This window comes from Pseudoalteromonas sp. AWH4_217 (assembly GCF_056161105.1).
Genome location: NZ_JBSWYM010000005.1, coordinates 173015 through 230178, shown reverse-complemented (window position 1 = coordinate 230178; position 57164 = coordinate 173015). Strand labels below are relative to the sequence as shown.

The 57164-nt window shown below is 47.8% G+C and carries 56 protein-coding genes (2 of these 56 running past the window's edge); 22 read left to right on the top strand and 34 right to left on the bottom strand.

The window, feature by feature from the left end; translation table 11 throughout:
• From tyrA to ACXAH1_RS07830, 6 genes are all read right to left on the bottom strand, one after another.
• Positions 1-894 carry the 5' portion of a bifunctional chorismate mutase/prephenate dehydrogenase gene (tyrA, locus tag ACXAH1_RS07855; protein ID WP_475195537.1) on the bottom strand. The gene continues 240 nt to the left of window position 1, outside the view, so the window shows 894 of its 1134 coding nt (coding positions 1-894); it begins with the start codon at positions 892-894; the stop codon falls past the left edge of the window.
• A 268-nt stretch (positions 895-1162) separates the two neighbouring features.
• The gene (gene rplS / locus ACXAH1_RS07850) at positions 1163-1522 is read right to left on the bottom strand and encodes a 50S ribosomal protein L19 (RefSeq protein ID WP_475195535.1); all 360 of its coding nucleotides are present in this window, start codon (positions 1520-1522) and stop codon (positions 1163-1165) included.
• Between the two features lie 33 nt (positions 1523-1555).
• Positions 1556-2320 carry a tRNA (guanosine(37)-N1)-methyltransferase TrmD gene (trmD, locus tag ACXAH1_RS07845; RefSeq protein WP_054014093.1) on the bottom strand — a complete coding sequence of 255 codons (765 nt, stop codon included), beginning with the start codon at positions 2318-2320 and terminating at the stop codon, positions 1556-1558.
• Entirely contained in the window at positions 2320-2853 is a 534-nt protein-coding gene (rimM, locus tag ACXAH1_RS07840; RefSeq protein ID WP_046006658.1) for a ribosome maturation factor RimM, read from the bottom strand. Before rimM ends, trmD begins: the two co-directional genes overlap by 1 nt.
• Positions 2854-2870: 17 nt before the next feature.
• The gene (gene rpsP, locus ACXAH1_RS07835; protein ID WP_010382415.1) at positions 2871-3119 is read right to left on the bottom strand and encodes a 30S ribosomal protein S16; all 249 of its coding nucleotides are present in this window, start codon (positions 3117-3119) and stop codon (positions 2871-2873) included.
• Between the two features lie 276 nt (positions 3120-3395).
• On the bottom strand, positions 3396-5486 hold the full coding sequence (locus ACXAH1_RS07830) for a TonB-dependent hemoglobin/transferrin/lactoferrin family receptor (RefSeq protein ID WP_475195527.1): 2091 nt from the start codon (positions 5484-5486) through the stop codon (positions 3396-3398).
• A 240-nt stretch (positions 5487-5726) separates the two neighbouring features.
• Here ACXAH1_RS07830 and ACXAH1_RS07825 point away from each other — a divergent pair, with 240 nt between their 5' ends.
• From ACXAH1_RS07825 to ACXAH1_RS07810, 4 genes are read left to right on the top strand one after another with little or no spacing between them, the layout of a single operon-like run.
• Positions 5727-6545, top strand: a complete 819-nt coding sequence (locus ACXAH1_RS07825) for a heme/hemin ABC transporter substrate-binding protein (RefSeq protein WP_475195522.1) — start codon at positions 5727-5729, stop codon at positions 6543-6545.
• Complete coding sequence (locus ACXAH1_RS07820; RefSeq protein WP_475195518.1) at positions 6542-7588, top strand: FecCD family ABC transporter permease; 1047 nt, start codon at positions 6542-6544, stop codon at positions 7586-7588. Before ACXAH1_RS07825 ends, ACXAH1_RS07820 begins: the two co-directional genes overlap by 4 nt.
• Positions 7581-8378, top strand: a complete 798-nt coding sequence (locus tag ACXAH1_RS07815) for a heme ABC transporter ATP-binding protein (RefSeq protein ID WP_475195515.1) — start codon at positions 7581-7583, stop codon at positions 8376-8378. Before ACXAH1_RS07820 ends, ACXAH1_RS07815 begins: the two co-directional genes overlap by 8 nt.
• Complete coding sequence (locus ACXAH1_RS07810) at positions 8371-9111, top strand: HugZ family pyridoxamine 5'-phosphate oxidase (RefSeq protein ID WP_475195513.1); 741 nt, start codon at positions 8371-8373, stop codon at positions 9109-9111. The genes ACXAH1_RS07815 and ACXAH1_RS07810 overlap by 8 nt, the downstream gene beginning before the upstream one ends.
• A gap of 64 nt (positions 9112-9175) precedes the next feature.
• On the opposite strand, the gene ffh is transcribed toward ACXAH1_RS07810, so the two are convergent.
• Positions 9176-10555: a signal recognition particle protein gene (gene ffh, locus ACXAH1_RS07805; RefSeq protein ID WP_253043977.1), complete on the bottom strand. Its 1380-nt coding sequence runs from the start codon at positions 10553-10555 to the stop codon at positions 9176-9178.
• 162 nt (positions 10556-10717) lie between these two features.
• Between ffh and ACXAH1_RS07800 the strand changes: the two genes are divergently transcribed.
• The 4 genes from ACXAH1_RS07800 (at position 10718) to ACXAH1_RS07785 (ending at position 13574) form a co-directional block, all read left to right on the top strand.
• Positions 10718-11524 carry a cytochrome C assembly family protein gene (locus ACXAH1_RS07800; RefSeq protein ID WP_253043974.1) on the top strand — a complete coding sequence of 269 codons (807 nt, stop codon included), beginning with the start codon at positions 10718-10720 and terminating at the stop codon, positions 11522-11524.
• 93 nt (positions 11525-11617) lie between these two features.
• Positions 11618-12901, top strand: coding sequence for an HlyC/CorC family transporter (locus ACXAH1_RS07795; protein ID WP_138544442.1), 1284 nt, complete (start codon positions 11618-11620; stop codon positions 12899-12901).
• A 156-nt stretch (positions 12902-13057) separates the two neighbouring features.
• Entirely contained in the window at positions 13058-13306 is a 249-nt protein-coding gene (locus ACXAH1_RS07790) for a hypothetical protein (RefSeq protein WP_253043971.1), read from the top strand.
• A 19-nt stretch (positions 13307-13325) separates the two neighbouring features.
• Positions 13326-13574, top strand: coding sequence for a hypothetical protein (locus ACXAH1_RS07785; RefSeq protein WP_138549724.1), 249 nt, complete (start codon positions 13326-13328; stop codon positions 13572-13574).
• 121 nt (positions 13575-13695) lie between these two features.
• Here the strand turns inward: ACXAH1_RS07785 and ACXAH1_RS07780 are convergent, their stop codons facing one another.
• From ACXAH1_RS07780 to rluD, 6 genes are all read right to left on the bottom strand, one after another.
• A complete protein-coding gene (locus ACXAH1_RS07780) occupies positions 13696-14304 on the bottom strand; it encodes a transglycosylase SLT domain-containing protein (protein ID WP_253043969.1) in 609 nt (202 codons plus the stop codon).
• A 117-nt stretch (positions 14305-14421) separates the two neighbouring features.
• Complete coding sequence (gshA, locus tag ACXAH1_RS07775; RefSeq protein ID WP_475195503.1) at positions 14422-15999, bottom strand: glutamate--cysteine ligase; 1578 nt, start codon at positions 15997-15999, stop codon at positions 14422-14424.
• Between the two features lie 71 nt (positions 16000-16070).
• Positions 16071-17006, bottom strand: a complete 936-nt coding sequence (locus ACXAH1_RS07770) for an NADP-dependent oxidoreductase (RefSeq protein ID WP_475195497.1) — start codon at positions 17004-17006, stop codon at positions 16071-16073.
• Positions 17007-17122: 116 nt separating this feature from the next.
• Positions 17123-19696, bottom strand: a complete 2574-nt coding sequence (gene clpB, locus ACXAH1_RS07765) for an ATP-dependent chaperone ClpB (protein WP_475195492.1) — start codon at positions 19694-19696, stop codon at positions 17123-17125.
• 90 nt (positions 19697-19786) lie between these two features.
• Complete coding sequence (gene pgeF / locus ACXAH1_RS07760) at positions 19787-20512, bottom strand: peptidoglycan editing factor PgeF (RefSeq protein WP_475195487.1); 726 nt, start codon at positions 20510-20512, stop codon at positions 19787-19789.
• Between the two features lies 1 nt (position 20513).
• Positions 20514-21491 carry a 23S rRNA pseudouridine(1911/1915/1917) synthase RluD gene (rluD, locus tag ACXAH1_RS07755; protein ID WP_253043958.1) on the bottom strand — a complete coding sequence of 326 codons (978 nt, stop codon included), beginning with the start codon at positions 21489-21491 and terminating at the stop codon, positions 20514-20516.
• Between the two features lie 121 nt (positions 21492-21612).
• Between rluD and ACXAH1_RS07750 the strand changes: the two genes are divergently transcribed.
• On the top strand, positions 21613-22374 hold the full coding sequence (locus tag ACXAH1_RS07750; RefSeq protein ID WP_138549718.1) for an outer membrane protein assembly factor BamD: 762 nt from the start codon (positions 21613-21615) through the stop codon (positions 22372-22374).
• A 125-nt stretch (positions 22375-22499) separates the two neighbouring features.
• Here ACXAH1_RS07750 and glnB read toward each other — a convergent pair whose 3' ends face one another.
• Positions 22500-22838 (bottom strand): nitrogen regulatory protein P-II, encoded by a 339-nt coding sequence (gene glnB / locus ACXAH1_RS07745; RefSeq protein ID WP_010382451.1) that lies wholly within the window; start codon positions 22836-22838, stop codon positions 22500-22502.
• 135 nt (positions 22839-22973) lie between these two features.
• Between glnB and ACXAH1_RS07740 the strand changes: the two genes are divergently transcribed.
• Both ACXAH1_RS07740 and ACXAH1_RS07735 read left to right on the top strand, forming a co-directional pair.
• The gene (locus tag ACXAH1_RS07740) at positions 22974-23516 is read left to right on the top strand and encodes a GspH/FimT family pseudopilin (protein WP_138549717.1); all 543 of its coding nucleotides are present in this window, start codon (positions 22974-22976) and stop codon (positions 23514-23516) included.
• A 170-nt stretch (positions 23517-23686) separates the two neighbouring features.
• Complete coding sequence (locus ACXAH1_RS07735) at positions 23687-24202, top strand: GspH/FimT family pseudopilin (RefSeq protein WP_475195481.1); 516 nt, start codon at positions 23687-23689, stop codon at positions 24200-24202.
• A 236-nt stretch (positions 24203-24438) separates the two neighbouring features.
• On the opposite strand, the gene ACXAH1_RS07730 is transcribed toward ACXAH1_RS07735, so the two are convergent.
• The 13 genes from ACXAH1_RS07730 to murJ all read right to left on the bottom strand — a co-directional run bounded on the left by ACXAH1_RS07730 (position 24439) and on the right by murJ (position 39133).
• Entirely contained in the window at positions 24439-24861 is a 423-nt protein-coding gene (locus ACXAH1_RS07730) for a type IV pilin protein (protein ID WP_475195821.1), read from the bottom strand.
• The gene (locus ACXAH1_RS07725; RefSeq protein ID WP_475195813.1) at positions 24848-27967 is read right to left on the bottom strand and encodes a pilus assembly protein; all 3120 of its coding nucleotides are present in this window, start codon (positions 27965-27967) and stop codon (positions 24848-24850) included. Before ACXAH1_RS07725 ends, ACXAH1_RS07730 begins: the two co-directional genes overlap by 14 nt.
• Complete coding sequence (locus ACXAH1_RS07720) at positions 27967-28461, bottom strand: pilus assembly protein PilX (protein ID WP_138549715.1); 495 nt, start codon at positions 28459-28461, stop codon at positions 27967-27969. Before ACXAH1_RS07720 ends, ACXAH1_RS07725 begins: the two co-directional genes overlap by 1 nt.
• Positions 28455-29432 (bottom strand): PilW family protein, encoded by a 978-nt coding sequence (locus ACXAH1_RS07715; protein ID WP_475195480.1) that lies wholly within the window; start codon positions 29430-29432, stop codon positions 28455-28457. The genes ACXAH1_RS07720 and ACXAH1_RS07715 overlap by 7 nt, the downstream gene beginning before the upstream one ends.
• A gap of 1 nt (position 29433) precedes the next feature.
• Positions 29434-30000: a type IV pilus modification protein PilV gene (gene pilV, locus ACXAH1_RS07710; RefSeq protein ID WP_475195479.1), complete on the bottom strand. Its 567-nt coding sequence runs from the start codon at positions 29998-30000 to the stop codon at positions 29434-29436.
• Between the two features lie 95 nt (positions 30001-30095).
• Complete coding sequence (locus ACXAH1_RS07705; protein ID WP_475195477.1) at positions 30096-30770, bottom strand: LytR/AlgR family response regulator transcription factor; 675 nt, start codon at positions 30768-30770, stop codon at positions 30096-30098.
• Positions 30748-31791, bottom strand: a complete 1044-nt coding sequence (locus ACXAH1_RS07700) for a sensor histidine kinase (protein WP_475195476.1) — start codon at positions 31789-31791, stop codon at positions 30748-30750. The genes ACXAH1_RS07705 and ACXAH1_RS07700 overlap by 23 nt, the downstream gene beginning before the upstream one ends.
• Positions 31792-31803: 12 nt before the next feature.
• Positions 31804-32733 carry a 4-hydroxy-3-methylbut-2-enyl diphosphate reductase gene (gene ispH, locus ACXAH1_RS07695; protein ID WP_054014118.1) on the bottom strand — a complete coding sequence of 310 codons (930 nt, stop codon included), beginning with the start codon at positions 32731-32733 and terminating at the stop codon, positions 31804-31806.
• On the bottom strand, positions 32733-33173 hold the full coding sequence (fkpB, locus tag ACXAH1_RS07690; protein ID WP_475195474.1) for an FKBP-type peptidyl-prolyl cis-trans isomerase: 441 nt from the start codon (positions 33171-33173) through the stop codon (positions 32733-32735). Before fkpB ends, ispH begins: the two co-directional genes overlap by 1 nt.
• Entirely contained in the window at positions 33170-33676 is a 507-nt protein-coding gene (gene lspA / locus ACXAH1_RS07685; protein ID WP_138549709.1) for a signal peptidase II, read from the bottom strand. Before lspA ends, fkpB begins: the two co-directional genes overlap by 4 nt.
• Positions 33677-33689: 13 nt before the next feature.
• Entirely contained in the window at positions 33690-36518 is a 2829-nt protein-coding gene (ileS, locus tag ACXAH1_RS07680) for an isoleucine--tRNA ligase (RefSeq protein ID WP_475195470.1), read from the bottom strand.
• Between the two features lie 31 nt (positions 36519-36549).
• Entirely contained in the window at positions 36550-37470 is a 921-nt protein-coding gene (gene ribF, locus ACXAH1_RS07675) for a bifunctional riboflavin kinase/FAD synthetase (protein ID WP_475195467.1), read from the bottom strand.
• Positions 37471-37546: 76 nt separating this feature from the next.
• The gene (gene murJ / locus ACXAH1_RS07670; protein ID WP_475195465.1) at positions 37547-39133 is read right to left on the bottom strand and encodes a murein biosynthesis integral membrane protein MurJ; all 1587 of its coding nucleotides are present in this window, start codon (positions 39131-39133) and stop codon (positions 37547-37549) included.
• Positions 39134-39587: 454 nt separating this feature from the next.
• On the opposite strand from murJ, the gene rpsT reads away from it, so the two are divergent.
• Positions 39588-39848 carry a 30S ribosomal protein S20 gene (rpsT, locus tag ACXAH1_RS07665; protein WP_054014123.1) on the top strand — a complete coding sequence of 87 codons (261 nt, stop codon included), beginning with the start codon at positions 39588-39590 and terminating at the stop codon, positions 39846-39848.
• A 166-nt stretch (positions 39849-40014) separates the two neighbouring features.
• Here rpsT and ACXAH1_RS07660 read toward each other — a convergent pair whose 3' ends face one another.
• Complete coding sequence (locus tag ACXAH1_RS07660; protein WP_046006685.1) at positions 40015-40398, bottom strand: response regulator; 384 nt, start codon at positions 40396-40398, stop codon at positions 40015-40017.
• Positions 40399-40487: 89 nt separating this feature from the next.
• On the opposite strand from ACXAH1_RS07660, the gene ACXAH1_RS07655 reads away from it, so the two are divergent.
• The 3 genes from ACXAH1_RS07655 to smrA all read left to right on the top strand — a co-directional run bounded on the left by ACXAH1_RS07655 (position 40488) and on the right by smrA (position 42008).
• On the top strand, positions 40488-40952 hold the full coding sequence (locus ACXAH1_RS07655; protein WP_475195461.1) for a hypothetical protein: 465 nt from the start codon (positions 40488-40490) through the stop codon (positions 40950-40952).
• 102 nt (positions 40953-41054) lie between these two features.
• A complete protein-coding gene (locus ACXAH1_RS07650; RefSeq protein WP_475195457.1) occupies positions 41055-41294 on the top strand; it encodes a hypothetical protein in 240 nt (79 codons plus the stop codon).
• Positions 41295-41426: 132 nt separating this feature from the next.
• Positions 41427-42008, top strand: coding sequence for a DNA endonuclease SmrA (gene smrA, locus ACXAH1_RS07645; RefSeq protein ID WP_475195455.1), 582 nt, complete (start codon positions 41427-41429; stop codon positions 42006-42008).
• A gap of 22 nt (positions 42009-42030) precedes the next feature.
• Here the strand turns inward: smrA and ACXAH1_RS07640 are convergent, their stop codons facing one another.
• Together ACXAH1_RS07640 and ACXAH1_RS07635 are read right to left on the bottom strand one after the other, a co-directional pair.
• Positions 42031-42186 (bottom strand): hypothetical protein, encoded by a 156-nt coding sequence (locus ACXAH1_RS07640; RefSeq protein WP_475195450.1) that lies wholly within the window; start codon positions 42184-42186, stop codon positions 42031-42033.
• 212 nt (positions 42187-42398) lie between these two features.
• Positions 42399-43319 carry a 2-hydroxyacid dehydrogenase gene (locus ACXAH1_RS07635; protein ID WP_475195447.1) on the bottom strand — a complete coding sequence of 307 codons (921 nt, stop codon included), beginning with the start codon at positions 43317-43319 and terminating at the stop codon, positions 42399-42401.
• A gap of 164 nt (positions 43320-43483) precedes the next feature.
• Between ACXAH1_RS07635 and olsF the strand changes: the two genes are divergently transcribed.
• The 6 genes from olsF (at position 43484) to ACXAH1_RS07605 (ending at position 50767) form a co-directional block, all read left to right on the top strand.
• Positions 43484-45205, top strand: a complete 1722-nt coding sequence (olsF, locus tag ACXAH1_RS07630) for a bifunctional ornithine lipid synthase OlsF (RefSeq protein WP_475195444.1) — start codon at positions 43484-43486, stop codon at positions 45203-45205.
• 62 nt (positions 45206-45267) lie between these two features.
• Entirely contained in the window at positions 45268-45753 is a 486-nt protein-coding gene (locus tag ACXAH1_RS07625; RefSeq protein WP_253043915.1) for a TlpA family protein disulfide reductase, read from the top strand.
• A 133-nt stretch (positions 45754-45886) separates the two neighbouring features.
• Positions 45887-47956, top strand: coding sequence for a TonB-dependent receptor plug domain-containing protein (locus ACXAH1_RS07620; RefSeq protein ID WP_475195442.1), 2070 nt, complete (start codon positions 45887-45889; stop codon positions 47954-47956).
• A 97-nt stretch (positions 47957-48053) separates the two neighbouring features.
• The gene (locus tag ACXAH1_RS07615; RefSeq protein WP_010382504.1) at positions 48054-48332 is read left to right on the top strand and encodes a peptidylprolyl isomerase; all 279 of its coding nucleotides are present in this window, start codon (positions 48054-48056) and stop codon (positions 48330-48332) included.
• A gap of 102 nt (positions 48333-48434) precedes the next feature.
• Positions 48435-48698 (top strand): GrxA family glutaredoxin, encoded by a 264-nt coding sequence (locus ACXAH1_RS07610; protein ID WP_054014130.1) that lies wholly within the window; start codon positions 48435-48437, stop codon positions 48696-48698.
• Positions 48699-48922: 224 nt separating this feature from the next.
• On the top strand, positions 48923-50767 hold the full coding sequence (locus ACXAH1_RS07605) for a DEAD/DEAH box helicase (protein ID WP_475195437.1): 1845 nt from the start codon (positions 48923-48925) through the stop codon (positions 50765-50767).
• 97 nt (positions 50768-50864) lie between these two features.
• Here the strand turns inward: ACXAH1_RS07605 and ACXAH1_RS07600 are convergent, their stop codons facing one another.
• On the bottom strand, positions 50865-51692 hold the full coding sequence (locus tag ACXAH1_RS07600) for a M90 family metallopeptidase (protein WP_475195432.1): 828 nt from the start codon (positions 51690-51692) through the stop codon (positions 50865-50867).
• Positions 51693-51808: 116 nt separating this feature from the next.
• Here ACXAH1_RS07600 and ACXAH1_RS07595 point away from each other — a divergent pair, with 116 nt between their 5' ends.
• A complete protein-coding gene (locus ACXAH1_RS07595; protein ID WP_475195429.1) occupies positions 51809-54139 on the top strand; it encodes a helicase-related protein in 2331 nt (776 codons plus the stop codon).
• A 264-nt stretch (positions 54140-54403) separates the two neighbouring features.
• Here ACXAH1_RS07595 and ACXAH1_RS07590 read toward each other — a convergent pair whose 3' ends face one another.
• The 3 genes from ACXAH1_RS07590 to ACXAH1_RS07580 all read right to left on the bottom strand — a co-directional run.
• A complete protein-coding gene (locus ACXAH1_RS07590; RefSeq protein WP_475195427.1) occupies positions 54404-54655 on the bottom strand; it encodes a hypothetical protein in 252 nt (83 codons plus the stop codon).
• A 164-nt stretch (positions 54656-54819) separates the two neighbouring features.
• Positions 54820-55065, bottom strand: coding sequence for a hypothetical protein (locus tag ACXAH1_RS07585; protein ID WP_475195425.1), 246 nt, complete (start codon positions 55063-55065; stop codon positions 54820-54822).
• A gap of 1149 nt (positions 55066-56214) precedes the next feature.
• A protein-coding gene (locus ACXAH1_RS07580; RefSeq protein ID WP_475195422.1) for a TonB-dependent receptor domain-containing protein crosses the window boundary here: on the bottom strand, positions 56215-57164 show its 3' portion. The gene runs 1657 nt beyond the window's last position; 950 of the gene's 2607 nt are visible here — the last part of the coding sequence; the start codon falls outside the window, past its right edge; it ends in the stop codon at positions 56215-56217.

Genomic DNA, 57164 nt, shown 5'->3' with positions numbered 1-57164 from the left:
CGCAAACAGCCGCCCAACCATCATCAGTTCAAGCTGATAAATCGGTGAAGAACACCCTTTTAACTCTTCCAGCGTGTGGCACTGACGAGCCAGAAACTGACCATAGACAAACGTCGTGAGGTGGCGCATAACCTGAATGATTTGCATAGCCTGATCGTGCTTCTTAGCAGCCATATTAGCCAAATGGCACCCCCAGATCTTGAGTTGCTCAAGCAATCCCTGATACGCCTCACTGTTGCGCCCGTCACACACCACCACAGTCTGCTTCACCCAATGTGAAATATCTGGTCCAAACATGGGGTGTAACCCCACCACTGGTCCCGGATGCTTTTTCATCATCGCTTGCAGGGGCGCTTGTTTAACAGAGGTGATATCTGCCAGCACGCAATCGTCGGGAAGTGGCGGTAATTCACTGATCACTTGCTCCAGCGCATTAATAGGCACACTCAACAGCACCAGTTTGGCATCCGAGAGTATCGCACCCTGATCTGCTTGCTGTGCTTTATCCAAAATACGTACTTCATACCCTGAGCGCTCCAGCTGGCGGGTAAACAATTGGCCCATGGCGCCTGCACCACCCACTATCACCACGGGTGATAACTGAGGGGCTGCGCAAGCCAGCTCACTTTGCTGATTCTCATAGGCTTCGCGCATCATTCGGCGTAATATATCTTCAACGAGGTCCGGGTTGACGCCCTTTTTATCTGCTTGCGCTCGCCTTGCCTCAATCAGGTCCGCCTCTCTTTGCGGCACATGCAGCGGTGCCCCGGTGACTTGTTTGATTTTTCCAACCTGCTCAGTGAGCTCTCGACGTTGTGCCAGCAGGTCAACCAACGCACTGTCGCAGGCGTCAATTTTTTCCCTGAGCAAAGTTAGTTCAGATGTTTGACTCATTCCCATACTGTAAACTATTATTTACTTTAGTAAACCAAAAGGTACACCAGTCTAATGCCAACTCGCTCAGATTAGCAAGCTCTTTTACCGCGATTAAATCTCATCATAGTCCACACTAAAGCAGGTTGATCATTGAATTAAAGCGGATCAATATTAAAAGTCGTAGACGTATAGGTAGGCAATTGACGAAGTCAGATGATTGTGGCCCAAAACCAAAACGGGCCACTCAAAGAGTGGCCCGTTTTTAAGCATTGGTAAATGCGACGTATTAGTTAAGTTTTTCTTTAATACGTGCAGACTTACCAGAACGCTCACGCAGATAGTAAAGTTTCGCGCGGCGAACTGCACCACGACGCTTCACTACAATGCTGCTTACAAGAGGGCTGTGCGTTTGGAATACACGCTCTACACCTTCACCGTTCGAGATTTTACGAACTGTGAATGCAGAGTGAAGACCACGATTACGCTTAGCGATTACAACACCTTCAAAGGCCTGTAGACGCTCTTTCTCGCCTTCTTTAACGCGAACCTGAACAACTACTGTGTCACCAGCGCCGAAAGCAGGTACGTCTTGCTTAAGCTGCTCAGCTTCAAGCTCTTTAATAATATTTTGGTTTACTTTTGCCATTTTATTTCTCACATTCCTAGGAGTAACTGTCTTCTAGCCACAAGCTTCATGTTCTTGCTGAAATTCAGCAAGCAAACGCGCTTGCTCCTCAGTCAGAGCTAGGTTACGCAACAAGTCTGGACGGCGTAACCAAGTTCTTCCCAGTGACTGCTTTAAGCGCCACTCGGCTATCGCTTGGTGGTTTCCACTGAGTAATACAGCAGGCACCTGTTTTCCATCCAACGTTTCTGGCCGAGTATAGTGTGGACAATCTAATAAGCCGTCTGAGAACGAATCTTGTTCTGCAGACTGGTTGTGGCCTAACACACCTGGCACCAATCGCGCGACTGCGTCGATTAACGTCATGGCGGGCAGTTCACCCCCACTTAAAATAAAATCCCCGATGGACCATTCTTCGTCGACATACGACTCGATGATCCGCTCGTCTATACCTTCGTAGCGACCAGCGACTAAAATCAACTTTTCGGATTGAGCCAGTTCGGCCGCACCTTGTTGATCTAACTTCCGCCCTTGTGGAGACATATAAATTACTTTAGCACCTTCTCCTGCTGCCTGTTTGGCATCAAGAATGGCTTGTTTGAGAGGCTCGACCATCATCAGCATGCCCGGACCACCACCATAAGGTCGGTCGTCAACGGTTCTGTGCTTATCCAGTGCATAGTCTCTCGGATTCCAGCAGTGAAAGTCGATCAGCCCGTTTTTTACGGCCCGACCGGTGACACCTTGCTGAGTTACCGCGTCAAACATTTCAGGAAAGAGTGAGATCACCCCAACCCATAGTTTTTGCTGTTCACTCATTAAAACGCCGGATCCCAGTCTACAGTAATTTCTCGTTCTTCATGCTTAACTTCAATCACAACAGAATCTGTCAGGAATGGAATTAAGCGCTCAGACTGACCAAATGCATCTTTTTTGTTTGCTTTCACAACCAAAACGTCATTTGATCCAGTCTCCATCAAGTCATCAACATGACCCAGGTTATACCCTTTTGTCGTAACGACTGTCATACCGATGAGATCTCGCCAATAAAACTCCCCTTCTGGTAATTCAGGGAGCTGCTCTACATCTACTGAGATTTCTGCATTGGTCAGTGCCATTGCTTCGTCTCTGTCGTTGATGTTCGCAAACTTGGCGATAAAGCCCTTGCTGTGACGACGCCAGTCACTCACTTCAAGGGTTTGCCATTTACCTTGTTGACCTATCAACCATGGGCTGAAATCGAAGATCCCTTGGGGATCATCAGTAAATGAATGCACCTTAAGCCAACCTTTGATGCCATAAGGAGCACCAAGTTTACCAACAACGATTGTCGAGGTTTTTTCTTGACTCATGGTTACACTTACGCCTATTAAGCCGCTTTACGAGCGTCTTTAACCAGTTTAGCTACGCGATCTGAAAGACCTGCGCCCTGACCTACCCAGTGATCAACACGGGCAAGGTCTAGACGAAGCTTTTCTTCTTGACCAGCAGCGATTGGGTTAAAGAAACCTACTTTCTCGATGAAACGACCGTCACGCGAGAAACGGCTATCCGCAACCACGATTTGATAGAATGGACGCTTTTTAGCGCCGCCACGTTGCAAACGAATAGTTACCATACCGTCCTCTACATAGATTGACTGTTTTCATTAATAAGATTTGCTTCCCACTTTGGGAAGCTGGGGAATTGTACGTCTTTTTTCACGCATTGCAAGTGTGAAATCCATTTTATTACCAAATGATGAAGATGCTCGGTAATTGACAGGAGATGACGCCTAAATTGTGTGACTGCGATGACCAGCCTGGGTCATATCGCAACTGAGGGCATAAGTATAAAAGAAGGGTCGCAAAACAGACACCCTTCTTTATATACAGTGGTACTTTAACTGTGCTGACTAGAAGGTGATTTTAGCTTTGGCCGCAAGATAACGTCCCGGCATTGTATACTGAGACAAGCTGGTGTCGGCAGCACTGCCAGCAACCCGCTCGTAACTGACGTATTCCTTATCCAGCAAATTAAAGACTCCCACATTGAGTTGCCAGCTGTGCCACTGATAATCTGCAAACACATCGACAGTGGCCCAGCCAGTGGTTTTAATTGCAGCATCAGAGGGAACTTTGTCCATATGACTGGCTGCACGCAACGCCGTTGTCAGCGACCACTGCTCAGACTCATAGCGCGCTTTAACAAAGCCATTAAGCGGGCTCAACGATTCTATGTAGTCATCGGTCTGTGAATTTTTACCATGCAGGTAGGTCAGGCCACTGTCGATGGCAAGCTGGTCGTTCAGCCACAGGGTCATATTGGCTTCAACCCCTTTTATTTTTACTTCTTCAATATTCTGGTACTGAAACACCTGTTTGCTGACATTGGGAATAAAGGTCGGCTCAGTGCGTACCAGCTGGTTGGCAATAAAGTCATCAAAAGTCGAATGGAATACGGCAAGGGAGAACTGACTACTATCGAAATTGCCTTTTAAGCCCAGCTCTATGCTGTCACTGTATTCCGGATCCAGGTCTGAATTTGGGATGATCTGGTAAAAAGGCTCAACACCGTGGCTTTGATAAGCCTGATCGTGGGGCGGGATCTTAAACCCACGGGCATACTGACCCACCAGGCTGAGATTCTGGGACAAGCTGTATACCACACCCAGTTTAGGCGACAAAGCCGTTGCATCAATTTTTTCAAAGACCCCGTCGGTGTACAACGCACTGTGCTTAGGGTCCATCTGATAACTGTCCAGTCGCAAGCCCACATTTACGCTCAAGGTATCGGGCAGCAGCGTCACGTTATCCTGGACAAATAGTCCAATCAGCCTTGTATCCGCGCCGGGGAACGCTTTTTGTGGCTCATGATCTTTGACCAATGTGCCTTGCAGGTTGCGCCGTGACTTATAACGCGGGCGTTGCGTGTCATATTGGTCGAAATCAGCCCCATACACGAGTTGGTGCGCGACATCGCCAACGGTTAACTGTTTGTCCAGTACCAATCGGGTACCGACAATCTGCTGCTCAAAGCGATAGTCATTGATATCAACGTAAGGGCCTGAGCGGTCAGCACCAGCACGAGTTTGATCGCTGCGCTGCTCGTAATCGCTGAAGTATACCTGGGCCTCCAGGTTATCGTATAACCTGGTTGCCGCGCTGCTCTTATATAGTACAGACACTGACAGGCTGTCGTTCTCTTCCTTTGTTTCATGGCTCTGAGCTGCCAGTACCTGCTCGGTTTCCTGCGTGTAATAATCCAAAGTGGTTAACAGGCTGGACTGCGCCCCCAGGGTCAACTCACCTTTGAGTACCGCAGCCGTAGAGGTGTAGTCCGCTTCCGGTAAGGTTTCATCATAATTCTGTGTCTGGCTGCCATCTCGGCGTGTTAACTGGGCCGATGCAGCATGCTCGCCAAGGCGCTTTGCAAACACGCCGCTGAGGCTTTGCTCATCACTGGCACCGTGATAACCGGCGCTGAGATGCGCATAGCTGGCGGCATCCGCCAGATAATCAGACGGCGATTTAGTGGCTATCACGACGATACCGCCGAGTGCATCAGAGCCATAAAGTGAAGATGCAGCTCCCTTCGCGACTTCGATTTGCCTGACACCTTCTAAATCCAGATAACCACGGCCGATTAACAAGCCCTGACCTCCTTCGTAGGCATCATTGAGTCGACGACCATCTTTAATATACACAACCCGGTTGCCGCCAATGCCGCGCACAGTGATCGCCTGAGCGTTACCCGCACTGCCCTGAGTGCTAATACCGGTTTGATAACGAAATGCCGAGGCCAAGTCGATACTGATTTCCTGCTCCAGAGCCTGTTCGGTCACCACACTGACGCTGCCTGCGACATCCGACAGCTTCTGCTCGACCCGTGAACCGCTGACCACAATCACGTCTGCCGACTTTTCAAATTCATCGGCCTTAACATCGGTCGTACCAAAAAGTGCCGCCACTACACCAAGCGCAATACTGCTGTGCTTTAAAGTCATTAGAAACCTCATTCAGGGAATTAAACAGAACTATTTTGCTGAGCACTATAATGTCCCTAAAACCTATTTGCAAATGATAATGGTTTGCATTTTTATATTTATGTAGATTTATGGTTTTTCATTACGTAGAATCACCTTCAGACCGGGGACGTGCTATCAGGCTGTCTGTTTTGACGAATTAATAAACTGTAAGCAAATACGCGGGCCCACTTAATACAATTGAATTTAACGGGATAAAAAATGCAAAAACTTGTGTTTCTGATTGTGCTAGCAGTGCTCAGCAACCCAATATTCGCAGCTCCGCGGGTCGTCATCGCCGGCGGCTCCTTAACGGATATCGTCTTCGCTTTGGGTGGCGGTAAAGACGTTGTAGCGGTTGATACCTCCAGTACCTCGCCGCTGCAAGCAACTCAATTACCCAAAGTTGGCTACTATCGGGATCTGGCAGCTGAAGGGGTGCTCTCACAACATCCGGAGCTGATCCTGGCATTACAAGGCAGTGGCAGGCCCGAAGTCCTAACCCAGCTGCGCAGCACGGGCGTTAAACTAAACCTGTACGATAAGCCAACCAATATTAACGAACTATTTAACCTGATAGGTCTGCTGGGCCGGGATCTGAACCGCCAAAGCCAGGCACAAAGTCTTATTGCCCGCCTGAAACAAACCTTGCCCGCCAAAGCGCCACCGTCGTCGCTCAGTGCCCTGTTTATTCTCTCTGCGGGCGATCGCGGTGTTACCGTGGCGGGCCCTGAAACAGTGCCAGACCTCCTGTTTGGCTACACAGGGATCCGTAATCTGGCAACGGCACCCGGCTACAAACCCTTCAATCGCGAGGCCATGCTGGTCAGTGCACCCGATTTTCTGGTAGCGCCCAGCCATGTTGTGTATAGCCTGGGCGGCCCTGAGCAGTTTTGTCAGCAAAGTGCCCTGGCATTACTGCCGGCCGCGCAGCAATGCCGACTGCTGGTCATGGACTCTCTGCTGTCAATGGGCATGACCACTCGATTGCCCGAGGCCATTGCTCAGCTTGCAGCCTATCGGGAACAATCCGCGCTATGACTCCGACGCACTCGATTTTAACATCACGTCATTACACAATCTGGTTATGGTTAAGCAGTACTGTATTGCTTGCGCTGGCCTGGTTATCTCTCAGTAGCGGTCCGGTAGGCTGGGACTGGCGTATGCCTCTGGTAGCCCTGCTCCCAGATCAGCTGACACAAGATATTACCGAGCTGCATATAACCGTGGTCACTCAGATCCGTCTGCCAAGGCTGTTACTGGCCCTGTTGGTTGGGTGTGTGCTTGCCTGCAGTGGCGCTGCCAGTCAGGCTCTGTGCCGCAACCCATTGGCCGATCCCAGCCTGATGGGGGTCACCGGTGGTGCGGCCGTCGCAGCCATTGCGGTGATAGCACTTTCCCCAAAAGTAGCCTTCATTAACGAAGCTATGGTCGCCCCGGCGGCTTTTTTAGGCGCGCTGGCCATTACTTCCCTGCTGTATCGTATTGCCAGCCACAACGGTCAGGTCCAGATCACGGTATTGCTGCTTGCTGGTGTGGCCATCAATGCCGTGGCCATGGCCCTGATAGGGTTATTTAGCTTTTTTGCCGACGATACCTCGCTGCGCCTGATGACCTACTGGCAGATGGGCGCGCTCGCCGGCGCCAGCTGGTCCGCTATGCAATATGGCGCACCGCTCATTCTCATTTGTATAGTGATGCTGTTTATTCGTCGTAAACAGATCAATGCTCTGATGCTCGGGGAACGTGATGCCAGGCATCTGGGTGTCAATGTCAGCCGACTCAAAAATGAGGTGATTTTTCTGATAGCACTGGGCGTCGGCGGGGCGGTTGCTATGTCGGGCATGATTGGCTTTGTCGGCCTGCTGGTCCCCCATTTGGCACGATTGCTGGTTGGTCCCGATTTAAGGCGCATGTTGCCTTTGAGTATGCTGCTTGGCTGTGTGGTATTGCTCACTGCCGACTGGCTGGCACGTCTGGTTGTTGCCCCTTCAGAGCTGCCCATTGGTGTGATCACCGCACTGTTCGGTAGTCCGTTTTTTGTCTATTTGCTGATCCAACAAAAACGAGGTGCACATGCTTGAATGCCGCAACCTGAGCGTCGCCCGCTCAGGTAAATCCGTGCTGAAGGAACTGTCATTTGAACTTCACACTGGCCAGTTTATTGTCCTGTTGGGTGAAAATGGTGCAGGGAAATCCACATTATTAAGCGCAATTTGTGATGATATTCCTTATAGTGGCCAGATCCTGTGGCACGGACATACCTTACGTACGCTCGATCCGTTGACTCTGGCTACTCAACGGGCTGTGCTATTACAGCACAACCGTGTTAATTTTGCTTTCTGTACCGCCGAGTTAATCGCTATGGGTCGCTACCCTTATCAGGAAAGCACCGCTGAGCAGGCGGCAGCGGTTGATAACCTCATCACGCAACTGGCACTTGAAAAACTCGCACAACGGGAAATTACCCAGTTGTCGGGTGGTGAATTTCAGCGCGCCCAATTTGCCCGTTGTCTTGCCCAGCTTAACGCTCATGACCCCAAGACCCGAAACAAGCTTATGTTACTGGATGAGCCTACCTCGGCACTGGATCTGCACCACCAGCATCGGGTACTCAGTGCCGCGCAGCGCTTTGCCCGTCAGGGCAATACGGTTATTGCCGTGTTACATGATTTAAATCTCGCGTCGCTTTATGCTGACCGGATCCTCTTGCTGGATAATGGCCAGATCCGCAGCGATGGCCCGCCGCAAGATGTTCTCAGACACGAAGTATTGCAACCCATTTACCAAACAGGCATGCAGATTAATCTGCATCCCGGATATAATATACCTATGATATTCTCAGAACCGCTAACAGGAGCTCCCAATGCGTGAACAAGCTGTTTTTGAAGCGCGCCAGCTGCTCAGACATTCGACTGTCTGTGTGATATCCACTCTCTCTAAAAACCTGGCCGGCTACCCGTTTGGCTCAGTCACGCCATTTATGAGTGACGATCAGGGTCGGCTGATTTTTTACATTGCAGGCATTGCACAGCATTCACGCAACCTGACAGCCGACAGCAGAGTGTGCGCGACCATATTTGATGCGGCGCAAAGCGGCGATCAGAACGAGCATGCCCGCGTCACCATAGTCGGTGACGCTGCGCCAGTTCCAGATGAAGAAACCGCTGATTTACTGCTGCGTTACGAGCGTCATTTTCCAGAGGCCATCAGCTATCGTCAGGCTCATGATTTCAAACTCTGGCGAATGGAAATAAAACGCGTGCGGTATATTGCCGGATTTGGGCAGATATTCTGGCTGGAGGCAGACGAATGGGCACAGCCTGCTGCAAATTGGGATCTGGCCAGTGAAGCGTACATGGTGGCGCATATGAATGACGACCATCAGGATGCCAATCAGTTGATCCTCAAGCTGGTGCATAATGTTGATGCCGCAGAGGTGACTATGACCACGTTACTCAATGAAGGCTGCTATTTCAGAGCCAATGACAAATCATACTACGTGCCTTTTGATAAGCGCTGTGAAGACGCAACCGCAGTGCGCAAAGAACTGGTGCGCCTTACCAAAGCGGCCCGCGCACAATTCGGTGAGGCTGTAGAAAGCTAACCATTAAAAAAGGACAGAGTGATTTGCATCAGTCTGTCCTTTTTTAGTCTGGCTTGGCCCTGCATTAAAACTTCGGACCGCCACCACCGAACATGCCCGGCGGCATCATGCCTTTCATGTTCTTCATCATTTTCATCATGCCGCCTTTACCCTTCATCTTTTTCATCATTTTCTGCATCTGGGTAAACTGCTTGAGAAGTTTATTGATATCCTGTACCTGAGTACCTGAACCGGCCGCAATCCGCTTCTTACGTGAGCCTTTAATGACTTCCGGGCGCGCGCGCTCGTGCGGTGTCATGGAGTTAATGATGGCTTCCATCTGGTTAAACGTCTTGTCGTTTACCTGACCTTTCACTGCATCCGGCAGGTTTGACATACCAGGCAGTTTGTCCAGCATTGACATCATGCCGCCCATGTTTTTCATCTGGCGCAGCTGCTCAGCAAAGTCTTCGAGCGTGAAGCCATCGCCTTTAAAGACTTTCTCAGCCACTTTAGCCGCTTTGTCTTTATCAACCTTAGACTCAACTTCTTCGATCAATGACAGTACGTCACCCATACCAAGAATACGTGACGCGACACGATCCGGGTGGAATGGTTCCAGCGCATCCGTACGCTCGCCCACACCAATGAACTTAATGGGTTTACCAGTAATATGGCGAATAGATAACGCCGCACCGCCGCGTGCATCACCGTCAGTCTTGGTCAGGATCACACCAGTTAGCGGCAAGGCTTCGTCGAATGCCTTCGCCGTATTTGCAGCATCCTGACCCGTCATGGAATCAACAACGAACAGAGTTTCAATCGGAGAGATGGCTGCGTGCAGATCCTTGATCTCGCCCATCATCTCGCTGTCGACGTGTAAACGACCGGCAGTATCCACCAGTACTACATCAATGAACTTTTTCCTGGCATGTGAAATCGCATTCGTTGCGATGTCTACCGGCTTTTGCGAAATATCACTGGGGAAGAACTCAACATCTACTTCTGTGGCCAACGTTTCCAGCTGCTTGATAGCCGCCGGACGGTAGACGTCGGCACTGACCACCAGCACAGATTTTTTCTTACGCTCTTTTAAGAACTTAGCAAGCTTACCCACACTGGTGGTTTTACCCGCACCTTGCAGACCTGCCATCATAACAACCGCAGGTGGCTGCGCAGCCAGGTTGAGCTCCTCGTTGGCTTCACCCATGGCTTTTTCAAGTTCTTCACGCACGATCTTGATGAAAACCTGACCCGGGCTCAGGCTCTTAGTCACTTCAACACCAACCGCACGCTCTTTAACCTGCTTCACAAAGTCTCTGACCACAGGCAAAGCCACATCCGCTTCGAGCAGCGCCATACGCACTTCGCGGAGCGTTTCTTTAATATTGTCTTCGGTTAGTCGGCCGCGGCCGCTGATGTTTTTAAGCGTTTTTCCTAAGCGTTCTTGGAGGTTCTCAAACATTTATCGCTTCCAGTATGTCGTAATTGCCCAGCATTATACTGATATGCGCGTCACTAATACAGTATTCAAGTCAGTTAAGAAACTTTTTCCCTGCCCCTATGCAAGAACCCGAGCTTAAAATACAATAGCCTACAAAAGGAGCATGTAAGTAGAAAGCCATTCATGTTGATCATCAGTTTATCTTTGTTTGCCAGTCTGTTTTATGTACTTGCCACCGGGCATGTACTATCGCGCCTATTCCATAAGGAAGGCCCAAGTCAAAAGCTGACCATTATTTTCAGCACCGTGGCGATACTTAGCCATATGCTGGTACTGGTAAACTCCGTGTTTACGCAGGATGGCCAAGACCTCAGCACCATTAATGTGGCGCTGCTCACCTGTTGGGTCATTGTGGTGTCGGTGACTACGGTTTCTTTAAAGTTTCCGGCCACTTTGTTATTGCCGGTTGTCTACGGCTTCGCCTCGATTCTTCTGGTCGCCAGCCTGTTTGTCCCGCATCATATTGTGATGAAATCGCTGGACGTGGATATTGGCTTGGTGGTACATATTTCCTTGTCTTTACTGGCTTACTGCGTACTTATTATTGCCACGCTTTACGCGGTACAGTTTTATTTTATTGATCGCAGATTAAAAGAAAAAGATTTGGCCATCATGCACAGTCACCTTCCGCCATTGATGCAGGTTGAATCTCAGCTCTACCAACTACTGACTGTAGGTACGGGCCTGTTAACTCTGGCGCTGTTGTCTGGTTTTGTGTTCCTCGAAGGCATGTTTGCCAAAGAGTTTTTACATAAGACAGTACTGTCGCTGATTGCCTGGTGTATTTTCACTGCTGTGACCATTGGCCACCACCAGTTTGGCTGGCGGGGTAAGTCTGTGGTATTCGCAGTATTAGGCGCATCAGGCATAGTGACTTTAGCTTATTTCGGCAGTCGATTTGTTCAAGAAGTGATCTTAGGTAAGTTTTAATCTAAGTTTTAACTTAAGTTCATGCTTTTTGACTTGACTCTGAATTCTGGCTAACGCTTAATACTCCTTCGTAAGCAAAAAAGGGATCCTCTGTTGGACGACATATCAACCAGCGCCTTGTTTATTATTCTTGGCGTGCTTGTTCTGCTCTCGGGCTATTTTTCCAGTTCGGAAACCGGGATCATGTCTATCAATCGCTACCGATTGCGCCACTTGGTAAAAGAAAAACACAAGTCGGCACAGCGCGTAGACGAACTTTTAAAACGCCCGGACCGTTTAATTGGTCTGATCTTAATCGGAAATAACCTGGTTAACATTGCCGCTTCAGCGGTTGCTACCGTGTTGGGTATGCGCTTACTGGGTGATGCAGGTATTGTGGTTGCCACCTTTGCTCTGACCTTGGTCATCTTGATCTTTGCAGAAGTCACACCGAAAACATTGGCGGCACTGTACCCCGAAAAAATCGCGTTTCCCAGCTCTGTGATTCTGAAACTCCTGTTAAAAATACTCTTCCCTGTGGTTGTGACTGTGAACTGGATCACCAACGGCATGTTGAAACTGATTGGCGTATCACCGGAGCAGATAGAAGAACACAGCTTGAGTAAAGAAGAGCTCAAAACTGTCCTCAATGAATCTGGCGCTATGTTGCCAACCAACCACCAAGATATGATGACCTCCATTTTGGATTTAGATCATGTGACGGTTGAAGACATTATGATCCCACGCAGTGAGATCAATGCGATTGATATCAACGACGACTGGAAAGTGATCTCTAAACAGCTCACCAATGCTCAGCACACCCGAGTGCTGCTATATCGCGACCAGATAGATGACGCCGTGGGCTTTATCCATTCACGCGATGCTTTGCGTCTGCTGACCAAAGAGCAGTTTGACAAGCCTTCTCTGCTGCGAGCGGTGCGAGAAATTTACTATATTCCGGAAAGCACCTCACTGAACACGCAACTTTTAAAGTTCCAGCAAAACAAAGAGCGTATCGGTCTGGTGGTTGACGAATATGGAGATATCCAGGGTCTGGTGACACTGGAAGACATCCTTGAAGAAGTAGTCGGCGACTTTACCACAACCAAAACGCCAGCCCCGAGCGACGAGGTCGACGTTCAAAATGATGGCTCTGTTATGGTTGATGGTGGCGCGAACGTACGCGACCTGAACAAAGAAATGCGTTGGCACCTGCCTACGGAAGGTCCAAAAACTCTCAGCGGACTGATTGTTGAATATCTTGAGGATATTCCACAGACACAGTTGGGCCTGAAAATAGCGGGTTACCCCATGGAAGTGGTCGAAATAAAGGAAAACATGATTAAGGTGGTCAAGGTTTACCCCAATAAAAAGAAAAAACCTGCCAAATCACACTAATAAAAAGCCGCGTAACGCGGCTTTTTATTTTTAGTTACAAAAAACCCACCAACTCCCCATTAAAACTTTGCCCACATTCTGTACAAATTAATTTCATTATTGTTAACTAAGTCAGCCCAGCCTATGGGCATATTCAAAATAAACAAGGAAATACAAATGAAGTTAAAATTGAACAAAAAAAGCGTGAAAGCCTTGTCTTCTGACAGCGCAGTGCTACCCGGGAAAATGACACGTCAGGTTGCCGGTGGTTTAGTGACACTAGAATGTCCAAGTGACTGGGATCGCTGGACCAGCGGCGGTTGTGTATCAACCCAATGCGAAACCTACACTTGCCCGCTACCGCACACTATTGTCGGTGATTGCCCTTTGTCTTGGGATTGCCGTTTCTCCAGAAACGGATGCTAATATCAATAAAGGAATTAATATGAAACTTAAGCTAAATAAGAAAAAAGTAAAAACACTCTCAGCCGACAACTCAGTGTTACCAGTCAAAATGACTGGTAAAATCGCAGGTGGTGTACCACCTACTTCAAATTGTCCAAGTGACTGGGATACACGTACCAGCTACACCTGTACAACACTGAACTGCGCCCAATCCTACAACTGCCTGCCCTCTATCCATAATGAGTGTGACACCTGGGATTGTCGATTTTCACGCAACACTACCTGCTAATTCGACAAGGAAGTAACAGGAATTGCAATTCTGCCCAATGCTATTGCTAAACATTGAGCACGGTGCAGCAGGTGAGTTATCTGCTGCACATTTTTAAGGAAGGAGCTTAAATAGCGTAACGTTAGGAGAATAATCGCTCAAACCAGTTCTTATCCAGGTCGGCCTCACATCGCTTAAGCTGAGCACCATAACGCGAGGCACGATGCTTCACTTTATTGGCTACTTTCATCAGCCACTGCTTCTTCTTATAGGTACCCCGTCGGTAGCCGCCCCAACCTTCGTGGTAGTTGAGGTATTGTGCATAGGCATCCCACTTGGACACACCGTTGATTTTATGGGTCTTGTAGACAAACCACCCCATGAAATCTATGGCATCTTCGAAATCATCTCTGTCTGCACCTGAGTTACCCGTTTCGCGAATGTAATCACTCCATGTTGGTGTTTTTGCCTGTGAGTAGCCATAGGCACTACTGGCACGACCAATGGGGATAACCCATAAAAAGTACTCCATTGGAGGCGCGGCGTCATGCCTGAACGAACTTTCCTGGTACATCATGCTCATTAATACGTGTTTTGGCGATCCCCACTTTTCTTGGGCATCTTTTGCATCAAAGTACCAGTCCTCCTTTTCTTGAAAAATTTTACAAATATCATTCGGTTGCTTCGGAGGTGCAGTCGCGCAGCCAGTTAATGCAGCCAACAAAGGTAATAAAATTATTTTTTTTCTCATTTTTTTATGAACTCGTTGAACTTTTCAAAATTGTGCCGGTCTTACTCTCTGAATGCAGCAGTTTAGCATTGTTTCATCCCTGATATTTATTTGCGCAGCCTACTGGCTGCGCTTTTTTTATGCCCTGGAAAAGTAGTCACGCAAAAATTCGTTAAACGTGGCACTGTCTTTTGCAACAACGTCTTGTTCATCCGCAAATGATTGCGCACTCATTGTATCCAGATCGGCTTGCTGAAATACATGATAGTCGTCTGACACATGATAGTGTTTGTACTGCTGTGCCAGTGACAAAGCCAATTTTCCGCTATCCTGAGCCTCGCGGGTTAGTTGTTCAACAATACGTCCGGATATAGTTAACTCAGGCTGACTTACCCACTCACTGAGCTTAGCTATCACAGGTATGTAGCGCTCAGCACCATGCGCCTCATCCAGCAAAGCTGCAACCCGATGCAATTGCTCAAAAATGTCCTTGCCCCATTGCTGTAAAGAACAAGCTTCTGTTTCCCGCTTCAGAGTCACATCAGGATTACGTCCTTCATTGATGACCTGTTGTAAATTTAGATCACAGATTTTTTGCTCTTCCCAGCTTAGCGCAGGCGACTCTTTCAACAGGCAGTAAGTAAGGAACACATCCAAAAACAGGATTTGTTCAAGATCAATCCCTGTCTCACTGAATGGATTAACATCCAGAGCCCGAATCTCAACATATTCAATACCACCACGGCTAAGCGCCTGAGTTGGGGTTTCTCCTGAACGACCATTGCGCTTAGGCCGGATAGGCGAATAGAATTCGTTTTCTATCTGGAGAATGTTCTTATTGAGCTGTTTCGGCGCATCGTGTTGATAGTCCGGAATATGTTGATACAGATCAGATTGACTACGAATGGCCTTTTGCAGCCCCGCGACATACTCATCCAGGCTGTTGTAGGTAACACGCAGTGATGACTGAGCACTGTTGGTGTAACCCAGATCTCCCAAACGTAATGCCGTGCCATACTCCAGGTAGAGTGTTCCCTGTCCCAGCTGTTTAAACGGTAATTCACTGCTCTTGCCTTGCAAAAAAGAACGACACAGAGCAGGAGAAGCGCCAAACAGGTAGCTGATCAGCCACAATTCACGTTTAAAGTTTCTGATGAGGCCCAAATACTGGTCAGAAATAAAGGCTTGTGAAGGTTGCGTATCCTCTGCCAGTGTCTGCAGGCTCTGCCACAAAGAATCAGGGAACGATATGTTAAAATGTACTCCCGCAATAGCCTGCATCATACTGCCATAGCGGTTTTTTAAGCCTTCCCGATATAAGGTTTTCATTTGACCAATATTTGACTGGCCAAACTGTGCCAGCGTAATGTCGTCTTCATGCTGGATAAAACACGGCATACTCATTGGCCACAAGAGTTCATCACCCATATGACTCAGGGTATATTTTTGCAAGTCCCTCAGCTGAGAGAGCGTTTCCTCGGGTGATTCGCTGACCGGGGTAATAAACTCCAGGAGAGACTCGGAGAAATCAGTTGTGATCGCACCATGTGTCAACGCATGACCAGCCCCTTGAGGGTGAGGGGTTTTTGCTATCTCTCCGGATGACTTAATTCTCAGCGCTTCTCGTTCAATCCCGCGTTTAATGCCACGCAAGGCGCTACGATGTGCCGATGTCGCAAGCGCTTCTAACTTGCCTTGTAAATTTAACTGTTTCAAAAACTAATACCTCGAGGCCCGGTGCTCAGTAATACACAATGCTACTGTCAATTGGGGCAAATTACGAATACTCAAGCGGTAATGATCACTTTGCCAAAATGCGCACCTTGTTCAACATACTCATGCGCCCGCTGAATGTCGCTTAATTTAAATTGCTGATCAACCAATACCTGCAACTGCTCTGTACATACGGCTTCATACAAACATGCCAAATGTGCCTGGTTTGCTTCAACCAATAGTCCACGTCCTGTCACACCCTGTTGGTGAGCAACTGCTAACACCTGATCTTTTGTTACCGTGGGAACAGTGACGAGTTCAGAGCCAGCAAGCAGGTTTTGCGTCATACTTTGCCCAAGCTTTCCTCCGACTAAATCAATCAAGAGGCCCTTACGAGGCTGTGACAAATACGCGTCCAACGTGATGGCCTCAAAGTCCAATGTGCTGAATACCTGATGCTCAGTGCGCCGACTGACAGGGATCACATCAAATCCGCGTAATCTGGCGATTTGCAGTAACAGGTGACCAACCCCTCCGGTTGCTGCATTGACATACACAGGCGCGTGCTCAGGATCAAAATCGGCCAGCGCCTGCCATGCAGTCAACCCTGCCAGACACAGACCGGCCAAACTGGTTTTTACATTCTGCTCGACTTTAATTAATTCATCAGCGTTGCCATAAACATGGCTGGCATAACTCCCCGGATGACTGGCAAAGCCTGCCATGCCGATCACCTTATCTCCCGGCTCAAGCCCGCTAACATGGTTACCGGTTTGTACGACTTCGCCTAATACGTCATAGCCCAGAGGCAAAAACGCATCGGGCGCTTTACCTTGTGCAACATAGCCAAGGCCGTTGCGTGTTTTAATATCGATGGGATTGACTGACGTTGAAATCACTTTGATCAGCACCTGCTGATCGCTAGGTGATGTCAGTGGCAAGTCCTGAGCACACAGTTCAGTGCTGCCACCAAATTGAAAAATGCCATACTGGCGAAAGAGCTTTTCCATGGAAGATGCGTGTTTATGTGGCGATAATGAACTCTAACATATCACAACAAAACCCCCAACCTCAGCACGCTGAATTTAAACAGATACGGGCAGCATATTGCCGCCCGATGAAGGAGTTAACGCGTGAAAACGATGTCGCCTTCAACAACATCCACCTTGATCACGTCACCAACGTCAAAATCCCCCTGCAGTAGCTGCTGTGCCAGCGGATTTTCAATATGATGCTGGACCGCACGTTTGAGTGGCCGCGCACCGTAGACAGGATCGAAACCACTGGCCGCAATCTTATCCAGCGCAGCCTCAGTGAGCTCAAAGCCAAACCCTTTGTCATGCAAACGCTGGCGCAGCTTTGACAGCTGAATGTCCGCAATTTGCTTAATGTGCTCATTGATAAGCGGATGGAAGACGACCGTTTCGTCGATACGGTTGATAAATTCAGGTCTGAATTGCGTCACCAATACATCCATGACACGTTGCTTCAGGACAGCATAATCATTGCTGCCTGCTTGCTCCTGAATAACATCTGAGCCCAGGTTCGAGGTCATAATGATCACCGCGTTTTTAAAATCAACGGTGCGACCCTGGCCATCCGTCAGACGCCCGTCGTCGAGTACCTGAAGTAAAATATTAAACACGTCAGGGTGCGCTTTTTCTACTTCATCAAGCAAAATCACGGAGTAAGGGCGACGGCGGACCGCTTCGGTCAGATAACCCCCCTCTTCATACCCCACATACCCTGGGGGTGCCCCCACCAGACGTGCTACCGAGTGTTTTTCCATAAACTCAGACATATCAATGCGCACCATGGCATCTTCCGTGTCAAACATAAAGCCTGCTAACGCTTTGGTCAGCTCAGTTTTACCTACCCCAGTTGGGCCTAAGAACAAAAACGAGCCAATCGGCCGGTTAGGATCGGCCAAGCCCGCGCGCGAGCGGCGGATGGCATTGGCCACCGCACTGACGGCCTCATCCTGACCAATGACCTTTCTGTGTAACTCTTCTTCCATCTGCAGCAGTTTGTCTCGCTCGCCCTGAAGCATTTTTGCCACCGGGATCCCTGTCCAGCGCGACAAAATCTCCGCGATTTCATCTTCACCAACCTGGTTTTTCAGCAGACTCATTTCCTGCATCTCAGCCTGAGAAGCTAAATCCAGTTTGCGCTCCAACTCCGGAATACGACCATATTGCAGCTCAGACATACGCTGCAAGTCGCTTGCCCGGCGTGCCACATCCAGATCCAGACGGGCCTGTTCCAGCTCCGCCTTGATGACCTGCGTGCCCTGCAATGAGGCCTTCTCTGCATTCCATACCTCATCGAGTTCACGATACTCAGATTCCAACTGCTGGATCAGAGTCTGCATTTCAGTGCGGCGCTTCTGGCTGGCTTCATCTTTTTCCTTGGCCAGTGCATTGTCTTCCAGTTTTAGCTGAATGATGCGACGCTCCAGCTTGTCCAGCTGTTCCGGCTTAGAGTCTATTTGCAAACGAATGGAAGAGCCGGCCTCATCGATAAGATCAATGGCCTTATCCGGCAACTGCCTGTCGCTGATATAACGATGTGACAAGTGTGCCGCAGCAACAATGGCCGGATCGGTAATATCAACAGAGTGATGCAATTCATAGCGCTCTTTTAGCCCTCGCAAAATCGCAATGGTGTCTTCGACACTTGGCTCTGCCACAAAGACTTTCTGGAAACGTCGCTCAAGCGCAGCGTCTTTTTCAATGTACTGGCGATACTCATCCAGGGTTGTTGCCCCCACACAATGCAACTCGCCGCGTGCCAGTGCTGGCTTGAGCATATTGCCCGCATCCATGGCGCCATCTGTCTTGCCAGCGCCCACCATAGTATGGATCTCATCAATAAAGAGGATCACCCGGCCTTCTTCTTTAGCCAATTCATTCAGTACAGACTTGAGGCGCTCCTCAAATTCTCCGCGGTATTTTGCACCAGCTACCAGCGCCCCAAGATCAAGCGATAGTACACGCTTATCTTTTAGGCCCTCAGGTACTTCACCATTGATGATACGCTGTGCCAGGCCCTCTACAATGGCTGTTTTACCAACGCCGGGCTCACCGATCAGCACAGGGTTATTCTTGGTTCGACGCTGCAAAACCTGTACTGTGCGTCGAATTTCATCGTCACGACCTATCACCGGATCCAACTTGCCTTGCTCGGCGCGTTCAGTCAGATCTATCGTGTACTTCTCCAGCGCCTGACGGGTATCTTCAGCGTTCGGATCATCCACTTTCTGGCCACCGCGAATGGCCTTAATGGCTTTTTCAATTTTGTCCTGAGTGATATTCAAAGAGCGGAAGATATCGCCCAGCGGGCCTTTATCTTCGCATGCCGCAAACACAAATAGCTCACTGGAGATGTATTTGTCTTTGCGTTTCTGTGCATACTTGTCACATAAATTGATTAGTGAAATGAGGTTATTTGACAGTTGTACATCACCGCCAACGCCTTCAACCTTAAACAGTTTTTCAATAGCCTGAGAGAGTTTCGTGTTCAGCTCATCGGCACTGACCCCGGCCTGAGCGAACAAAGCGCGGACGCTGGAGCCGCTTTGCTGCAACAAAGAGTACATTAAATGTACAGGCTCAATAAACTGATGATCCCGCCCTAATGCGAGTGACTGCGCATCGGACAGCGCAGCTTGAAATTTACTGGTAAACCTATCTATTCGCATACCCTAAATAACCTTATAAATAACTTAATTACCTATAAAATGGGTATCACAGCGAGTTTGATCAAGGTGTGTAAAGCAAAAGAGCGAGATTTATTTGCGCCAAATCAAACTGGCCATTCGACCGCAGCGACTATCTCTGCGATAAGAAAAATAATATTGAGGATGAGCAACCGTACAGTGTGCGTGCTCAGACACAGCAGTGACACCCAGTTCACTCAGTTGCTGTCTGGCAAGAAGGTAAATATCAGCCAGATACTGACCGTTTTTCTGGCGCACGAACGCCTGGCTGTGCACCCGGCTGAGTGCGACAAACTGATCAACGACTTCTTTGCCTACTTCAAAAGCCTGAGGACCAATAGCAGGCCCTAACCAGACATGTAATTGACTCGCAGGCGTTTTAAAATGTGCCAGGGTTTTAGCAAGAATACCTGCCACCAATGGCCTCCAGCCACAATGAACCGCCGCTATTTCCAGACCGTCTTCACTGGCAACCAGCACAGGTAAACAGTCGGCAGTCATGATTGCCAAAGCAAATTGAGAAGAACGGGTAAAAATGGCATCAGCCTGAGGAAGTGAAGCAATATCATACTCATCATCAGCATCGATGACAGTGTTACCGTGTACTTGCTCCAGCCAGACAATTGGCAGTGAGACCTCAGCCTGCAACCGTGCCCTGTTCTGTGCGACGGCCTGCGGCGCGTCGCCGACATGATAGGCCAGATTGAAACCATCAAAAGGGGGCGCAGATGCGCCTCCCTGTCTTGTGGTAGACAGGGCGCCAACGACCCCCTGTAACGGCCAATCTGGATAGATCATATTAGTAATCTATCTGTGGGTTCTGTTTGCTATCTTCACGCAGTGCCGCGGTGAGCTCCTGCATATCTTCTGGGATCGGCGCTTCCCAGGTCATGACTTCACCACTGACAGGATGTGCGATACGCAATTTTACCGCATGCAGTGCCTGACGTTTAAAGCCCCGGAGCGTATCAAGAAACTCTGGAGATGCATTGCGTGGCGGACAGGGGCGACCACCATAAAGCTGATCCCCCACCAGAGGATGCTTGAGGTAAGCCATATGCACACGGATCTGGTGGGTACGGCCAGTTTCAAGGCGTAACCGCAAGCGCGTGTGTGCCCGAAACTTTTCTGCAACCCGATAATGCGTGATAGCGGGCTTACCCATTTCATGGATTGCCATATGTGTGCGTTTAGTCGCATGACGACCAATGGGCTTTTCTATCATGCCACCGGCGGTCATGGTGCCATTACATATTGCTTCATACTCACGGGTAAAGTTTTCACGTGCCTGAAGGTTTTTCACCAGGTGTGTTTGCGCAACTATGGTCTTGGCCACCACCATCAATCCCGTGGTGTCTTTATCAAGACGGTGCACTATGCCCGCACGTGGGACATTGATGATCTCGGGGTGGTGATGTAACAATGCATTCAGCACGGTGCCGTTGGGGTTGCCGGCACCAGGATGTACAACCAGACCCATTGGCTTATTGATCACTAGGATGTCGTCATCTTCATAAACAATATCTAACGCGATGTCCTGCGCTTCGTACTCCCGTTCAGCCTCAATTTGCGTTTCCACCGCAACCACTTCACCACCCAGCAGTTTTTCCTTAGGGATCGCCAGTACATCACCGTTGACGGTGACTTTTTCGTCAAGGATCCAAGTTTTTATTCTGGAACGTGAAAAATCGGGGAACAATTGCGCCAAAATCTGGTCTAGACGTTTACCGCCCAGTTCCACTGGCACATCGGCTTGTAGAGAAATTTGCTCAGACATGTGTAACTTTACCTAAAATACCAGTGCAAGCCATGCTCGACTGGGTTAGAATCGCATAAATGCATAGTTTACTCGGTTTTGCCGACTTGGCCTAGCCTGATAACGAAGGTAGTAAAATAAAATGATAAAGACGTTGGGAAAACGCGCTTTTGCAATCGTATTGAGCGCATCTGTATTGGGATTAGCAGCCTGCTCATCCGCCCCAGAACAAGAAGAAATCGAACGCGTACCAAATAAATCTGTGCAGGCATTGTACGAAGACGCCAAACAAACACTCGACTCTGGCCTATATGCCCGTGCGATTGAACTACTGAGTGCCATCAACTCACGCTATCCATTTGGTCCTTACTCTCATCAGGTACAAATGGACTTGGTATATGCCTTTTATCAAACTGGGAACACAGAACAGGCTTTAGCGACTGTAGATCGCTTTTTACGCCTTAATCCCAACCATAAAAACCTCGACTACATGTACTACATGCGGGGCCTGATCAACATTAAGGCGGATGAGAATGGCTTCCAGGAATACTTTGGTATTGACCGTGCAGACCGCGACCCAAGCCGGACACGGGTTGCTTTTCAGGACTTATCGACTCTGGTAAAGAATTATCCTGACAGCGCCTATGTGCCGGAAGCCAAAAAGCGCCTTGCCTGGTTGCTAAACAAAATGGCACGTTATGAACTGAAGGTCGCTAACTATTACTTTGAGCGTGAAGCCTATCTTGCCGCAGCCAATCGGGGCAAGTATGTTGTAGAACACTTTTCACAAAGCAGCTATCTGGTACCAGCCCTTGAAATGATGGAAAAGAGCTACGCAATGTTGGGCCTTGAAGAGCTTAGCGACAACGCCCGTAAAGCCAAAGAGCAAAACCAACAGCGTTAGCAATAACAGTACTTCACTGAGCAAATAAAAACGCCGGGACTGTAAACAGTACCCGGCATTTTTATATCTTTTCTTGATAACTCAGTGGCCAGCTATACCAATTGCTTAATTAATCGCAATTGATATTAGATTGCTTCTTCATCCTCTTCACCCGTACGGATACGAACAACACGCTCCACCTCTGTGACAAAGATTTTACCATCGCCAATCTTGCCGGTTTGTGCTGTTTTTAAAATGACATCAATAGCCCGATCCACATCTTCTTCGGCCAGCACGATATCCAGTTTCACCTTTGGCAGAAAGTCGACCATATATTCTGCGCCACGATATAACTCGGTGTGTCCTTTTTGTCGGCCAAAGCCTTTTACTTCACATACTGTCATACCGGTAATACCGATGTCAGACAAGGCTTCACGCACGTCATCTAGCTTAAATGGTTTTATGATGGCTTCTATCTTTTTCATGATTGATTTTTATCCCTTTGGTAATGCGTCGATTTTAGACAATCCAACAAAACAAGGCAAACAAAGCGATTGAATTAATAAACGAAAAGACGCACTATAATAATCAGTAGTTATTCCTATTTTTGGTTGTGTACGATGAAAAAACTCGCTGGATTTACACTTATTGAACTCATTGTCACAATTGCTATTTTGGGCTTGTTGTCTGCCATAGTGTTGTCGTTTGGGGCAAATATTTCGAGTTCCACCCGTTCTGAAGCCTACCTGCAGGAACTCAAACGTACTGTGACATTTGCCAGAGCCCATGCTACCGCAACAGATGAAATCATTGTCATTTGTCCGGCAAGCCAAACGCTGGTTGAAACCAATAGCGATTTTATCTGCCTGACAGACTGGCAAAGCAACCGAATCACCGTATTTTTAGACCGCAACAACAACGGTTCGTATAACGCCGATGCCGATGATCTATTGCGTGTGATGGAGCGAGTACCAGAAAACGACGCCCTTACATTCCCAAGCGCCAGTTTACGCTTCGATTCAAGTGGCCGTACAGCAATGCAACAAGCCAGCAGCTTTATCTATTGTCCTTCAGCAACCAATTTCGCTAATCAACAGTTAGAGATCAGCGTTGTGGGTTCTGCGCTCTATCGCGGCGATACCCAGCTCACCTGCAATCAATAGCTTCGCTCTGGTTTTTATTAGAATTGTCATGAGCAAACTCGATGCATGATCGTGGAATTGGTTTAAAAGCCATTATTCAATAGCTCCCTCCGTGATAATTCTTCATACCCCTTGTGATATGGCGCGCTCCATCTAAGCTGAAAAGATGACTCATGCACGGATGCATACTCATGACTTTAAGGAACTGCTTAGGGTTTACCCTGTTTGAATTGATCATTTGCATGGCGCTGTTTGGCGTGATGGTACTACTCTCTGTCCCTGCCATCCATACGCTGACGGAACTGGACAGACCCAAAACTGCGCTGCTGAATATTGACCGACACCTGACCTTGTCGCGACTGCTGGCTATCACACACAATGCGCCTGTCACTATTTGCCCGCTGGTTAATGGTCAATGTACCACCCAGTGGCAAAAGGAGCTCACTGTATTCACCGATTATCAGGATCGCGCTAGGTTCGATAGTGGAGATATCAAGCTACTGGTACTGTCGGGGATCACGGCCAGCGACACGTTAGACTATCCCAGAAAAGCGATTACGTTTAAACACACAGGTACTTTGAGGGGGTTTGGTAATGGTACCTTTGTGTACTGTGCCAGACGCCTTCGCGGAGAGCCTATCGGACTCGCTTTATCTGTCAGTGTGGTTGGCCGAAGCAGACTCAGAGAAACGACAAAATGCCGTTAACCATGAGCACCCAGCTTGCAGCACCACAGCGCTTGATGTGTCCAGTTAGGGGAAGTCGGTAGCGGCGCGGTTTAACAATTCAGTTACGCGCCCCCTCGTTGGCCAGTGATTAGAATTGGTTAGTAATGTGTACCTTTGCACAAAACGGTTCATTCATGCGCAGTGAACGCAGTGTTGAACGGCGTCGCTGTTGAAGTAAAAACAGGACTCGCACCTTATCTGCATCGCTGTAATGATCATCGCCCCCAGCATTGATCGGCGGTGAAATTACCTGTACTCCCGCGAATATTTAAGTTATCGATGGTTAGGGTGGTACAATCAGGATCGTCCTCAAGCGGCCCCCCCGATGCCGTGGCTGTAATTGTAAAGGTATTTAGATTGGCACCCAGTGCTATGGTCAGAGTAAAGTAATCGTTCTCCGTTGTGGTTTGCAGTCCCAGCTCAGCTAATGTGCTGGCATATTGTCGGTTATCCACAAAATACTGCTCTTGTTTATTGGCTGCATCAAGTAAAGTGGCTGCCGCTTCAGCTCTGGCTGCACGCTTTACATACTGTGAATAACTGGGGTAGGCAATGCTGGCTAAAATACCCAGGATTGCGATGGTGATCATCAGCTCAATCAGGGTGAATCCCAATACTGTACGCTTAGTTCTTTTCATCATGCTCTTCTTTTTTGTAAATGTACAATAACCGCGTTTGCATTTCGATTTGTACGTCGTTTTCACCCGTTACACCACCGACACCTCCATCTGATTTTCGGTATGGTGCGGCAGCTTCAGGTTCGACCAGCCGGATCTTGCCATCTATAACATCGTCACTGCTTTCAGTCACTATAGGGCTGATCAACTGTGCTTTTATGGTGGTACTGCCATCCTCATTGGTATGTTCACTAAAGTGTACTCTGGGTGTGTCCGGCACTTCTGCGGTAGTCTGAAAACTCCTCAGATCCAACATCTGCATACCATAGTTCAGATGTAACGCATATAACCTTCCCCTGCCCGCTGTAATTGAGCACTCATTTATCTCAACACTGGCCGGGGTAAAGGTTGTGTAATAGGCTACGCCTGCAACAATGGTCGCTGCCGCCATCGCTTTTTCGCCTTCAGCAAGTTTCAGTTTCCAGCCGCTTGCCAAACCCAGTTCAACCTCTTTTTCTACAAACTGGTCAAAGTCGTCCAGCCGAGAGTAGAAGGGATCATTGGTGACATTCAAAAGATTTGATGATTTGATGGTTGCCGGTACATTGTCCCCTATGAATGATTGTGTTTTGGTATTTTCATCCCGGACCATATAGAGAAAGTCCTGCACAGCGGTAGACGTCGGCTTGGCTCGGTTACCACTGCCAATCAGCAGCCCTTCATAAGGAATATCTCTGCGGATCGTGATCGTCTGACCATTTACCGTTTCAGTTGATACCTTAGAAAAGTAGGTACGAGCCACAACCGGGCGGTAAAAAAAGCGACGCTTATTATTATCTGTTCCACCACTTAAACTCGCCAGTTTAAAATGAGTCCAGGGGGTTTCACTGTCCGTTGGATTGGTCCCGGGCATGTCAAAGCGCCAAATGCCCCCACCAGTATCCGTTGCATAGATACGATCAGTATACCCATCATAGTCAGAGTCTACGGTACTGAGATCTGCTGCGATACTATGCTTGCCAGTAAAGCCATTGGCCGCAGTCAGACTCCAGTATGGCTTACCCGTTTCTATGTCAACAATATAAATACCCCGGCCAACGTTGTCGTCAGAAAAGAGCGCATTGTCTTTATTGGTGTCATACCCGGCGCCAAAGATAACAACTGGCGTATCAGGCTTAGATTTAATAAAGGTGACCAAAGGTTTAGACCAGGTTTGTGCCAGTTGTTCAAAGGGTGCTGACCCGCCTTTGATAGGGCCTCCCCACAACAACCTTGGGTTATCAGGAGACGTAATATCGAATCCATAGTATTCGTTACCACCGCGGCGCATGCCAGCAATGAGCCAAACACGCTCTCCGCTGCCGACCTTACCATCGTCATTCTTGTCCCAGAAGTAAACCGTTATCGGGCCGTCCATGCCGTACAGCTTGGTATCGTCCTGACGCACCATTTGAGGTCTGAGTATGTCTAGTAAGGACCCGGGAACAAATGCCCAACTTTCCGTCACGGTCTCACCGTTGTCCTTGAACATATGAAGGAACCCGGCATTGGTACCCACAATCACTCGCAAATCGCCATTACCATAATCCAGTGTCACGGGCCTGGAATGCAAGGGATCGCCAAAAATGGTGTCACGTCGGTCTGTGGTCGAGCCATTGTTGTTTTCATCGTTAACGTCAATCCCCCTCGACCAGTCGATCACATCAGGTACCTGAGCGGCGTTATCCACCGAAAACATGGTACTCAATTTTGACAAGCTACCGCCCGCAGCGATCAACGCGGTGGCGTAGTCGAAAGACATTAAGGTGCCTTTTCCATAATCTGAATACAGTTTACGCGTTGTTTGTCGTGATAGCTGGTAGTTAACGCCACCGACCCCAACTTTGGAACCATCTTTAGAGCCGGCCTGAGACCAGTAAGTGGTCACGTTATCCGCAATAACCCCCTCTTCATTAATGGCGTGGCTATTGCTGCCCATACCATGGATTACGGCCCCTTTCACCTTGAGTTTTTTCAGGTTGCCCCGCCACCGGGTATGGGTTTCAGGATAAAACATAGTGTAATAGATAGAATCTCCACTACGACTCAAATCAGAGCTACTGGTTGATACAGAAGGCGATGAAAAGCTGTCACTCTTTTCGCGAATGTTGGTGATTGTCGCCTTTAATGCTTCGGACAGCTCAGAGGCCGTGTTCGCATGTTTATATTCTCCGCCGCCATCAAGTGCAGTTTGCTCAAGTAACGTTTTGCCCGCATTAGACATCCCAGTACCAAAACCTATGGTATAGGTACGGGCAAAGTCCAGCTCTTCCGGCGTACTGGGGTACAGATCGACCTGAGTTTCAGGCGTTCCTCTCATTACTTTGGCAAGTGAATTCAGGTAGTTATTGGATACTCTGCTAGGCACTGAACCAAATGTAGACACATATTTATTGTAAATGTCCGTATTTCGTGCTGAGTCGCTGGTCGGATCGCCATCTGTCATCAGAATGATATTGGTGGACGTGTCACAACGTTTCGGCGCCAGCGGATCTGGCTTAAAGGGCGAAATATAATAACCATTACTTTCAACGCTGCGATCACGGTCACTTTTATTCTGCCCGTAAAGCACACGTTTACCAGTCAGGTAAAGATACGCTTCCCAGAGGGTTTCTGACAAAGGTGTACTGCCACTGGCAGGCAAGTTGGCTATTTTGTTTTTTAGCGTTGTTGTACTGGCACCCAGGCCATTCAGTACATACCCGCCTGAACTGGAATAAAGTCGCATTAAGCCAATATCAAAATCCGGGTTATCATCTACCAGTGTCGTAATCGCATCCTGCGCCACCTTTAAGCGGCTGTCGCCACAATTTGACTGCTGATACCAGCCATTGCGTACCTTATAGCAACGTTTGCTGGTTTGAGAAGAATCAAAGCAATCAATACTGCGAAACCGCCCACTACGATATTCATAGCAACGCTGACCGTCCTTCACGTCCCACGCCATACTCCCCGAGGTATCAAAGACAACCAGCACACGTGACTTTTCAGAGTTTGAGATGTCATGTTTAACAAATAACTCGATATCCTCGGCCTGGATGCTGAACACACAAATACAACTCAGCAATCCCAACAATCTATACCACATCATTGATTCCCCTTTATGTTGAGCGCTTCCTGCGCTATGCCGATCACAACAGTCACCTGATGCTGAGCTTGGTCACCATATTGCACTGTGCTTTCTACTTCAGTAATGACGCATCCGACAGCTGCTGTAAAATTAAAGACACGCGGGCATTCCAGCAGCAGCTGACCGCTGTTGAGGTTGGCTTGCAGGCTTTTCAGCTCCATTTCTTCATCATTGCGGATCACCCGTTCAACCATCTCTCCTGCCTCGTTTTCAAACTGACCGTTACGAGCATGAAAAACACTGGCGTCAAACAGTACTTTTTCTTGTGAGATAATGCGTTGTACTTCTCCCATCAACAGCGCTTCAGCGGCTTCGCGCTCCTGCGCAGCATTGGTTACCTTAATATCTATAGTGCTACTACTCATCAGGGTCACAGCGACACTCAATACGGCCACAATAAGGACCATAGAAACAATCAGCACCATGCCCTGCTGTTTATGCGCCATTACCATGTTGAAATTCCCATGTTATAGAGTTGAATTGTGGTCGAAAATACCGTCCGACGATAACTGTCATTAAAGGTCAGAGTCCGTCTGTCAGGATCATTGCCCAGGGTATAAGTCTGGCTTTTCAATTCCAGACCCACATCAGCCTCAAGTACTCTGACTAATGCGATGATCTGCACGGTCAAAATCCCTCCTGAGCGCTCCCAGTCTCCAGCGGTCATATCTTGTGTACTACGATAGGTATCGACCCGGCTGTCTCCATTGGTGTCCAATCCAAACAGGTAGCGAATGTCTTCGACCCCCTCAATCACGGCTTCTGTAGTCATGCCGCCACTCACGGTCAGTCTTCTGCGCATCAAGATGGGTGTGGTGATGGTTTTACTGTTGATCTGAATTTGCTGCTCTGCGATATAGTAAACATGGTGACTATAGGGCCACAACGTAGCGTTGTTAGTCGGCATGCCTGCAAAGCTATCCCCAGCAACAAAAGTGCCCTGTTCTTGCTGTGCAATGAAATAGTAACGATTGTTTTCAACATCGCTGATATTTGTGATTTGCCTTCCTTCCAGAAACTTAAGCTGTAACACCTCTGTATTGTTACGGGCCCCTGAGATGCAATCTAACGCCGCACCGCTTGTTTGCTCCGCGTAGATTGAGCGGAAGTTAGTCTGTACCGCATTAGGAAAACTACCATTATTGAGACCGCCAAAACAATCGTTAGTCGGATTCGCAGGGCTGGTTGAATTAACCGTCGTCAGGCCTTTGTCATAAAAGGTACCCCAGAAACCAACCTGTTCGAGGTCTCGGCGTAACAAGGTCAGCGTCAGCCTGCCAACCTCCTGAAGCTCGCCAATCGCCATCGTATCTCGTGTTGTTACTTTCATACTGACGTAAGCTGTGACCACGCCACCCAATAACAAAGCGCCAATAAACATGGAGATCAGTAACTCTACCAGAGTAAACCCTGAGCGTCTCATTTCAGTCCCTCACCAGTAAATAACTGTTAATGCTCACTACTCGTCGATAGTCATTGTTGTCGCCACAGTTAATCGCCTGATTGGCAGCATTCATGACAAATGCCTGACGACCTGCCCAGGCAACACTGACGGTCACGTTGAAGCCCCGCCCCTGAGTATTGGCCACCGGCGTTGTACTAATACATACCGTAGTATCGTCAAGCGAGCCGGTGTTCTCTTTGGCTTGAATGGCCATAACCCATTGCTCCAGATCCATCGCTGCAATTTCGGCATTGGTACAAGTGTTACTGAAGCAGCTATTATTACCGTTTATAGTCGCCGTACTGCTGAATACTTGCTGATACTGTGTATCAAGATTGAGGGTGTCGTTACTGCGGATCCGCTGCATAATATCACCGGCCAGGGCAACTGCAGCTGCGCGTTGCATAGAGTCAAAACTGGCTTGCTTTGCCTTCGCTTGCAGTGCCACAGCACCAAGCAAGCCAAAGCTCAACACCATAAAAGCGATCAGCGTTTCTAAGAGGGTAAATCCGCGATTTGCGTTACTACACACAGTTTTTGCCATCATTTTTCAAAGTCAGTTTGCTCCACTACATAATATAATGAATCACTTCGTCATGAACCTGATCGTGGGCTCAACGGTCAATCAGTAGGGTTTAATGGTCAGAATAGCGACTTGAAATTAGCCGCCGCCCGGCGACTCACCGTAATGGGCTCTGCAAAGCCATCCAATCGCACTCGGTGATTCCCTTCCACGGACTCCAGACTCAATACGGCCTGCTTTTTTACCAGTGTATTTCTGTGTACCTGCACAAAGTGTCGGGGATAGGTTGCCAGCAGCTTCTTTAAGGGAATATCTACCAGTGCCTCACCACCGGTAAAATAAATGTGGGTATATCGGTCGTCACTTCTGGCTACCAGAATATCGGATACCGCAACCCAGCGTGTATCATGGCCTACCTGGTATTGCAGACGTTGCATTTTCTCACCATAGATATGTTCAAGTAAGGCACCGAGGCGATCCTTATCTATGGGTTTGACCAAGTACCCTTCTGCCAGCAGGTCGAATGCGCGCAGGGCATGTTCGGCAAATGCTGTCACAAAAACTATTTTGCATTCCGGCATTTTTTGCCTGAGCATTTCCGCCACTTCGAGTCCATCAATGCCAGGCATAGCAATATCGAGAAACACCAGCTCAGGTGAATTGTCCTCACACAATTGCAGCGCCTGCTCGCCGTCTGATGCTTCAGCCACACAAGTGAAATGCTCTAACTCCGACATCAAGCGCCGTAACCGCCGTCTGGCGATAGGCTCATCATCTAAAATCAGATAATTCATAAGCTCCAGTGTCAGGTAAAGTGATGGTAGCTAAGAATTTATCACTATCTCGCTCAATCCTCAAACTAGCCCGGCGCTGGTAATAGAGGGACAACCGTTTATCGATGTTTTTTGTCGCAATCCCATTGCCACCGGAGTGATGCGTTGCGTGAGGCAAGGGGTTAGTCACACTCAGTGTGATTATATTGTCACGTTTTTCAATGTGAATGGTGATGGTGCCGCCCTGAACACGCTTTTCTATGCCGTGCAATACAGCATTCTCGACCAAAGGTTGCAACGTCAGTGTCGGGATGGGTACACTCAACAGAGCTTCGTCGATTAGCCACTGTACCTGCAATCTTTGCTCGAAACGAAAACGCTCCAGACAAAGGTAGTCTTTTGTTAATGCCACTTCGTCTGCAATGGTATGCCACTTTTTTTCCGCAAAAGACACCCGCATCAGGCGCGCCAGCAATAATGCTGCTTGTTCCGCATCAGCCGCATTCTCATGCGTCAGTTCAGCCAGTGTGTTTAACGTATTGTGTAAAAAATGCGGCCGTATTCGTGCCTGCAAGGCATCAATTTCCGCTCGTGCAGCCAACTCGAGGGCATTCACATTGTCAATGTAGATCGACATAAAGTACAGCAGGATCACCACGACAAAACAGCATATGGCGCTATTGCTAAATACCGGACCCCAATCAATCGGCACGTGAGAAGACAAAGGCGTAAATTGGATCCCAATACTCAGACCAATACACACACTAATAAAAACAACGAATACTATGCTCAGTTCCAGAACACCATTGTGAGCCGGTTTGGACACTTTAAAGATGCTGACCAGTGCAATCACACTTAAAGACAATAGAGCATTGCCATGGGTGAATAAACTCACCAGCCCCAAAGTCAGCCAGAAGTCGTCATAATCAGCGAGCGTATAAATAAAGGAGAGAGATTGCGAGGCGATCAGCATAGCCAGTACGCCCCGCTCTGATACCATGGCTTTAAGCAGTCCCAGGCCTATCGCCTCTGACTTATCCATGGTTTGTCGCACCTACCGAAGTTCGACAGGCACAGCGAAAACCACATTTTCTTCCTGACCCGGGTTTTCTACAACGGTTTGTCCACCAAGCGCTTTGAGTCGGGCAATAACCTGCTGCACCAACACCTCAGGTGCTGAAGCACCAGCTGTTACACCCACTTTGTTTACACCGTCAAACCAGCTCGCATTCAGGCACTGATCATCATCAATTAGAAATGCACGAGTGCCCATTTTATCTGCAAGCTCACGCAGGCGATTTGAATTAGAACTATTCTTCGCGCCAACCACTAACAGTAAGTCTACCTTGTTAGCCAGGTCTCTGACCGCGTCCTGACGATTTTGCGTCGCGTAACAGATATCATCCTTACGTGGACCATGGATCTGTGGAAACTTTTCCCGCAGCGCTTCTATCACATCCGAAGTATCATCTACCGACAAAGTCGTCTGGCTGCAATAGAAGAGGTTGCTAGGATCTTTCACTTCCAGCGTGCTGACATCCTCAGGTGTTTCAACCAGATAAATACCACCCGCTGGATTATTATATTGGCCCATGGTGCCTTCTACTTCCGGATGTCCATGGTGCCCAATCAGGATACACTCCGTGCCTTTTCGACTGGCACGTGTAACTTCCATATGTACTTTGGTGACCAAAGGGCAAGTCGCATCGAAAACTTTCAGTTCACGACGTTTTGCTTCCTGACGCACCTGCTGTGATACTCCGTGCGCACTGAAGATGACGATACTATCGTCTGGCACTTGATCCAGCTCTTCAACAAACACCGCACCACGGGCGCGCAGGCCATCTACCACATATTTGTTATGTACCACTTCATGACGCACGTAAATGGGCTTTTCAAAGATATCAAGGGCGCGTTCTACAATGCTAATTGCTCGGTCTACCCCGGCACAAAAACCACGTGGATTTGCAAGCAAGATTTCCATTAGTTTTTCACCTCTAAAATATCCACTTCAAAGGTCACTTTTTGCCCAGCCAGAGGATGATTAAAGTCTACGGTAACAGAGTCTCCGGCAACCTCGCGGATCAGGCCTGGCAGCTCAGTTCCGTCAGGCTGAGTAAAGGCAATAATGCTGCCTACTTCAGCGGGTGTTTCAGAACCAAACTTACTACGGTCAACATAATAAATGTTGTCCGGGTTTGGCATACCAAAAGCGTCCTGAGGCTCAAGCTCAAACGCCTTGCTGTCGCCCGGCTTTAGTCCCAACAGGCATTTTTCAAAGTTTTCTGTCAGACTACCGTCACCCATAAAGAGCTTTGCCGGCTTATCATGTACTTTCGTTGAGTCCGCTGCAGAACCGTCAGCCAGTTTTATCGAAAAGTGAAATAAAACTTCTGATTGTGGGCCTATTATCTGCTCACTCATGCCTTATTCTCCTGCGTATCCGCGTTATCACCAAAAATGGCGTCAAATAACAATAAGCCTGCGCCACCAACGATAGCCATATCCGCGACATTAAATGCTGGATAATGCCAGTCCTGATAGTAAAAATGCAAAAAGTCGACGACATAGCCTAAGGTAACCCGATCATATAAGTTGCCTAATGCGCCAGACAGTACCAAAGCGTAAGCACTGCACAACAACCAGTTTTTGGCAGGTAACTTTTTCAGCCAATAAACCAATAAGGCACTGATAGCGACTGCTATACCACTTAAGAACCAGCGTTGCCAGCCTCCGGCTTCGCTGAGAAAACTAAACGCAGCGCCATAGTTATGCATATAAGTAAAATTAAAAAAGGGTAGCAACTCAATCGACTCATACAGCCGCATATTTTCTACCACCAGTGCTTTCGTGCCGAAGTCTACTGCAAACAGCAGTAGACTCAGCCACAACCACACCAGACCACTACGTTCGGTCGATTTGGTCATGTAATACTCCTAATTAAGCAAACTGACGCTGTTCACCAGCGCCATCGACATTCGTCACACAGCGACCACATAACTCAGGATGCTCTGCGTGCTGACCAACATCTTCGCTGTGGTGCCAGCAACGATCACATTTCGGAGCTTGCGTGGCTTTAACGGCGATAAACAGCCCGTCAATTTCTGTCGCAACGGCAGCTTCTGGTTTCGTATTAACCACTTCGACTTGCGCTTTCGATGTCAATAATACGAATCTTAGCTCGTCTTTGAGCGTCATCAGCTTCTCTGCTAAATCACCGCCTGTGTACAACGTGACTTCGGCCTGCAAAGTTGCACCAATAACTTCTTCTTTACGTGCGCTTTCCAGTACTTTGTTTACTTCATCACGCACTGACAGCAACTCTTGCCAGAAGTCATTGCTCAGTTGCCCTTCGCTCACTTGAGTCAGGCCATCGTACCAAACGTCTGTGAATACAAATTCACCACGCTCACCTGGTAACACTTCCCAGATTTCCTGAGCAGTGAAGCTCATAATAGGCGCCATCCAGCGAGTCATTGCTTCAGCAATATGGTAAAGCGCACTTTGACATGAGCGACGCGCATGACTGTCGCTCTTCGCGGTATACTGGCGGTCTTTGATCACGTCCAGATAGAAAGAACCCAGCTCTCCGGTACAGAAGTTCATTAGCTTTTGCGTTACTACCAGCATCTGGTAATTATCATAAGCTTCAACAATTTCCTGCTGTAGCTGGGCTGCCCGGCTGACAATCCAGCGATCCAGCTCGATCATGTCTTCCACAGCCACCAGATCCGTTGTCGGGTTAAAACCACTCAGGTTAGACAACAAGTAGCGGCTGGTGTTACGGATCCGACGGTAGCGATCTGCTGCACGCTTAAAGATCTGATCTGACACAGTCATTTCAGCCGTGTAATCAGTTGAAGCCACCCACAGGCGTAAAATATCCGCACCCAGCTTATTCATAATATCCTGAGGCGAAATAACATTACCCAGAGACTTAGACATCTTGTGGCCTTTTTCATCCACAGTGAAGCCGTGAGTCAAAACCTGACGGTAAGGAGCATGGCCATTAATAGCCACAGACGTCATCATAGAAGACATAAACCAGCCTCGGTGCTGATCCGAGCCTTCAAGGTACAGATCAGCAGGACCCGTTAGCTCTTCACGCGCATCGACTACACAGGCGTGAGTCACACCTGAGTCAAACCACACATCCAGAGTATCTTGTACTTTGACATACTGCTGAGCATCTGCCTCATCAAGCAAAGTTGCGGGCTCAAGGTCATACCAGGCCTGAATACCTTTTTGTTCAACCAGCTTAGCGACTTCTTCAATCAAGGTTTCAGTTTTCGGATGCAATGCACCGGTATCTTTGTCAACAAACAAAGCGATAGGCACGCCCCACGTACGTTGACGAGAGATACACCAATCCGGACGTCCCTCAACCATGTTTGCAATACGGTTCTCACCCCACTCAGGGATCCACTGAGTTTTACCAATTTCCGCCATAGAGTCCTGACGCAGGTTCGCCTGATCCATACTGACAAACCATTGTGGTGTCGCGCGGAAAATAATCGGCGTTTTATGACGCCAGCAGTGTGGATAGCTATGTGTCATAGCGTGATGATGAACCAAAGCGCCCTTTTCTTTTAAATGCTCAATAATGGCATCATTTGCCTTAAACACATGCTGGCCAGCGAAGACTGGGGTATCTGGCAGGAATACACCATTTGCGCCCACCGGGTTAGCTACTTCCAGACCATACGCCTGGCCTGCAGCAAAATCCTCGGGACCGTGACCAGGTGCTGTGTGAACAATACCTGTACCTGAGTCAGTTGTGACGTGCTCACCCAAGATCACAGGAACGTCAAAATCATAGAATGGATGCGCAACACGAAGGTTTTCTAGTACCGCACCTTTGGCATAACCCAATACGTGATAACGATTGAAACCAAATCGGTCCATTGCATCTTTAACAAGCTCAGAACCCAGCACCATGCGCTGCTCTTTGCCCTCATCTTCAACCTGCACCAGAGCGTACTCAAGAGCACCATGCACTGCCACAGCACGGTTAGCGGGCATAGTCCATGGAGTGGTTGTCCAGATCACTGTGCTTGCCGGGCCTGTACCTTGATGTCCTTCTGTCAGTTCAAAGGCATCAAGCAGTGCCTGCTCATCAACAAAGTCGAATTTAACATCAATCGCCGGTGACTGCTTGTCCTGATACTCAACTTCTGCTTCTGCTAACGCAGAACCACAGTCTGTACACCAGTGAACAGGCTTTGCACCTTTATGCAGGTGGCCATTTTTAATAATGCGGCCCAATACGCGCAACGCATTGGCTTCAAAGTCGAAATTCATTGTCAGATATGGACGATCCCAATCGCCTAACACACCCAAACGTTTAAAATCAGTCTTCTGACCTTCAACCTGTTTGCGAGCGTACTCACGACATTTTTCACGAAACTCAGCAACTGACACTTTCTTGCCGGGTTTACCAACCTTCTTCTCGACCTGCAGTTCAATTGGCAGACCATGACAATCCCAGCCCGGCACATAAGGTGCGTCGAAGTCGGAAAGTGTCTTTGATTTAATAATAATATCTTTGAGGATCTTATTAACTGAGTGACCTAAGTGAATATTGCCATTGGCATAGGGAGGACCATCGTGCAAAATGAACGGCTTTTTACCTTTTTTGGCATTGCGGATCTGACCATACAGATCCTGCTCGTACCATGTTTTAAGCATTTTGGGCTCGCGTTGTGCCAAATTGCCACGCATTGGAAACTCAGTTTCCGGTAGATTTAACGTATGCTTGTAGTCGCTCATTTACTTTACTTTCCGTATCGGCTACTTAAAATTATTGAAAAAAGTGTTTTGCAGCAGTGACATCCTGAGCAATCTGCTCAGTTAGGTGCTGCAATGACTCAAATTTTTGTTCATCACGGAGCTTATGAAGAAGCTCCACCTTTATAAACTGACCATATATTTCCTGGTCAAATTCAAATATGTGTACCTCTAGCAAGGCTCGCTTGCCATTTAGGGTTGGCTTAGTGCCCACATTTGCAACACCTTTGTACAGTGAGTTGCCTACTTTTACGCGTACGGCAAATACCCCCTGTACCGGGCTAACCTGACGCTTAAGTGCAACGTTGGCAGTCTTAAAGCCTAGCTCACGCCCTTTTTTCCAGCCATGAATTACTCTGCCCGAAATCGCATAAGTGTGCCCCAACATTGCGTGCGCACGCACAACATCGCCCTCAGCCAGTGCTGCACGAATAAGCGTGCTACTGACGCGACTATTATGCTGCCTGAAACTTTGTGTATCTTTGACGTCCATATTGAGTTCAGGACCAAGTCGCTGCAGCATTGCGAAATCACCAACACGCCCTTTTCCGAAGCGAAAGTCGTCACCAACAGTCAAAGCTCGGACACCAAGTTTGGTGCACAATACGTCACGCACAAAGTCTTCTGCCTGAAAATTAGCAAATCGGGCGTTAAAACTCACACAAATAACACGATCAATACCAATGTCTGCCAGCAGCGCCAGTTTGTCTCTCAATCGGGTCAACCTGGCGGGGGCCTGCTGCCTGGCGAAAAACTCTTGCGGTTGCGGCTCGAAAAGCATGACAGTACTTGGCAAATTGTGTGCATGTGCATCTGCAATTAACCCTTTCAGTACCTCAGTGTGCCCCAAGTGTACGCCATCAAAGTTTCCTATCGTCAACACACAGCCATAGTGGTGGGGTCGAATATTGTGGATCCCTCGGATCAATTGCATACAACTAACACCTGTGATTACTAAAGCAGTATAAAAGCCCGATTATACCCAAGTTACCAGCAAATGCGAATAAAGCCTACGCAGTCTGTACAGGCGCTGCTGAACTGTCTTTAAGTGTACTCAAACGAACCCCCATCAGGTACATCATACCAAAATAGACCACTATCGCTGCGACCAGCTGAAGACCCAATATGCCGATTTGTGTTGTCAGTTCACTGTCCTGCCAGGGCAATTGACGATTCAACCATAGCAATATGCCAGACATAACGACACTGGAGAGGATACACTTAGCGGTGAATGCCAGAGTAAATCCGGATACGCGATAGACACCTTGCAGATTGAGCTGCCTGTATAACAAGGCTGCATTACAAGTTGCGGATAATGCTGTTGCCAGCGCAAGTCCCAGATAGCCAATAAACGGGGCAAGCATCAGGTTAAACAACATGTTCAATGACATGGCAATAATCCCAATCTTAACGGGGGTTTTTGTGTCTTGCCGTGCAAAAAAGCCGGGGGCCAATACTTTAATCAGCATAAAGCTCACCAAACCGACCGAGTAAGCTGTAACAGCGCCGCTCACGGCAGCAACATTGTCATGCTCTCCCTGATTAAATTCGCCGTGGCCAAACAAAACAGAGATAATCAGGGGACTAATCAGCATCAGTCCAGCCATCGCAGGTATTCCCAAAAATATGACAAACCGCACACCCCAGTCGAGCGTTTGCTGGAATTCCTGAACACTGTCTTTAGCGTGCAATTTCGACAGTGCAGGTAAAATCACCGTCGCAATCCCTATCCCAAATAAACCGAGTGGAAACTCAATCAGTCTGTCAGCATAATACAACCAGGCAATTGAACTGGTTGCCAATGCAGCTGCAATTATCGTATCCAGTAACAGATTAATCTGGCTAACAGATACACCAAACATGGCGGGCAACATCAGCTTGCGCACCTTCGTCACTTCAGGTGATCGCCAGGCAAACCTTGGCCGTGACAGCATGCCCAAGCGGGCCAAAAACGGCAATTGAAACAGGAATTGGATCAGGCCACCGAGAAATACGCCTATTGCTAACGCATAAGCGCCCTGCTCAAATCGGTCATGCAACAATAGCGCACAGCTGATAATACTGATATTTAGCAATACCGGTGTAAACGCCGCGACAGAAAAGCGATTGTATACATTAAGCACAGCCCCACTGAGTGCAACCAATGAGATAAAGAGCAGATAAGGAAAGGTAAATTTAAGCAGTGCGCTCGCCAGTACAAACTTCTCAGCATTTTCACCGCCCTGCCACCAATCAATAAACCAACTGGTGCCAAACAAACCAGCTATCACAGGTGACCCTACAACACCAATTATGGTGACGAGCATCAGAATAGTACCCAGGGTACCTGCAGCCTGTGCAACAAAAACCCTGACTTTGTCATCCCCATGCTGCTCCTTGATTTCAGCCAGAACAGGAACAAACGCCTGTGCAAACGCCCCCTCAGCGAATAAGCGGCGCATAAAATTCGGAATACGGTTTGCAAACAGGAAAACATCCGCGGCAAGTCCTGCTCCCAGCAGATTAGCCACTACAGCATCTCGGACTAGTCCCATTACCCTGGATATCATCGTCATAGCACTCACAATCATGCCAGATTTAAACAGCCCCTTTGCCAACAGTATTTCCTCAGATAAATTTTTCGCGGAATTATGCCACAATAAGATCAAGATAAATACTCGTCTAACTCAGGGCTTTTGCGAAACCAGGCCTGGCAAATCGGGCTCAATCAAAATGGCTCAGCCAGGCAAATTTACCCTCGTTTTAGACGATCGTCATAAACACCCTAGTAGAGCGATTATGGATTTGTTACAATGCGCCCAGACTGCCAAGCCGTGTGCTGTTACAGGTGCTAACTTGGTATATGATCTGAGAATTTGATTGCACCCAATCGTTTCAGACAAGCTATCGTGCAACCCAACTAGCCACTTATGGCTGCGAGGGGCTAGGGACAAACACGATAAGCAAACAAATTGACCAGCCGAGGGGAATTTTTATTGACTTTAAAGAATAAAAAGGGCATATTCCTCGGCCTTTAAACTAAGCTTATTTTAAGATTGTTAGGAGCATACCTTGGCTAACATCAAGTCTGCAAAAAAACGCGCTATCACTAGCGAAAAACGTCGTCAGCACAACGCAAGCCGTCGTTCAATGATGCGTACTTACTTCAAAAAAGTAGTAGCTGCTATTGAAGCTGGTGACAAAGAAGCTGCACAGCAAGCTTTCGCTGTTGCTACACCTATCCTGGACCGTTACGCAACTAAAGGTCTTATCCACAAAAACAAAGCTGCTCGTCATAAGAGCCGCCTAGCTGCTAAGATCAAAGCGCTATAATTGTGGTATTGGATATGAAAAAGCCGACGTAAGTCGGTTTTTTTATGCCTGAAAAAAGCCATTGCACTGCTAACTCAGGCAGTAGACACAAGTCCGTGTGTGAAAGTGTGCCGGCAGTATATGGAAAAGCCGAACATGGCTCTCCCCCTCCACTGCGAGTCAGTACTCAGGCCAACTCTAGCTTTGGATAAAACTTCTTTAGCATCGCCGCAATTTTCTTTGGCGAAAAAGGCTTAACAACAAACCCTTTCGCACCTCGTTCAATCGCATCTTTCACATTATCAACCGTTGAATGCGCCGACACCATCACTACATTGATGTCTGGGTTAATCTCAGCAAGCTCTGCTATCAGCTCCTTTCCATCTCCGTCAGGCAACTCGATGTCCAAAAAAACGATATCGAAGTGACGTTCCTCACAGGCGGTGATACATTGCTTCGCTGTCGATGCTTCTTTTACGTTATCGATCCCTAAATGCATCAGGGTTTGATGCAAGAAACTGCGAACAGTGCCTACGTCATCAACAATTAGTATAGAGATTTGTTGTTCCATATCCTTTCCCGTGGGCTAGTCAATTGAAATGCGCTATTATTAGCATAGAACTATTATAGAGTCCTGCAAACAAAAGGCTATAGCAAAGCATGGCACAAAGACCAAAAAAACAGACACTGCTCAATCAGGTAGATGCCAGGTCAAAGAAAAAACGACCGACACAAAAAAAACGCTTATCACCTCAACAGCAAAGAGCATTACAACAGCAGCAACAAGCGCAACTTGCAGCTGCACAACAACAACAACAAGAAGTAAAACCAAACAAAAACCGCTGGATTGGAGCAGCTATTTTACTACTTCTGATTATCATTTTTCCCAAGCCTAAACTCATCACTTACGAAAAACTCGGCTTGGTTGCACAGAGTGTGTATTGGCCAGGTTTACCTGGAGTTCAACCAATTTTGTTTGATTCAAATCTGCATATCAGACCCGCTTTAGAGCGAAATACACTCTATCTGTGCCAGGATGAACGCGATCCTGACTCCTGCCAAAAGTATCAAATTATCGAGCAACAAGGTTTTATTTCCGCGCTCATAAAACTAGTTTTAGATTAAAAAAACTAATCTGAAAATTATAAAAATACTCGTTTGAAGAGTCTGGGGTTGGGGCGCATAATGGCGCCCCTTTATTGAACAACCTGGAGTACTTTGACGATCATGCCGAACGAATTTGACTGGCTACTTAATTTATTACTGCTAGTGCTAGGATTTGGTGCCTTTTTTATTAATCATAAAACCCTGCTGCGCGGTGCAGCATTGGTGACCTGTAGCATCCTGTTTCTCTTGTTCAGCCTGGATCTGATGAATACTTCAGTGATCTCGAACTTAGGTTTAATTCTGATTAATTCATTTTATCTGTTCAAGCTTTTTACTCACGAGCAGTACAATACGCCCTAGTCTTGACTAGCCTGCACAATGACATGTTTCTTGTCGCAGGCTATAAAACCTCCATCCGTGCCCTAAAGATATTTTCTAATCCCTTAGGCTGCGCTACAATCTGGCCACACCCATTGGTTTTGGAGACGCAGTATGGCCATGACAGATGAAGAACTTTTTCTCGCCTCAATGGGGGACGTTGTCCCGCTGGCACAAGACAATCAAGCTCACCTAACACGTCAACAAAACGAACCGACCCTGGCACAACTTGCGCGCAGAGAAGCCGCAGAGCAAGAACAGGACTTCGATCCCAACTTTCTTTCAACCGAATACGTCGACTTGCTCGACCCTCATGATTTGCTCAGCTATAAAAAAGATGGTGTGCAGCAAGGCGTATTTAAAAACCTCAGGCTTGGTAAATATCAAATTGATGCAACGCTGGACTTGCATGGAAAACCTTTCCGCGAAGCCAGAAAATCACTTTTCGACTTTATCACTGACTGCCACCAACGTAGCATCAGGGTGTTGCTAATACGCCATGGTATTGGTTTAAAGAGTAAACCTTTCCCGGCCATTCTGAAAAGCTACTGTAATAAGTGGTTGCAGGAGATGCCTCAGACATTGGCTTTTCATTCAGCCCTGAGCTGCCACGGGGGAAATGGCTCAACCTATGTTTTGCTTAAGAAAAGCGAAGAGAAAAAAGTAGAAAACCGTGAGCGACATGCAAAAAGGTAACAATTGCGTGAGCAGCAGTCGCTTATTCAACCTCCGGGATTAGATTAGCTTCCTCTTCAGTTTGCTGAGGTGCAGGGGCCGCCTCGGCATTGGCCTGATTAAACCATGCCATTACACCCAACACAATGACCGATAAGAGTACGACGGATAGCTTCACGCCACCTTGATTACTATTCATAGCGAGCGACCTAGTTATTATTGTTTTTTTGATAACTTACTGAATGTAATAAGATGTCACAAGATGTTTTTTTATACAGTATTTTGTACAAGGGGTTATCTTAGGCTTTCAGCCCACCAGGAAAGTAACCCCTGTCACTCTCCTGCCATATTTGTCCCTTAAAAGTGCGGGCTGCTTCCCCGTTCTATCACGTTGACATATGTCCGTTTCCACTAATAACCCAAGGTGGCATCAACACGATAAGACAAGGGTTCGTTCCTTTGCATCGCTTGCATATTCTCAACAATCTGCGCGGTTGCCGTTTTCAGACTTGTCAGCGCCGCTACATGAGGTGTCATTGTGATTTTTCGATGGAACCAGAACGGGTGATCCGCTGCAACCGGCTCCTGTGCAAAAACATCCAACGTGGCTGCGGCAAGCTGCTCTGTATTCAATGCATTAAGCAGATCTGCTTCATTAATATGCGCGCCTCTGGCTACATTAATAATGACGCCATGCGATGGCATAGACTGAAATAAATCCTTATCCAGTATCCCCCGGGTTTGCGGTGTTAATGGCAATAAACAGACCAGATAATCACACTGTGACGCAAACAAATGAAGCTGTTCTGCTCCCCAAAACTGTGAAATGCCTGGTATTGCTTTTTCACTTCTGGACCAGCCTATGACTTCAAAGTTATTTTGCAGCATCTTTTTAGCAACCACCTGACCAAGTTGCCCCAATCCCATGATGCCTACCCGATTGCCACCACTTGCCCGCTTAGGGCGCCAAAGCCGCTGTTGTTGTTGTTGGTAATACAGTGGTAAGCGAAGTTTATGCGCCAGCACATGCCCCAGCACATATTCCGCCATATCATCTGCAAGCGCCGGATCCACAATCCGACACACCTTGACCTCTGCCGGCAACTCAGACAATGGAATACCGTCGACACCGGCACCAAAGGACTGAACCACTTTGAGATTAGGCAACTGTCGCCATAGAGATTCTGGTGCATTCCAGGCCAAAACAAATTCAATCTCAGCCAGGTTGCCACCCTCGGGCCACTCTCTGACGTCTACCCCCGGCAGGTGTTCCCGCAGTCCCGCCATCAGTTTGCTGTTGTCTCTGCCTGTTACACAGACTAATAATGCCATGCTCTTTCCTATATTCTTTTTCAATCATCATAACTGTATCAAAAAACCCTGTCTTAAGTCGTACTTACACGACGGCCATCAAACTGACATACAGCTGCAACTTGTTTGTCATGGAGAGTTCTTAATCTTGACGAAAAGCGGTTATAGAACATGAGAATTGAAATATGATCAGTGTAGATAAGGTCATTGAAGCAAACCTGCCTCAATTGGAAAATTCACCTAAAGTAAAAGGGTTAGTAAAAAAGGGTCTGGGTTACTTACTTCATGAACAGGAGTTTGTCGCCTTTGCTGATACCTACCCACACCTGCAGGGGCTTGAATTCGTAGAACAAGTCTTAGAAGAGCTCGACTTTGATGCACGCTTTAAACCCAAACAAATCGAGCATATACCCAGTGAAGGGAGCGTAGTGATAGTCGCCAATCACCCTATTGGTTCATTAGATGCTCTGGCACTGATCAAGGTGCTGGCCCAGGTACGCCCTGATTTGAAAGTCGTGGCCAACAGAATGCTCATGTCTATCACTCCTATGCACTCGCTGTTGTTGCCGGTTGACAATCTATCCGGTGCAAGTCGCAAGCAGGAGCTGGCCAATATTCAGCACCACCTTAAGCAAGACGGTGCATTACTTATTTTTCCAGCCGGAGAAGTGTCTCGCCTGGGGCCAACAGGCATTAAGGATTGCAAGTGGAACTCCGGATTTTTACGCATGGCCAAAAAGGCCAACTGCCCTATTCTACCCATCTATATCAAAGCCAAGAATAGCCCCCTATTTTACGGCACCTCTATGATCTACAAGCCCTTAGCCAGTTTGCTGCTGGTCAAAGAAATGTTTAAGCAGCGCCAGAAGTCCTTAGAATTTGAAATAGGTGCCAGTATTCCACCCGCCTCCTACCTGCTGGAAAACCTCAAAGACAAAGAGATTGTTGCTCTGATCCGCAAGCAACTTTACCGACTGACCTCGAAAAAGTCTTTACCTCTTAAGACTCAGTCTCCAATCGCGGTTCCGGAGTGTAAAAAAGAGCTCAAACAGGCAATTGAAACCTGTGAGCGTTTGGGGGAAACCCAGGATGGCATGCAGATATACCTGTATCAATATCATGGTAGTTCACCGATTTTCCGTGAACTGGGTCGGCTCAGAGAAATTGCATTTCGTGCTGTCGGCGAGGGCAGTGGCAAGCGTCGCGATATAGACAAATATGATATGTACTACCAACATCTGGTGCTGTGGGATGCGAAACAGCTTGAGCTGGTCGGTGCCTATCGACTGGCCAGCGCACAAACCGTTATCAACGAGCAGGGTACTGAGGGCTTATACACTACCAGTTTGTTTAATTACTCTGAACATATGCAGCCCTATTTTGAGCATGGCCTGGAATTGGGCAGAAGCTTTGTACAGCCAAAATACTGGGGACGCAAAAGCCTAGATTATCTTTGGTACGGTATAGGTGCCTTTGTCAAACGTTATCCGCACCACCGTTATCTGTTTGGTGCAGTCAGTTTATCTAACGCGCTGCCAGATAAAGCCAAAGCTATGCTGATTTACCACTACCAGCATTATTTCTCAAACCTGGCTTCCCTCGCGACTCCGAAAAACGAGTTTAAATTTACGCCCTCCCAGCAACAGGCCTTTGTTCAGCTATTTTGTGGTGATGACATTAAAGAGGATTTTGCTGAACTCAAACACATCATGGCGAATATGGGCGCACAGGTCCCGACCCTGTTTAAGCAATATACCGAATTATGCGAACCCGATGGTGTGAATTTCCTGAGTTTCAGCATAGACCCTGATTTTAATAACTGTATCGACGGCTTAGTTTTGGTTGATCTGACTCGGATCAAACCTCAAAAGGCGAAGCGGTATCTGGGAGAAAATATTTACGGCTGATTTGTGTTGTTGCGGTTTTTTTATTTATACTCGCGCTCGGAAGCCTTTATTTGCGAGCGCGAATGTTAAAAACAGTTTTACAACTCATTATTTTTGCCATTGTTTTTCTGGCTGTGACTGCCTATCAGGAGCTTGGGATGCTGGCAGACGATGGCAAAGCCTCTGCCCCCTATTTCTCTTTGCCGGTACTCGAGCAACCCACACAAAGAGTATCCATTAAGTCTTTGCAGGGGCAAAAATCTGTGGTGTACTTCTTCGCACCCTGGTGCAGCATTTGCCGATACAGCATGCCAAATCTTAACAAGCTGCATGAGGCGGGCAAAGTGAATGCCGTTGCCATTGCGCTGGACTTTGAAAACACAGACGCGGTCAGCGCCTTTGTAGACGATTTATCACTGAGCATGCCTGTATTACTCGGCAATAGCAGTACGGCCTCCGATTACAAGATCAAAGCCTATCCCACTTATTATGTATTATCAGATGACCTGAAAGTGGTCGAGCGATCAGTTGGCTACTCCAGCGAGCTTGGGATACGTGCCAGACTCTGATCCAAGCTGCGCTAAGTGTAAGAAAGTGTTCGAGTAATCGACAATTTCTTACCCTAAGGTAAAACAAAGGTACGATTTATTCTCATACACTAGTCCCCATTCTTATTCAGCTTAGATTCAACAAGGGACTAACATGACACTCTGCTCGCTCAAACAACCATTTGTACTGTCGCCCATTATGTTATGTATGGCACTACAAGCTCAGGCAAATACTAGCGCAGATATAGAACACATCGAAGTGCATTATAAGCGCAGCTCCATTACTTCAGAGATCACCGAAGATACAGAAAAACTGATAGAAATGCCCGGCGCCATGGGTGACCCACTACGCGCTGTTTACGCACTTCCCGGTGTGGTCGCAGCCGGTGGTTCCATGAGTGCGCCTGCGGTACGCGGCTCTTCTCCCAGTGATAATATGTTTGAAGTAGATTTTATGCCCGCAGGCTATATTTTTCACGACTTCGGCAGCTCGATATTTAACCGCCATATTATCCAGGACTTTCAGCTCTATTCAGCAGGCTATGGCACAAGTTACAGCAATGCCACCGGTGCAGTCTTTGACGTGACGCTGCGCAGCCCCAAATATCAGCCAATCACCACAACGCTCGATTTGACCATGTTCAATGCCGGTATTTTTGTGGAAGGTCAGATTAGCGACAGCACGGCTTTTTATGTCTCGGGCCGAAAAAGTACCCTTCCCCTGTTCTTTGAAGAGGGAGATGAGCTCAAAGATGAAGATGGCGAGCCAACTGGTGTGATCATCAATGATGCACCAGATGACCATGATTATCAGGGTAAGTTTTTATGGGATATTAATGCCAACAATACGTTAACCTTCAACTTTACTGGCGCGGAAGACTCCGCAGCGGCGGGACTCAGTGAACGCTCCGAAGTGGCGCAGAAAACACCTGAGTATCAGGGGGATGCGCGCTTTGTCAGGGAGTTTAACAGTCAAAATATGTTGTGGGACCACTATAATGACAAGATACATCTGCGCGTGGGTATAGGTGCGCTCAACCATTCAGGTCGAATTGAGTATGGTCGTCGAGTGACTGTTTCTGCTGGTTATTTTGAAGAAGAATCGGAAAAGCAATATACCTATAAAGCACGCCTGAACTACCGTATCAACCCAGCTCATCAACTGGTTTTAGATGCTGCTTACTTTGATAACGAAACAGAATATAGCTACGACACCTTTCAGTACCTGTGTACTGAACAGGATCCCGACTGCGACCTTAAAAAAGGCGAACGGATCCAGGGTAAACGCGCCATCGATATAGACAACGGCTTTGTTGGCCTGACGCATATCTGGCAATTCGACGATGACTGGCAGAGTGAGCTGGGAGTTCAGAGTCAGTACAACAAATACACCGATGAAACCTTTACCTCACCACGTTTAGCAGTCAGCCACTATGTAACAGAAAACAGTACCCTTACTGCCAAAGCAGGCCGTTACAATCGAATGCAGAGTGTCGAACACATACTGCCAGAGATAGGAAACCCAAAACTGAAATCTCAGGTGTCGGATCACTATACGCTGGGCTTCAGTCAGCAACTTGAGAATGAGTGGAGCTGGTCAATTGAGGGGTATTATAAGACTATGGATGATCTGCCGCTTGCCATCGACGACGGCCCCAATGCAGCTGACCTGTATAGCAACGACGTTGAAGGACGCGCCTATGGTATAGACCTGCTGATCAACAAAAACAAGACCGATAACTGGTATGGCTGGGTCGCATTGAGTTATTCAAGGAGTGAACGTACCGACCTGAGCCGCAATGTGACCCGCGATTATTACGCCGATACGCCACTGGTGTTAAATGCCGTATTCCATTACGAGATTAATGAAAAGTGGCAAGGTGGTTTTAACTTTACCGCGCGCAGCGGTCAGGCTTACACCCCCATTGTCGGCGTCAGAGAAAACCCCGACCATGATGGCCGCTTTTTACCCGTCTATGGCGACCCCTTCTCAGAGCGCTTCAAGACTTACCACCGACTGGATATTCGGTTCGAAAGAAAAACGGAGATATTCGGTAACGATGGCAAACTAATTTTCGAGCTAATGAACGCCTATGGCCAGGATAATACAGCCTCAATCGATCTCGATTACGACAAAGTCAAATCCGTAGACGATCTGTATATAGACGAAAAGAATGATAATTTTTCCTTTCGGCCTTCTGTAGGACTCAGCGTAACCTTCTAACAATCCCCTGAAAAGGCCGATAGCAGGCAATTGAGGCTTGCGTTTTCGGCCTTCTCCTTGCATGATCGGCGCCTTTGATAGTCCGGAGAGCTGAACCATGCCAAAAGCCTGTGCCTACCACATTTTAGTTAAAACCGAAAAAGAGTGTCTTGCCATAAAAGCTAAACTTGCCAAAGGCGGCGACTTCAACAAACTGGCCAAACAGCATTCTTTGTGTCCATCGAAAAAGCGCGGCGGTGATCTTGGCGAGTTTAATAAGGGTGACATGGTCAAAGCATTCGATGATGTAGTGTTCAAAAAGCCGCTTTATGAAGTCCACGGTCCGGTCAAAACTAAGTTTGGATACCACCTTATCAAAACCGTGTATCGTTCCTGAGACATCATCGGTTTTCTCAATCATGGCCATCGATTTTTGGCGGTTTCATTTTGCACGCAGGCCGATATACTGAGTAGCAATGAAAATGATTGGGAGACCCCTATGTTTACTGTGATTTTTGGCCGTGAAGGCTGCCCGTATTGTGTCCGTGCAAAAGATCTGGCAGAGCGCCTGAGCAATGAACGCGACGATTTTAAGTTTCGTTACATTGATATCATCAAAGAAGGCGTCAGCAAGGCAGATTTGGAAAAATCCGCAGGCAAGCCTTGTCCAACTGTACCGCAAATTTTCGTTGACCAGGACCACATTGGCGGCTTTACCGAGTTTGAAGCTTATGCCAAAGAGAATCTGGGCCTGTATCAGTAACACAGTGCCGTATCATCCTTGCCTGAGTCGCCATTAAGCTGAAATTCAGGCATGATTTTCCCTTAAAAATAGCTACTTACCTGCCAATCTAACGGCTCAAAAAAATAAATAAGTTTATTTTTTGACCAATATCAAACACCTACAAAATTAGTGCCAATTTATGCAAGCAATTGTTTTTTCTTTGCTGTACAATGCCGCCTCTTTTAACTTGTTGAGGCGCATTAATGTCAGAACCAGTCACGTTTGAATCTTTAGATCTTTCTCCTGCAATTTTAAAGGCAGTCGAAGAGCTGGGATATCAATCACCTTCTGAGATCCAGGCTCAATGTATACCGTTATTGCTAGAAAGAAAGGACGTGCTGGGACTAGCGCAGACGGGTACGGGCAAAACGGCGGCGTTCGCGTTGCCGCTATTAAACAATGTTGACGCATCCGTTAAGCAACCACAGATATTAGTATTGACTCCAACACGCGAACTGGCTTTACAGGTCGCGGAAGCCTTCAACCAATACGCAAAATACACCAAAGGTGTTGAAGTATTGGCTCTGTATGGCGGACAAAGCTATGGCGTGCAGCTGAGTGCATTACGCCGTGGCGCACAAATCATTGTGGCAACACCGGGTCGTTTGATTGACCATATTAACCGTAAGACCATCGATTTGTCGGATCTGAAAGCCTTAGTGCTGGACGAAGCCGATGAGATGCTACGCATGGGCTTTATCGATGATGTTGAGAGCATCATGGAAAAAACACCGGTAGAGAAGCAAACCTGTTTGTTCTCTGCAACCATGCCAAAGCAGATCCAATCTATTTGTTCTAAGTACTTAGATAACGCAGAGCAAGTAAAAATCACGCCACGTAACTCGACTGTTGACACAATTGAGCAAGTTTACTGGCGTGCAACGACGCATAAAAACAAAGCCATCGTACGTTTCTTAGAAGCGGAAGATTACGATGCATCTATCGTGTTTGTGCGTACTCGTAACGACACAGTTCAGCTGGCTGAACTACTTGAACGCGAAGGTTTCTCTGCGGCACCACTGAATGGTGACATGAACCAGCAAGCCCGTGAGCGTACGGTAGAGCGTTTGAAGAGCGGTCTGTTAGACATCGTTATCGCAACCGACGTTGCGGCACGTGGTCTGGACGTAGATCGTCTGAGCCTGGTTATCAACTATGATATCCCGCAAGACAGCGAAGCTTATGTACACCGTATCGGCCGTACTGGTCGTGCTGGTCGTAAAGGTAAAGCTATCCTGTTCGTGAAAGGTAATGAACGTTACCTGCTACGTAACATCATGCGTCATACCCGCTCTGACATCGAGCAGGTTGAGCTGCCTAACGCGAAAGTCGTTGAGCAGAAGCGCATTGAAGCACTACAAAGCAAGCTAAGCCTGGCGCTGGATCACAAAGACATCGAGTTCTTCAGTGAAGTAGCACAGGGCATGGCTGAAAAACTGGAACTGAGCCAAACTGAGCTGGCCGCAGCACTTCTGTGCCTGGCACAGCAGCAGTCGCCGCTGAAAGTTCAGGAAATTCAGGTGCAACGTGAGCGTCGCGAGCGCGATGGTAACCGTGACGGTAACCGCGAGCGTCGTGGTGAACGTGGCGAGCGTGGTGAGCGCAAAGGCAATGCACGTCGCAACACTGGCCCAATGGATACCTATCGTATTGAAGTAGGTCGTGAGCACGGCGTACAGGTCAAGAACATTGTTGGTGCGATTGCCAACGAAGCTGATATCTCCAGCAAGTTTATCGGTGAAATCCGTTTGTTTGATGAGCACAGCACTGTTCAGCTGCCTCAGGATATGCCAGCAGATACGCTGTCACACTTCCAGAGCGTTTACATTTGTCAGCGCCCAATGAAGATGACCAAAAGCACACACCCTGCCGATCAAGGCAACGGTGGTGAGCGTCGTGGTGGCGAACGCCGTTCAGGCGGCCGTGATGAGCGTCGCTTTGAAGGTCGTGGCGAAGGCCGTGGTGATCGCAAGCGCAGCTTCAAAGATCCACGCGGTGAAAAGCGTGACGGCAGACGCAAAGAGCGCGGCGAGATCAGCTTTTCATAATCTGATTTAAATGAAAAAACCGCTTCAAATGAAGCGGTTTTTTTATGCCTGTGATTTATAAGTTTCTCACTGGAGCTCCAAACGCTCGTCGCAATGGCTACTTGATCCAGTCGCGCGGATCGAATCGATAGTACTCACTCAACAGATTAAATAATTCGGGATTTTCCTGTTTCAGTTGCAGTGGCTTTTCAATGAAGGTTTCGGTGATCACCGCAAAAAACTCCGCCTCATTGGTTGCGCCATATTCATGTACCACGTGCGGCATATGATACGTCAGTTGCGTTTTAAGCTGCTGATAAGCGCGTGATAACACCTCTCCCCACTTTTTGTAGCTCATGCCCTTTGGCAGTTGTGGTGTGCCATTTGTCTGCCCTGTCTGTTGATCTAACTGGTGTGCAAATTCATGAAACACCAGGTTGTGACCATCTTCGGGCAGGCGGTTACCTTCCAGCACATCATGCCAGCTCAATACCAGTGTCCCCCCTGGCCATGACTCGCCCTGACGTACCACAGTATGAAAGCTCACCAGCCCCGCACTGTCACGACTATTCTGCCCGGCATAATAGCTGCTGGGGTACAATAAGATCTCTTTGACATTGGGATAGAGGGGCCACTGCTGATTGAGTACCAGTAAACAGGCATCTGCTGCAATAATGAGTGCCATCGCCCGATTGGTTTTCAAACCGTCACGACCCAGCAGACGTTTTTCGCCAAGAAACCACAAGATATGGCGCTCTAATCGTGCTCTGTCATGGTCGGTCATATTTCGATAAATCGGCATGTATCTGAGTAGCACCTGCCTGTCCAGTTCGCTAAGAGACTGGTCTGTGTATTTACGCTGCCAATACGCTCGTTTGAAGTCATCAAGGCGCCAGTAGATAACACAAAACATTGTCAGGGCAATGAGTAGACTAATTTCTGTCATAGTAATTTCGTGTTTGATATTTTAATTCTGAGATGCGCCTCACAGGCAGCCTTTTCAAGCTGGATTTGCTAAAATCTCAAACACTTTTAAAAAATATCTAACAGTATCAATTCCGTATGTCACTGCCAATCGAACAGATAAAAGCACAGTTTTGCAACTATTTAGCTCGCGGCAACGTTATTGTCGCTGCAGCCACGGGCTCAGGAAAGTCCACCCAACTCCCAGTATGGGCAGCGCAGCAAGGTCGGGTATTAGTGATCCAGCCCCGGCGGATCGCCTGTACCTCGTTGGCTGAGTATGTCGCGCAGCAGCAAGGCAGCCCACTTGGAGAGCAGGTAGGGTATGCTATCCGCTTTGAAGGTCAGTTTAGAGAAAATACAGAGATAGTATTCGTAACACCCGGCGTGGCGCTGCGCTGGTACTTTGAAAATCGACTGATTAATTTTGCTGTTGTCATGCTGGATGAATTCCATGAGCGACGCTGGGATATGGACCTGTTACTGGCGATGTTAAAGCAACAGGGAGCACATCGCCTGGTCGTAACGTCTGCCACCTTGTCAGCAGAGCGGCTGGTCAGTTACCTCGACGCGCCGCTGCTGACGTCCAAAGGCAAGATGTTCGATGTAGAAGAGCGATTTCTTGCCAAGGATATGCGTGCAATGCCAAGTCGCGACAATCTCAGTGACAGAGTCAAAGCAGCCTGCGAGTATGCGCTGCACCATACCCGTGGCGACATTCTGGTTTTCCTTCCCGGCAAAGGCGAAATCGTGCAATGCGCCGCTCAGCTCAAGGCACTCGATGCTTTGGTTGTCCCCCTGTTCAGTGGCTGTGCGCCAGATGATCAACGGCTTGCCCTGCATCAGCAGCCCAGACAACGGATTATTTTGGCAACCAATGTGGCAGAGACCTCGCTGACCATTCCCAATATTACCTGTGTTATTGACTCGGGCCTGGAGCGGCGCACACACCTGAGAAATGGCAAAACGGTACTGGGCCTGGATGCAATCGGCAGAGACTCAGCAAAACAGCGCCTGGGCCGCGCCGGACGGACTCAGGAAGGGCTCTGTCTGCGTCTCTATGGACAATATGCGCCTCTGATAGAGAGAACCCCACCCGAAGTACAAAGAGAGGCGCTCACTGAGCTGGTACTGGCTGCTGGCTGTGCCACTGATGGTATCGACTCGCTGAGCTTAATCGACCCGCTGCCAGCCAGCTCAAAACAAAAAGCACTCGACCTGCTCAGAAAAATCGGCGCGCTTGACGCACAAAGCCGTGCCACTGAGCTTGGCAAGCAGCTCTACCCTTTGCCAGTCGACGTCGAACTGGGTCACCTGATCAACCGTATGCCCGACAACCGTCTGCGCCAGGCAATGATAGATGCTGTGGCCGTGATGTCGGTCCCTGCCCGCGTCTACCAGCTACCCAGTGATGTAGAGCACATGGAGCAACTCTGCAAAGCGCTACCAAACAACTGTGATCTGGAGCTCGTGATTGCACTGATACGCGGCAAGGCCCCTTCCCTGCGCATCGAAGAAGAAGCCCTGCGCGAAGCCAGACAATTCAGCGCGCAACTGAGAGAGGCCTTTTCTCTACCACCTCTCGATAAAGCAGCAAGTTATGACAGGGATGCACTACTCACAGCGATCGCCTCTGTTCGTCCGGACTGGTTATATATCAAAAGGCAAAATCGTCGCGGCGCATTCGGTAACGGTGTCAGCGAAGTCGTACCTGCCAAAGAATCGCGGATTGTCGATAACTGTGAGGCTATGATAGTAATGGACACATATGCGCTGGCGGGGAAAGGCGTCAAACAGGCAACGACATTAGCCACTTTGTCGGCCCCTGTGCCTATGTCCTTGCTGGCTCAATATGCACGCACAGAAACCGTTCTGGAGCGTTCCTATTTACTCGAAGACGAAGTATGGGTTGAACAGGTAAAAACCTATGCCGGTACATCTGTGCAAAAGCAGACCCAACGTGCTGACGGTGCTATGCTCATTCCAGCCTGTGTTAGCCTGATTGAGCAAGATCTACTTTTCCAGGGGGTTTACAAGCAAGTAAGCACCATGCTGGCGTATGAGGCGCTCTATCATCAACATCAGCAAGCAGATACACCGCAACAACCGAAAGTGACCGAATGGATTGCACAGACTTTGACAGATCTCGGTGTAGAGACACCAGAGGATCTTACACTGATAGATGTTGAGGATCTGTCTTATCGACCTATTGAGGACTGGGTTATTAATCCTTTTATAGAAAAGTATCCGCTACAGGTTCAGTTACCTGAATTGGCCATGCTGGTTACTTACAGCTTCAGTGCCAAGCGTGTTTTATTGGAGTACATCGGTGGAAACCGAAAAGATGCGCCGAAACGCTGGGAGTTGCCTGCTTGGCCGGGGTTTAAAATACGGTACAAAAAGGCCAGTAAAGTTGTGGATATCAAGTAATACCAATTTGCTTGATTAACTGTTCTAGTTTGAGGTGAGAAAATATCGTTGGTAACACCGCATGCTCATAATATCAAAGCAACCGAAGAGCACAATTCAACTTCTTGGTTTGAAGTGAATGCCAGGTCAGTGAACCAATACTGTGGAACATATGATCTTGTTCAAGCAGATAGCTATCCCTGGCATAACATGCATTTACTATTCACTCAGCCGTGTATAATTCGCTGACGCTGAAAAGACATTTTACTGCATATTCTAGGTATTTTACACGCCGTCTTTTGACATGCCAGTTAACACAGCCCGCTGTGAATTAGCAACTTGCTCTCTTGCATACTCTTTTTCCTGTTGTCGAACCCAGGCGGATGTGCATCGCTTCTTAGGGATATTAGAACCCAGTACACGTACTTGATCACAGCGATAGCCTTCTCTTTGAGCAGAAGTAATCGAATCACTTGATTTACAAGCAGTGATCATACATACAGATAGAGCCAATCCTGCTTTTAATATCATCTTCACAATATTTAATCCTTTCCTGTCTAAATAAAAAGCTGTAAAAACTACAGCCGAATTAGTAATATTTAACCTGTTTGAGGCATATAGTTTTTGGTGGAGTAAAAGTAACCTCTTTAGGTTTAACAATCCCTAGTCATCGTCTAGAACTATAAGAATATTAAGCATACTCAGCCATCACCAGACAATATTGTGCTCTGGGCACTGCGGATCTGCTCTTGTGCTTCCTCACGCTGAGCTCTGCGCTGTTCAGCTGTACTGCATCGCTTTTTTGGAATACTTGATCCAAGGCTGCGCACTTGCTCACACCGGTAGCCATCTCGTTTGGCACTTTGTTCACCAGAGTCGTTTGACTTACACCCAGCTAAAAAGAGTAGAGGCAAAACAAGCCCGCTCGTAATTATTCTATTTATCATAATCCATCCTTATTAATTAATGAGCTTACCCTATCAAAGGTACAATAAATACAAAGTAAATATCAAGTATAATAATGGAATTAACCAGCAGTATTAATATATTAATATCAGCCGTTTCTAAATTTGTTAGTCACACATTTACAGCGCAGGAGCAAGCGCTCTATCAAATTACATAAAGCTTTATGTATGACACTCTATACAGCGATAAATACCTCTGGATACGGAGTGCGACTATGCAACCAATCTTGTTTCTGTATGAAATATTTCTTTGAAAGCTGGAGTGGTTTAAGTGTCTAGAAACAGCTTAAAACAGAAAAGGTTCTAGCAAGATACTATGCCACTAGATGAGCAATGGAGGTTAGGGCACCCAGATAGTGCCCTTGATTTATTATTCAGAGTAGTGGATACAGAACTCAGCCTCGCCCCAAAACGGCATCGCCAGATGACACAGTAGTCTGAACACCACGAATTTGGTCTTGCGCAGCTTCGCGGTCCGCTCGGCGTTGTTCAGCTGTAGTGCATCGTTTTTTTGGAATGCTGGACCCGAGGCTTACCACTTGCTCACATCGATAGCCGTCACGTTTTGCACTTTGATTACTTGTGTCGTTAGACTTACATCCAGCTACAAAAAGTAAAGACAGGACAAGTCCGCACGTAATAGTTCTATTTATCATAAATAATCCTTATTAATTTATTGAGCCTACCTATTAAACGTACAACAAAAATGAGGCAAATACCAAGAAAAAAACAATGGAACTAATAAAATCCAAGAATAAATGAATATATTGATATATTGGCCGTGAACTATTGGCATCAATAAATAATGTACCATCGGACACCTGAAAGTGACTTCTATTGCCGTTTTGGGGGCTCGCGCTCCAAATAGGGCTTCTAAGGCTTTGCTTAGTATTGAACTGATCAGCTTACGTAAAAGGGGAAACGCTAACGCTCTCAATGAGGTGGGAAGCTCCTAAAGCGAAAAAATGCATCAGTGTGGCCTGCGGCATTAGGCCAATTTCACTTAATTACACAATTGATACTACTTCTACAAGTAGTGCTATATGAACTCGAGTTGCAGTACATAAAAAAACACCCGGTTAACTAACCGGGTGTTTTTATCATTAAGCCTATTCTAGCTAGTAAACTAGCTTAGAAGCTGTAATCAACACTTAGGTAGAAAGTGCGTAGGAACTGATCGTAGTAACGACCTTCGTAACCTACCAAGTGACCTTCTGCATCACCTAGTGAGAACGGAGGCTCTTTATCGAACAAGTTCTTAACACCAGCTGTGATTACTGTGTTCTCGAAACCGTAGTAATCAACTTTGTAGTTAAATGTTGTGTGAGAAGGAACTTCTAACTGAACGTCACGGCTATGTACTGCACCAGTTACTGAACCATCGTCGTTACGAACGTAGTCAGGGTTCTCGATTGTGCCGTACTGAACGTTAGTTACAGCATCATGCCAGCCTGAGCGGTAGTTAGCACGTAATGTGTGGCTGAAGTCGCCAGTAGTCAACACTGTTTGAGCAGTGATAACGTTACGGAATACAACTTCCGCATCAGCACCGTATTTGCCCAGTGAGCTTTCCCATACGTCAGCAGTACCTGCTAGCGTGTACTCCTGCTTCACGAAGTAAGTACCTTGTAAAGACGTTTTCAGTGTACCGAAGCTAAAGTCATTGCTTAGGTTCACTTTCCAGTCAATACCTTCGTTGATGCTCTCACCAATGTTAACTGGTTGAGAGATGAAGTATAGACGCTCACGTGTGCCACCGTTTGGATCGGGACCTATTACAAATTGCTCATCGTAGATGCCTGGGTTGACCGTGAATGCGTAGTCCTCTGAAGGCTCATCTACACGGTTCTGAATGTCAACTTTCCAGTAATCCATTTCGAATGTAAATGCATTACTAGGTGCATAAACGAAACCTAATGACCACTGGTCAGAAGTCTCAGGCGCTAGGTTAGCATTACCACTGTTGTACAGGTTGAACTGAAGTGGTGCAGCGCTACAAACGCGAGCACGAGAGTCGCTTGACGGTAGTGGACAAGTATATGGAGCACGCGTTACACCGCCATAGTTCTGAGGTTCTGCAA

What these genes read in the sequence shown, in the direction of transcription:
- ACXAH1_RS07610 (WP_054014130.1), top strand. Translation starts at nt 48,435, where the DNA reads ATGTTTACTGTGATTTTTGGCCGTGAAGGCTGCCCGTATTGTGTCCGT.
- ACXAH1_RS07770 (WP_475195497.1), bottom strand. Translation starts at nt 17,006, where the DNA reads ATGGAAAAGCTCTTTCGCCAGTATGGCATTTTTCAATTTGGTGGCAGC.
- ACXAH1_RS07660 (WP_046006685.1), bottom strand. Translation starts at nt 40,398, where the DNA reads ATGGAACAACAAATCTCTATACTAATTGTTGATGACGTAGGCACTGTT.
- ACXAH1_RS07650 (WP_475195457.1), top strand. Translation starts at nt 41,055, where the DNA reads ATGCCGAACGAATTTGACTGGCTACTTAATTTATTACTGCTAGTGCTA.
- olsF (WP_475195444.1), top strand. Translation starts at nt 43,484, where the DNA reads ATGATCAGTGTAGATAAGGTCATTGAAGCAAACCTGCCTCAATTGGAA.
- ACXAH1_RS07790 (WP_253043971.1), top strand. Translation starts at nt 13,058, where the DNA reads ATGAAGTTAAAATTGAACAAAAAAAGCGTGAAAGCCTTGTCTTCTGAC.
- ACXAH1_RS07605 (WP_475195437.1), top strand. Translation starts at nt 48,923, where the DNA reads ATGTCAGAACCAGTCACGTTTGAATCTTTAGATCTTTCTCCTGCAATT.
- smrA (WP_475195455.1), top strand. Translation starts at nt 41,427, where the DNA reads ATGGCCATGACAGATGAAGAACTTTTTCTCGCCTCAATGGGGGACGTT.
- ACXAH1_RS07825 (WP_475195522.1), top strand. Translation starts at nt 5,727, where the DNA reads ATGCAAAAACTTGTGTTTCTGATTGTGCTAGCAGTGCTCAGCAACCCA.
- ACXAH1_RS07640 (WP_475195450.1), bottom strand. Translation starts at nt 42,186, where the DNA reads ATGAATAGTAATCAAGGTGGCGTGAAGCTATCCGTCGTACTCTTATCG.
- ACXAH1_RS07785 (WP_138549724.1), top strand. Translation starts at nt 13,326, where the DNA reads ATGAAACTTAAGCTAAATAAGAAAAAAGTAAAAACACTCTCAGCCGAC.
- pilV (WP_475195479.1), bottom strand. Translation starts at nt 30,000, where the DNA reads ATGATGGCAAAAACTGTGTGTAGTAACGCAAATCGCGGATTTACCCTC.
- rplS (WP_475195535.1), bottom strand. Translation starts at nt 1,522, where the DNA reads ATGGCAAAAGTAAACCAAAATATTATTAAAGAGCTTGAAGCTGAGCAG.
- rluD (WP_253043958.1), bottom strand. Translation starts at nt 21,491, where the DNA reads ATGTCTGAGCAAATTTCTCTACAAGCCGATGTGCCAGTGGAACTGGGC.
- glnB (WP_010382451.1), bottom strand. Translation starts at nt 22,838, where the DNA reads ATGAAAAAGATAGAAGCCATCATAAAACCATTTAAGCTAGATGACGTG.
- ACXAH1_RS07735 (WP_475195481.1), top strand. Translation starts at nt 23,687, where the DNA reads ATGACTTTAAGGAACTGCTTAGGGTTTACCCTGTTTGAATTGATCATT.
- ffh (WP_253043977.1), bottom strand. Translation starts at nt 10,555, where the DNA reads ATGTTTGAGAACCTCCAAGAACGCTTAGGAAAAACGCTTAAAAACATC.
- ACXAH1_RS07635 (WP_475195447.1), bottom strand. Translation starts at nt 43,319, where the DNA reads ATGGCATTATTAGTCTGTGTAACAGGCAGAGACAACAGCAAACTGATG.
- ACXAH1_RS07585 (WP_475195425.1), bottom strand. Translation starts at nt 55,065, where the DNA reads ATGATAAATAGAATAATTACGAGCGGGCTTGTTTTGCCTCTACTCTTT.
- ACXAH1_RS07620 (WP_475195442.1), top strand. Translation starts at nt 45,887, where the DNA reads ATGACACTCTGCTCGCTCAAACAACCATTTGTACTGTCGCCCATTATG.
- ACXAH1_RS07830 (WP_475195527.1), bottom strand. Translation starts at nt 5,486, where the DNA reads ATGACTTTAAAGCACAGCAGTATTGCGCTTGGTGTAGTGGCGGCACTT.
- ACXAH1_RS07780 (WP_253043969.1), bottom strand. Translation starts at nt 14,304, where the DNA reads ATGAGAAAAAAAATAATTTTATTACCTTTGTTGGCTGCATTAACTGGC.
- ACXAH1_RS07740 (WP_138549717.1), top strand. Translation starts at nt 22,974, where the DNA reads ATGAAAAAACTCGCTGGATTTACACTTATTGAACTCATTGTCACAATT.
- clpB (WP_475195492.1), bottom strand. Translation starts at nt 19,696, where the DNA reads ATGCGAATAGATAGGTTTACCAGTAAATTTCAAGCTGCGCTGTCCGAT.
- ACXAH1_RS07815 (WP_475195515.1), top strand. Translation starts at nt 7,581, where the DNA reads ATGCTTGAATGCCGCAACCTGAGCGTCGCCCGCTCAGGTAAATCCGTG.
- ispH (WP_054014118.1), bottom strand. Translation starts at nt 32,733, where the DNA reads ATGGAAATCTTGCTTGCAAATCCACGTGGTTTTTGTGCCGGGGTAGAC.
- ACXAH1_RS07600 (WP_475195432.1), bottom strand. Translation starts at nt 51,692, where the DNA reads ATGACAGAAATTAGTCTACTCATTGCCCTGACAATGTTTTGTGTTATC.
- pgeF (WP_475195487.1), bottom strand. Translation starts at nt 20,512, where the DNA reads ATGATCTATCCAGATTGGCCGTTACAGGGGGTCGTTGGCGCCCTGTCT.
- ACXAH1_RS07750 (WP_138549718.1), top strand. Translation starts at nt 21,613, where the DNA reads ATGATAAAGACGTTGGGAAAACGCGCTTTTGCAATCGTATTGAGCGCA.
- ACXAH1_RS07820 (WP_475195518.1), top strand. Translation starts at nt 6,542, where the DNA reads ATGACTCCGACGCACTCGATTTTAACATCACGTCATTACACAATCTGG.
- ACXAH1_RS07720 (WP_138549715.1), bottom strand. Translation starts at nt 28,461, where the DNA reads ATGGTAATGGCGCATAAACAGCAGGGCATGGTGCTGATTGTTTCTATG.
- ileS (WP_475195470.1), bottom strand. Translation starts at nt 36,518, where the DNA reads ATGAGCGACTACAAGCATACGTTAAATCTACCGGAAACTGAGTTTCCA.
- ribF (WP_475195467.1), bottom strand. Translation starts at nt 37,470, where the DNA reads ATGCAATTGATCCGAGGGATCCACAATATTCGACCCCACCACTATGGC.
- fkpB (WP_475195474.1), bottom strand. Translation starts at nt 33,173, where the DNA reads ATGAGTGAGCAGATAATAGGCCCACAATCAGAAGTTTTATTTCACTTT.
- ACXAH1_RS07800 (WP_253043974.1), top strand. Translation starts at nt 10,718, where the DNA reads ATGTTGATCATCAGTTTATCTTTGTTTGCCAGTCTGTTTTATGTACTT.
- trmD (WP_054014093.1), bottom strand. Translation starts at nt 2,320, where the DNA reads ATGAGTGAACAGCAAAAACTATGGGTTGGGGTGATCTCACTCTTTCCT.
- ACXAH1_RS07705 (WP_475195477.1), bottom strand. Translation starts at nt 30,770, where the DNA reads ATGAATTATCTGATTTTAGATGATGAGCCTATCGCCAGACGGCGGTTA.
- ACXAH1_RS07810 (WP_475195513.1), top strand. Translation starts at nt 8,371, where the DNA reads ATGCGTGAACAAGCTGTTTTTGAAGCGCGCCAGCTGCTCAGACATTCG.
- ACXAH1_RS07700 (WP_475195476.1), bottom strand. Translation starts at nt 31,791, where the DNA reads ATGGATAAGTCAGAGGCGATAGGCCTGGGACTGCTTAAAGCCATGGTA.
- rimM (WP_046006658.1), bottom strand. Translation starts at nt 2,853, where the DNA reads ATGAGTCAAGAAAAAACCTCGACAATCGTTGTTGGTAAACTTGGTGCT.
- ACXAH1_RS07625 (WP_253043915.1), top strand. Translation starts at nt 45,268, where the DNA reads ATGTTAAAAACAGTTTTACAACTCATTATTTTTGCCATTGTTTTTCTG.
- ACXAH1_RS07615 (WP_010382504.1), top strand. Translation starts at nt 48,054, where the DNA reads ATGCCAAAAGCCTGTGCCTACCACATTTTAGTTAAAACCGAAAAAGAG.
- ACXAH1_RS07655 (WP_475195461.1), top strand. Translation starts at nt 40,488, where the DNA reads ATGGCACAAAGACCAAAAAAACAGACACTGCTCAATCAGGTAGATGCC.
- ACXAH1_RS07595 (WP_475195429.1), top strand. Translation starts at nt 51,809, where the DNA reads ATGTCACTGCCAATCGAACAGATAAAAGCACAGTTTTGCAACTATTTA.
- ACXAH1_RS07715 (WP_475195480.1), bottom strand. Translation starts at nt 29,432, where the DNA reads ATGAGACGCTCAGGGTTTACTCTGGTAGAGTTACTGATCTCCATGTTT.
- rpsP (WP_010382415.1), bottom strand. Translation starts at nt 3,119, where the DNA reads ATGGTAACTATTCGTTTGCAACGTGGCGGCGCTAAAAAGCGTCCATTC.
- ACXAH1_RS07730 (WP_475195821.1), bottom strand. Translation starts at nt 24,861, where the DNA reads ATGAAAAGAACTAAGCGTACAGTATTGGGATTCACCCTGATTGAGCTG.
- lspA (WP_138549709.1), bottom strand. Translation starts at nt 33,676, where the DNA reads ATGACCAAATCGACCGAACGTAGTGGTCTGGTGTGGTTGTGGCTGAGT.
- ACXAH1_RS07725 (WP_475195813.1), bottom strand. Translation starts at nt 27,967, where the DNA reads ATGTGGTATAGATTGTTGGGATTGCTGAGTTGTATTTGTGTGTTCAGC.